This window comes from Sphaerisporangium melleum, from assembly GCF_014646695.1.
Lineage (GTDB): Bacteria > Actinomycetota > Actinomycetes > Streptosporangiales > Streptosporangiaceae > Sphaerisporangium > Sphaerisporangium melleum.
In genome coordinates this window covers 38,304-86,582 of record NZ_BMNT01000041.1, presented here as the reverse complement: position 1 = coordinate 86,582, position 48,279 = coordinate 38,304, and the positions used below count along the sequence as shown (strand labels likewise).

Annotated in this window: 42 protein-coding genes and 1 pseudogene; 29 read left to right on the top strand and 14 right to left on the bottom strand. The window is 71.2% G+C overall.

Annotated features, from left to right (window positions below; genetic code table 11):
* The first annotated feature begins 209 nt into the window (after positions 1 to 209).
* The 4 genes from IEY93_RS30335 to IEY93_RS30325 all read left to right on the top strand — a co-directional run bounded on the left by IEY93_RS30335 (position 210) and on the right by IEY93_RS30325 (position 3,547).
* Positions 210 to 1,340, top strand: coding sequence for a HesA/MoeB/ThiF family protein (locus IEY93_RS30335; RefSeq protein ID WP_189166577.1), 1,131 nt, complete (start codon positions 210 to 212; stop codon positions 1,338 to 1,340).
* 45 nt (positions 1,341 to 1,385) lie between these two features.
* Positions 1,386 to 1,508 carry a hypothetical protein gene (locus IEY93_RS39445; protein WP_268241591.1) on the top strand — a complete coding sequence of 41 codons (123 nt, stop codon included), beginning with the start codon at positions 1,386 to 1,388 and terminating at the stop codon, positions 1,506 to 1,508.
* 66 nt (positions 1,509 to 1,574) lie between these two features.
* Complete coding sequence (locus IEY93_RS30330) at positions 1,575 to 2,765, top strand: PqqD family protein (protein ID WP_189166576.1); 1,191 nt, start codon at positions 1,575 to 1,577, stop codon at positions 2,763 to 2,765.
* 179 nt (positions 2,766 to 2,944) lie between these two features.
* Entirely contained in the window at positions 2,945 to 3,547 is a 603-nt protein-coding gene (locus IEY93_RS30325; protein ID WP_189166575.1) for a DUF6879 family protein, read from the top strand.
* 94 nt (positions 3,548 to 3,641) lie between these two features.
* Here IEY93_RS30325 and IEY93_RS30320 read toward each other — a convergent pair whose 3' ends face one another.
* On the bottom strand, positions 3,642 to 4,301 hold the full coding sequence (locus IEY93_RS30320; RefSeq protein ID WP_189166574.1) for a hypothetical protein: 660 nt from the start codon (positions 4,299 to 4,301) through the stop codon (positions 3,642 to 3,644).
* 190 nt (positions 4,302 to 4,491) lie between these two features.
* Positions 4,492 to 5,607 (bottom strand): mannose-6-phosphate isomerase, class I, encoded by a 1,116-nt coding sequence (gene manA / locus IEY93_RS30315; RefSeq protein WP_189166573.1) that lies wholly within the window; start codon positions 5,605 to 5,607, stop codon positions 4,492 to 4,494.
* 589 nt (positions 5,608 to 6,196) lie between these two features.
* Between manA and IEY93_RS30310 the strand changes: the two genes are divergently transcribed.
* Entirely contained in the window at positions 6,197 to 8,161 is a 1,965-nt protein-coding gene (locus IEY93_RS30310) for an N-acetylmuramoyl-L-alanine amidase (protein WP_189166572.1), read from the top strand.
* 861 nt (positions 8,162 to 9,022) lie between these two features.
* Positions 9,023 to 9,865, top strand: coding sequence for a hypothetical protein (locus IEY93_RS30305; protein WP_189166571.1), 843 nt, complete (start codon positions 9,023 to 9,025; stop codon positions 9,863 to 9,865).
* 181 nt (positions 9,866 to 10,046) lie between these two features.
* Here the strand turns inward: IEY93_RS30305 and IEY93_RS30300 are convergent, their stop codons facing one another.
* Together IEY93_RS30300 and IEY93_RS30295 are read right to left on the bottom strand one after the other, a co-directional pair.
* Entirely contained in the window at positions 10,047 to 11,432 is a 1,386-nt protein-coding gene (locus IEY93_RS30300) for a glycine--tRNA ligase (protein WP_189166570.1), read from the bottom strand.
* Positions 11,433 to 11,575: 143 nt separating this feature from the next.
* Entirely contained in the window at positions 11,576 to 11,863 is a 288-nt protein-coding gene (locus IEY93_RS30295) for an antibiotic biosynthesis monooxygenase family protein (protein WP_189166569.1), read from the bottom strand.
* Positions 11,864 to 11,945: 82 nt separating this feature from the next.
* Here IEY93_RS30295 and IEY93_RS30290 point away from each other — a divergent pair, with 82 nt between their 5' ends.
* The 6 genes from IEY93_RS30290 to IEY93_RS30265 all read left to right on the top strand — a co-directional run bounded on the left by IEY93_RS30290 (position 11,946) and on the right by IEY93_RS30265 (position 16,296).
* A complete protein-coding gene (locus tag IEY93_RS30290; RefSeq protein WP_229691600.1) occupies positions 11,946 to 12,386 on the top strand; it encodes a DUF6703 family protein in 441 nt (146 codons plus the stop codon).
* Between the two features lie 148 nt (positions 12,387 to 12,534).
* On the top strand, positions 12,535 to 13,506 hold the full coding sequence (locus IEY93_RS30285) for a metal ABC transporter substrate-binding protein (RefSeq protein ID WP_189166583.1): 972 nt from the start codon (positions 12,535 to 12,537) through the stop codon (positions 13,504 to 13,506).
* A complete protein-coding gene (locus tag IEY93_RS30280; protein ID WP_372444426.1) occupies positions 13,503 to 14,348 on the top strand; it encodes a metal ABC transporter ATP-binding protein in 846 nt (281 codons plus the stop codon). The genes IEY93_RS30285 and IEY93_RS30280 overlap by 4 nt, the downstream gene beginning before the upstream one ends.
* A complete protein-coding gene (locus IEY93_RS30275) occupies positions 14,345 to 15,178 on the top strand; it encodes a metal ABC transporter permease (RefSeq protein ID WP_189166568.1) in 834 nt (277 codons plus the stop codon). Before IEY93_RS30280 ends, IEY93_RS30275 begins: the two co-directional genes overlap by 4 nt.
* A 44-nt stretch (positions 15,179 to 15,222) precedes the next feature.
* A complete protein-coding gene (locus tag IEY93_RS30270) occupies positions 15,223 to 15,612 on the top strand; it encodes a Fur family transcriptional regulator (RefSeq protein ID WP_189166581.1) in 390 nt (129 codons plus the stop codon).
* 135 nt (positions 15,613 to 15,747) lie between these two features.
* Positions 15,748 to 16,296, top strand: coding sequence for a CGNR zinc finger domain-containing protein (locus tag IEY93_RS30265; RefSeq protein ID WP_189166567.1), 549 nt, complete (start codon positions 15,748 to 15,750; stop codon positions 16,294 to 16,296).
* Between the two features lie 37 nt (positions 16,297 to 16,333).
* Here the strand turns inward: IEY93_RS30265 and IEY93_RS30260 are convergent, their stop codons facing one another.
* From IEY93_RS30260 to recO, 3 genes are all read right to left on the bottom strand, one after another.
* The gene (locus IEY93_RS30260) at positions 16,334 to 17,386 is read right to left on the bottom strand and encodes a phosphotransferase family protein (RefSeq protein WP_203968020.1); all 1,053 of its coding nucleotides are present in this window, start codon (positions 17,384 to 17,386) and stop codon (positions 16,334 to 16,336) included.
* Positions 17,387 to 17,609: 223 nt separating this feature from the next.
* The gene (locus IEY93_RS30255; protein ID WP_189166565.1) at positions 17,610 to 18,383 is read right to left on the bottom strand and encodes an isoprenyl transferase; all 774 of its coding nucleotides are present in this window, start codon (positions 18,381 to 18,383) and stop codon (positions 17,610 to 17,612) included.
* Positions 18,384 to 18,474: 91 nt separating this feature from the next.
* Entirely contained in the window at positions 18,475 to 19,203 is a 729-nt protein-coding gene (gene recO / locus IEY93_RS30250) for a DNA repair protein RecO (RefSeq protein ID WP_189166564.1), read from the bottom strand.
* 189 nt (positions 19,204 to 19,392) lie between these two features.
* Here recO and IEY93_RS39440 point away from each other — a divergent pair, with 189 nt between their 5' ends.
* The 5 genes from IEY93_RS39440 to rocD all read left to right on the top strand — a co-directional run bounded on the left by IEY93_RS39440 (position 19,393) and on the right by rocD (position 24,627).
* Entirely contained in the window at positions 19,393 to 20,970 is a 1,578-nt protein-coding gene (locus IEY93_RS39440; RefSeq protein ID WP_189166563.1) for a CDP-alcohol phosphatidyltransferase family protein, read from the top strand.
* Complete coding sequence (locus tag IEY93_RS39435; RefSeq protein ID WP_189166562.1) at positions 20,967 to 21,689, top strand: DUF5941 domain-containing protein; 723 nt, start codon at positions 20,967 to 20,969, stop codon at positions 21,687 to 21,689. The genes IEY93_RS39440 and IEY93_RS39435 overlap by 4 nt, the downstream gene beginning before the upstream one ends.
* A 169-nt stretch (positions 21,690 to 21,858) precedes the next feature.
* Positions 21,859 to 22,326, top strand: a complete 468-nt coding sequence (locus tag IEY93_RS30235; protein ID WP_189166561.1) for an Lrp/AsnC family transcriptional regulator — start codon at positions 21,859 to 21,861, stop codon at positions 22,324 to 22,326.
* A gap of 256 nt (positions 22,327 to 22,582) precedes the next feature.
* On the top strand, positions 22,583 to 23,383 hold the full coding sequence (ddaH, locus tag IEY93_RS30230) for a dimethylargininase (RefSeq protein ID WP_189166560.1): 801 nt from the start codon (positions 22,583 to 22,585) through the stop codon (positions 23,381 to 23,383).
* Complete coding sequence (rocD, locus tag IEY93_RS30225) at positions 23,380 to 24,627, top strand: ornithine--oxo-acid transaminase (RefSeq protein ID WP_189166559.1); 1,248 nt, start codon at positions 23,380 to 23,382, stop codon at positions 24,625 to 24,627. The genes ddaH and rocD overlap by 4 nt, the downstream gene beginning before the upstream one ends.
* 52 nt (positions 24,628 to 24,679) lie before the next feature.
* On the opposite strand, the gene IEY93_RS30220 is transcribed toward rocD, so the two are convergent.
* From IEY93_RS30220 to IEY93_RS30210, 3 genes are all read right to left on the bottom strand, one after another.
* Positions 24,680 to 26,266, bottom strand: a complete 1,587-nt coding sequence (locus tag IEY93_RS30220) for an alkaline phosphatase D family protein (protein WP_189166558.1) — start codon at positions 26,264 to 26,266, stop codon at positions 24,680 to 24,682.
* Positions 26,267 to 26,578: 312 nt separating this feature from the next.
* A complete protein-coding gene (locus tag IEY93_RS30215; protein WP_189166557.1) occupies positions 26,579 to 27,343 on the bottom strand; it encodes a GNAT family N-acetyltransferase in 765 nt (254 codons plus the stop codon).
* Between the two features lie 240 nt (positions 27,344 to 27,583).
* Positions 27,584 to 28,507 carry an NAD-dependent epimerase/dehydratase family protein gene (locus IEY93_RS30210; protein WP_189166556.1) on the bottom strand — a complete coding sequence of 308 codons (924 nt, stop codon included), beginning with the start codon at positions 28,505 to 28,507 and terminating at the stop codon, positions 27,584 to 27,586.
* A 316-nt stretch (positions 28,508 to 28,823) separates the two neighbouring features.
* Between IEY93_RS30210 and IEY93_RS30205 the strand changes: the two genes are divergently transcribed.
* A complete protein-coding gene (locus tag IEY93_RS30205; RefSeq protein WP_189166555.1) occupies positions 28,824 to 29,147 on the top strand; it encodes a CU044_2847 family protein in 324 nt (107 codons plus the stop codon).
* A gap of 1 nt (position 29,148) precedes the next feature.
* Positions 29,149 to 35,610: a trypsin-like peptidase domain-containing protein gene (locus IEY93_RS30200; protein ID WP_189166554.1), complete on the top strand. Its 6,462-nt coding sequence runs from the start codon at positions 29,149 to 29,151 to the stop codon at positions 35,608 to 35,610.
* Positions 35,611 to 35,810: 200 nt separating this feature from the next.
* On the opposite strand, the gene IEY93_RS30195 is transcribed toward IEY93_RS30200, so the two are convergent.
* Positions 35,811 to 36,404 carry a TetR/AcrR family transcriptional regulator gene (locus IEY93_RS30195; RefSeq protein WP_189166553.1) on the bottom strand — a complete coding sequence of 198 codons (594 nt, stop codon included), beginning with the start codon at positions 36,402 to 36,404 and terminating at the stop codon, positions 35,811 to 35,813.
* Between the two features lie 134 nt (positions 36,405 to 36,538).
* On the opposite strand from IEY93_RS30195, the gene IEY93_RS30190 reads away from it, so the two are divergent.
* On the top strand, positions 36,539 to 37,456 hold the full coding sequence (locus tag IEY93_RS30190; protein WP_189166552.1) for an SDR family oxidoreductase: 918 nt from the start codon (positions 36,539 to 36,541) through the stop codon (positions 37,454 to 37,456).
* A 98-nt stretch (positions 37,457 to 37,554) separates the two neighbouring features.
* Here the strand turns inward: IEY93_RS30190 and IEY93_RS30185 are convergent, their stop codons facing one another.
* Positions 37,555 to 38,082 (bottom strand): GNAT family N-acetyltransferase, encoded by a 528-nt coding sequence (locus IEY93_RS30185; RefSeq protein WP_189166551.1) that lies wholly within the window; start codon positions 38,080 to 38,082, stop codon positions 37,555 to 37,557.
* Between the two features lie 81 nt (positions 38,083 to 38,163).
* Here IEY93_RS30185 and IEY93_RS39835 point away from each other — a divergent pair.
* The 5 genes and pseudogenes from IEY93_RS39835 to IEY93_RS30165 form a co-directional block, all read left to right on the top strand.
* Positions 38,164 to 38,388 (top strand): annotated as a pseudogene (locus tag IEY93_RS39835) (hypothetical protein); the annotation flags it as partial.
* The gene (locus IEY93_RS30180) at positions 38,376 to 38,597 is read left to right on the top strand and encodes a DUF397 domain-containing protein (protein WP_189166550.1); all 222 of its coding nucleotides are present in this window, start codon (positions 38,376 to 38,378) and stop codon (positions 38,595 to 38,597) included. The pseudogene IEY93_RS39835 and the gene IEY93_RS30180, both read left to right, overlap by 13 nt.
* A gap of 12 nt (positions 38,598 to 38,609) precedes the next feature.
* Positions 38,610 to 38,813, top strand: coding sequence for a DUF397 domain-containing protein (locus IEY93_RS30175; protein WP_189166549.1), 204 nt, complete (start codon positions 38,610 to 38,612; stop codon positions 38,811 to 38,813).
* A gap of 17 nt (positions 38,814 to 38,830) precedes the next feature.
* The gene (locus IEY93_RS30170) at positions 38,831 to 39,058 is read left to right on the top strand and encodes a DUF397 domain-containing protein (protein ID WP_189166548.1); all 228 of its coding nucleotides are present in this window, start codon (positions 38,831 to 38,833) and stop codon (positions 39,056 to 39,058) included.
* Positions 39,059 to 39,206: 148 nt separating this feature from the next.
* Positions 39,207 to 39,914 (top strand): TetR/AcrR family transcriptional regulator, encoded by a 708-nt coding sequence (locus IEY93_RS30165; protein WP_189166547.1) that lies wholly within the window; start codon positions 39,207 to 39,209, stop codon positions 39,912 to 39,914.
* A gap of 19 nt (positions 39,915 to 39,933) precedes the next feature.
* On the opposite strand, the gene IEY93_RS30160 is transcribed toward IEY93_RS30165, so the two are convergent.
* Positions 39,934 to 41,232: an ATP-binding protein gene (locus tag IEY93_RS30160; protein ID WP_229691599.1), complete on the bottom strand. Its 1,299-nt coding sequence runs from the start codon at positions 41,230 to 41,232 to the stop codon at positions 39,934 to 39,936.
* Positions 41,233 to 41,569: 337 nt separating this feature from the next.
* Here IEY93_RS30160 and bla point away from each other — a divergent pair, with 337 nt between their 5' ends.
* The gene (bla, locus tag IEY93_RS30155) at positions 41,570 to 42,577 is read left to right on the top strand and encodes a class A beta-lactamase (protein ID WP_189166546.1); all 1,008 of its coding nucleotides are present in this window, start codon (positions 41,570 to 41,572) and stop codon (positions 42,575 to 42,577) included.
* A 362-nt stretch (positions 42,578 to 42,939) separates the two neighbouring features.
* Complete coding sequence (locus IEY93_RS30150; protein ID WP_189166545.1) at positions 42,940 to 43,770, top strand: alpha/beta fold hydrolase; 831 nt, start codon at positions 42,940 to 42,942, stop codon at positions 43,768 to 43,770.
* A 281-nt stretch (positions 43,771 to 44,051) separates the two neighbouring features.
* Here the strand turns inward: IEY93_RS30150 and leuA are convergent, their stop codons facing one another.
* The gene (gene leuA / locus IEY93_RS30145) at positions 44,052 to 45,767 is read right to left on the bottom strand and encodes a 2-isopropylmalate synthase (RefSeq protein WP_189166544.1); all 1,716 of its coding nucleotides are present in this window, start codon (positions 45,765 to 45,767) and stop codon (positions 44,052 to 44,054) included.
* 445 nt (positions 45,768 to 46,212) lie between these two features.
* On the opposite strand from leuA, the gene IEY93_RS30140 reads away from it, so the two are divergent.
* Both IEY93_RS30140 and IEY93_RS30135 read left to right on the top strand, forming a co-directional pair.
* Complete coding sequence (locus IEY93_RS30140) at positions 46,213 to 46,458, top strand: DUF2630 family protein (RefSeq protein WP_189166543.1); 246 nt, start codon at positions 46,213 to 46,215, stop codon at positions 46,456 to 46,458.
* A 573-nt stretch (positions 46,459 to 47,031) separates the two neighbouring features.
* On the top strand, positions 47,032 to 48,279 hold a 1,248-nt coding region (locus IEY93_RS30135), incomplete at its 3' end, for a cbb3-type cytochrome c oxidase subunit I (RefSeq protein ID WP_229691598.1).

Here is a 48,279-nt window from a genome sequence, read left to right as displayed (position 1 = left end):
ACGACCAGGCAACCGCATGGTCACACCGCAACCACGACCTCGCCGCTTGACATTCAACGTCCAGGGATGTCTGACACTGTGAGATATCGGGGTTTGCCGAAGTTCTCCGGCATTTCTCGGCTTGTCGGCTCCCGGTGGCACCCGCCAGCCCGCACCCTCGTACGTCGATCACCGCGAGCCCGGTCCTTCTGCGAGGGAAGGTGGTCGCATTGCGGCATCCCAAGGTCAAGCCAGAGCACCGGCCGCACAGATACGCCGACGGCACGATCCGCATCGGCGGGGAGATCTACGGGGTGGCCGCCGAGATCGACGACCCGGACGGATGGGTGTGGGCGGCGCTCACGCTCATGGACGGCTCCCGGACCGCCGAGGAGGTCGTCACGCGGCTCGGCCAGGAGTTCCCCGCGCTACGGGCTCGGGCGGCACGCTCGGTGGTCGAGCAGCTCATCGCCTCGGGATACCTCGAGGAGGCCGGCGCCGTGCCGCCTCCCGAGCTCGCCGCGCGCGAGGCCGACCGCTACAGCAGGAACCACGCCTTCTTCCGGCGCGTCGACCTGACCCCGCGCGAGCATGGATGGGAGGCGCAGCTCCGATTACGGAACGCCCGGGTGGTCGTGCTCGGGCTCGGCGGCACCGGCGGCCACGCGGCGTGGGCGCTCACCGCCGCGGGGGCCGGCCGGCTGCACTGCGTGGACCCCGACGTGGTGGAGCTGTCGAACCTGAGCCGGCAGATGCTGTACGGCGAGGCGGACATCGGCCGGGCGAAGGCCGAGGTCGCCGTACGACGACTGCGCGCGGTCAACTCCGACGTGACGGTCACCGGTGAACGCCGGCGGGCCGGGAGCCAGGAGGAGCTGGCCGAGATCATCGCGGGCGCGGACATGCTCGCGCTCTGCGCGGACGAGCCGGGCGGCCACGTGCTGCGGGTCTGGGCGAACCGGGCGTGCGCGGCGGCGGGCATCCCCTGGGCGGGCGGCGGGTACAACGGCCCGCTGGTGACGGCGGGCCTCTACCGGCCCGGTCATCCCTGCTACGAGTGCGTCAGCGCGGGCGAGCAGGCCCGGCGGCGTCCGGGCACTCCGGTCGATCTGGGCGGGCCGGGGGTGCTCCCCACGTCGGCGGGCATCTCCGGGCTCCTGGTGGCGCACGCGGTGATCAGTGAGATCACCGGCGTTCCCGACCTGGTGCCCGGGCGCGTCAGCGGGCTGAACCTCATCGCGCCCGACCAGCTCATCGATGTCCGCCACCCCTCGCGCCCGGACTGCCCCGTCTGCGGCGACGCCGCCCGCCGGAAAGCGGGCCTTGACCGTGAGATGAATCACACCCAGAATCCGGACTAATCCGTCCGGCAAGCCGGGAGGCCTCTTCAGGGGGAAGGTGCCGAAATGTCGCACGACGATCACCAGATCCATCCCACCGGGAACGAGAGCCAAGCGAAGGCGACGATCATCATCCGCCGGCTCGACAAGATCGAGACCACCGCTGACAGCTCTGGCAACTCCAACTGATCGACGGCGATCGGTAGGCGGGTGCCCCCGCCTACCGATTTCTCGTCTCTGGAGGGACGCGCCACCATGACCTTGGTCCGGTTCCACCAGGTCGGATTCCGGCGTGACGGGGACGAGTGGATCGTCGGCCGGGTCGAATCGGGGGATTTCGTCGCCGTGCCGCACGCCGGGGTACGGGCGATCCGCTTGCTCCAGGAGGGCAGATCGGTCGAGGAGGCCGGGCAGCGCCTGCTGGAGGAGACCGGTGTCCGGCTCGATGTCCGCGGCTTCGTCGCGGGGCTCACCGAGGCGGGCCTGGTCGCCGCCGTGGACGGGAAGGAGACCGGCTCCCCCGCTCCGCCGCCGCCCACACTGCCCGGCCTGCGGGCCCACCATGTGCGGTGGACGCTGAGCCCGTGGCTGCACGCCGCGATGGGGGCGGTCATCGCGGCCGGGGCGATCACGCTCGCCCTCAACCCGTGGGCCATGCCGGACTGGCATGACCTGCTGTGGAGCTCGCAGAGCACGCTCGTGCTGCTCACCCAGATCGTCGTGGGGTGGACGCTCATCCTGCTGCACGAGCTCGCGCATCTCACCACGGCCCGCGCCGCGGGCGTACCGGGCAGGATCCGTCTCGGCACCCGCCTGCAGTTCCTGGCCGCCCAGACCGACGTCTCCGGCATCTGGCTCGCCGAGCGCCGCGTGCGGATGACCGTCTACCTGGCCGGCATGGCGGTGGACTGCACCATCTGCGCGATATGCGCGATCCTCATCGTCAGCACCGGCGGCCACCCGCTGCTGCCGGTCGTCATGCTCACCGCGCTGGTCATGGTGGCGACGCAGTTCCTGGTGTTCATGCGCAATGATCTGTACTTCGTGCTGCAGGACGTCACCGGCTGCCGCAACCTGTACCGCGATTCGGGATCGTACCTGCGCTATCTGCTCTCCGGCCGCCGTCGCCACAACCCGCTCACGGCGATGCCCCCGGCGGAACGCCGCGTCCTGCGCTGGTACACGCCCCTGGCCGTCCTGGGGACCGCCGGATGCGTCGCGGTCGCGGCGCTGGTCACCTTACCCGCGACGGTGGCCCTGTTGCTCCGGGCTCTCGCCGTGCTGTGGCGGCCATCGAGTCCCGTCGCCCTGGCCGACGCACTGGTCACCGTGTCCGTGATCGTGGGGTTCCAGGCGCTGTGGGCGCGGGCGTGGTGGGGCAGGCACGGCGCGCGGGTACGCCGGCTCCTGACCGCGTCGCGGCGCGATCCCGCCGGGCGCGGATGACTCCGTCGTCACCGTCCCACCGGACGCGACCGGTCGGAAAAGCCGCATAACACGCAGATTCCCGGCAGAATCGCAGCCCCGGCATGTCCGGAAGGCCGGCAGCGGGAACTGGAGCGTTCCGAACCGCCCACCGTCCTCCTGCCGCGGCCGTACGGCCCACCATCACGAACGGAGGAGACGTGGACCTGTTCCACCGCCTTCAGTCCGCCACCGGGCACCCCCTGCCCGTCGCCGCCTACCAGCGAGAGTTCGACGCGGTCTTCGAGTCCGCCCTCGACACCATGTGGAAGCTCGAACGCGCCCAGGAGTTCACCGAGCCCGACGTCGAGAGCTGGCGCGCGATGGTGGACGGCGACTGGGACCGCTCGCTCGCGCTGCTGGAGGACCGCTACGCCCCGCTCGCGGCGATGTACGAGAAGATGCCGGAGTTCCGGCGGCTGCGCATCGTGGAGACCCCGGTCACGCCCTACCTGCAGTGGGAGATGCACTTCCTGGCGATCCGGGCCCGGGCGGGCGAGCGCATCAGGGTGCTGCCCGCCGAGGCCGTCCACGACCTGGAGGCCGAGGCTCCCCTGCCGGAACTGGTCATCTTCTCGCGTTCACTGTGTTACGAGGTGCTGTACGACCGGACCGGCCTGCACACAGGGGCTCGCCGGGTGACCGACCCCGAGGTGATCGGACCCTGTCTGTCCGCGCTGGCCGGCCTCTACGAGCAGGCCGAGGATGTCGCCGGTTATCACGCCCGTGAGATAGCCCCGCTCCCCCCGCCGCGGTCCCCGTGACCGTACGGGAAGATCGCTCTGCCCGGCCCGGACTCGCCGCGGATCGCCGGGTGGGGAGGTCCTCCTCGCCCGGCGGCCGCCTGGGAGGGCCGCTTCAGGACAGGGTGATGCCGCGGAGCAGCAGGTCCTCCGGACCGGCGAAGAACAGATCATCCGGGCAGGGGTCGAAGCAGACGAAGCCGCGATCGGCGGCCAGATGCAGGACGGTGCGGCACACCTCGGCGGCGCGCGGGAAGACGATGGACATCACGAGGAACTCCTCGCCCACCGTGAGCGGCGTGGCCCACGGCGAGCTCGCGTAGCCGCCTTCGGTCAGGTCGGGGAACTCCCCGGTCAGCGCGTCGTAGAAGGCCGCCACCTCGGCGAGCGGCGTCACCCGCTCCATAGGAGGATCTTGGGCGACCGGCCGGACGCCGTGCTGGGCGTGCCTCTCGACGACCCCCTCCTCGACCAGCAGGTCGAAGATCGCCTGCATGTCGCCCTCGGGGACCTGCTCCCCGCCGGCCGGTGCGGACGCCTCGGCCTCGGCCTCGGCGAGCGGCTCCCCCTCGGCCTGAGGGAGCGGCTGCTGAGCGGGCCACTGCCCATCGATGTCGCCGGCGTGGTGCGACTCGGCCTCGGCGGGAGCCTGTCCGGCCGTCCCGGAGGTCGCCTCCGCTGCGGCGGGCGCGGCGCGGCCGGCCAGGTACTTGCGCGTGGCCTCCTCCGGCGTGAGCGGCGTCCGCGCGTACCAGACTCCTAATTCCACGCTCACGAACGCCCTCGCCTTCCACCGTCGGCATGCCGCACCGAAATCTCCCCTGAATGCCGGATCCTACGCGTCCAGGTGACGCCGCGTGACCGCTCCGGTGCCGCCGCGCGAGCGAACGGGCGTGTCGCGGCGGCCCGTGAGGCGCGTCGCGGCGGGAGTGGAACGGGTGCCGGCGGGAGGAACACCGGGATGATCAGTTGGGCACGCCGGGTTCCGCCACGAAGACGGTGCCGGTCGTGGTCACGGCGACGAAGGGCTCGGCGGCGGGCACGAAGACGGACTCGCCCCGGCCGAGACGGACCTCGCCCACGGTGGCCGTGCCCTCGGTGCACAGCAGGATGCGCGGCACTCCCCCCTCCAGCCGGAGCGAACCCTCCGGCGACACGGCCCCGCCCTCGCCGGTCGCGGTGAGGCGGCGCAGGCGGAACTCCGGGCTCGGGGTCGGGAACACGCCGTCCGCGCCGGCCTCCAGCGCGAGCGGCACCGCGTGCGGATCGGTGATGCGCAGCAGTTCGGGGACGTTGAGCGGCTTGGGGGTGAGGCCGGCGCGCATGACGTTGTCCGACCCGCCCATGATCTCGACGCCGAAGCCCTTGAGGTAGCAGTGCAGCACCCCGGCGCCGAGGAACAGCGCCTGGCCCGGCGCCAGGTCGTGGCGGCGCAGCAGCAGCGGGGCCAGGCACGCCGGGTCGCCGGGGTAGCGCCGGGCCAGGCGCACCACCAGCTCGTAGTCGGGGTGGTGGACGGCCGAGGCCGCCCACACGATCTGCTCGGCCGTCTGCCGCCGGTCGAGCAGCGTCTCCAGGGCCCGCAGCACCGCGCCGCCCTCCAGCAGGGAGACGACGTCCTTGAGGCCGGGCACGCCGAGCCGGTCGATGAGCATCGCCGCCTGCTCGAAGGGGCGGAATCCGGCGAGCGCGGTGAACGGCGTGAGCGCGCACACCAGCTCGGGCTTGGGCCACGGGTCGCCGTAGACGCCGCGCGCGTGCCCCTCGACGGCCTGCTCGGCGGACGGGTGGACCTGCAGCGACAGCGGCTGGGCGACGGCGATGAGCTTCAGCAGGTACGGCAGGCGCTCGCCGAACGCGTCCAGGGTCGCGGGGCCGAGCAGGCCGGACGGCTCGGCGGCGATGAGGTCCGCCAAGGTGCGCCCGTCCTCACCGGTGGGCCGGGACGGGCCGGCGGGGTGGGCGCCGAGCCACATCTCCGCCTCGGGGCCGGGGGCGGGCGCGGGCCTGCCGGTGAGCTCGGCGATGTCCGTGCGCGATCCCCAGGCGTAGTCCTTGACGGGGTTGGTCAGCAGGTGCACGTGTGCTCCTCGGTCGGATGCGGGCGCCCGCCGGCAGGCGCCCTCGGCCGCGTCGCCCGGCCCTGCGGCCGCGGCGTGGTCCCTACGACGGCGCCGGTCAGGCGGTTCGGGGCGTACGTGGTCGTACGGCCCGAATGTGCCGGGGCGCCGCCCCGCATCATTTCACCCATCGCCCGGCCTCGGCGCGACCGCCCCCGCATGTCGGCCCGGCATCGTGGCCCGAGTCGTACGCCTTCGGCGCCACGCCGATGCGATGCGACAGCGGCCACTCCCCATCCGGGTGCGGCCCTTACGCACCACCCGCAAGCCCGACGATGCCCTCGGCACCTCACGAAAGCGATGTTCTGCCGTCGAATCCGGCGTCTCCCTCGGGCACTCTTTGACACGCCGCACGACAACAAGTGGATGACCAGGTCGGACGACGTAAGGTGGCCGTCGATGTCCGGGCGGCGTGCTCCGCGGCGGTGACCCGCCGCGCCCGCGACCGGCATTCGCGCGTGCCGGCCCGCGTTCCGTTCTCGCACGTGCCGGCCCGCGATCCGTCACCGCGTACCCGCCCGCCCGTCCCGCTCGCGAGAAAGGGTCGTCCATGCGCAGAACGACGGCGGCCGTCGCCTCGGCCACGGCGGTTCCCCTGCTGCTCTCCCTCGCCACTCCCGGCAGCGCCTCGGCGCCGCCGCACCCCGGGCCGCACGCCCGGCCGTCCGGGAGCGGGCACGAACCCGCGGTCACCGGGCCGCGGCGGGCGAGACCGCCCGAGGGCGGGCGCGCGGTGGGGGCGCCCGGGCGGCAGGAGGCGTTCCGGGCGGCGGCGGCCAGGTACGGGGTGCCGGAGCGGGTGCTGCTCGGGGTGTCGTACCTGGAGTCGCGATGGGACGGCAACCGAGGGCTGCCCAGCGTGGCGGGCGGCTACGGGCCGATGCACCTCACCGACCCGCGCCGGGCACCCGGCGACGCCGCGTCGAAACGGGGCGCGCCGGAAACGACGGGAACGGCCGGGGAGGCCGCCCGGCTCACCGGTGTCCCGGCCCGGTCGCTGCTGACCGACTACACCGCCAACGTGCTCGGCGGCGCCGCGTTGCTCGCCCGCCACCAGCGCGACCTCGGCCTGCCGGCGGACCGCGACCCGGCCGCGTGGTACGGCGCGGTCGCGCGCTACTCCGGAGCCCGTGACCGCGGCACCGCCAGCCGGTTCGCCGACGAGGTATTCTCCCTGGTCAAGGAGGGTGCGAACCGGATCACCGACGACGGAGGGCAGGTCCTGCTGCCCGCCGCGCCGCAGATCACGCCGCGCATGGACCAAGTGGAGCGTCTGGGACTGCCCGAGGCCGAGGGCGGGCGCGCCGAGTGCCCGAGCGGCCTGTCCTGCGAGTGGCGGCCCGCACCGCACCGGCGGCTGCCCGGCGGCGGGTACGGCAACCACGACCGCGCCGACCGGCCGCGGGACTCCCGTGTGCAGTACATCGTCATCCACGACACCGAGGAGACCTACGCCAAGACGCTGAAGCTGGTCGACGACCCCGCCTACGTGAGCTGGCACTACACCATCCGCTCCTCGGACGGGCACATCGCCCAGCACGTCCGCACCCGGGACATCGCCTGGCACGCCGGCAACTGGTACTTCAACGCCCGGTCGATCGGCATCGAGCACGAGGGCTTCCTGACCAGGCCGGGCGCCTGGTACACCGAGGCGATGTACCGCAGTTCGGCCCGGCTGGTGCGCCATCTGGCCAAGCGGTACCACATCCCGCTCGACCGGGCGCACATTCTCGGCCATGACAACATTCCCGGCACCGCGCCGCGCGACGTACCCGGCATGCACGTGGACCCCGGCCCGTACTGGGACTGGGGACACTACTTCGCCCTGCTCGGGCGGCCGATCAAGGCGACGGCCGGCGCGCACGGCGGCCTGGTGACGATCAGGACCGACTACCGCCGCCACCGCCCCCGCTACACCGGCTGCGGCAAGGAGGGGGCCGACTGCCCGCCGCACGGCTCGGCCTCGGTCCGGCTGCACATCGCCCCGCGCGCCGACGCGCCCCTGGTCAGGGACGTCGGGCGCCGGGCGCGTGGCGAGTCGACCTACCAGGTGTACGACCACGGCGCCCGTGCCACCACCGGCCAGCAGTTCGCCCTCGCCGGGCGGAGGGGCGACTGGACGGCCATCTGGTACCTCGGCCAGCGAGCCTGGTTCCACAATCCGGAGGACGCCCCGACCGCCGTGAACGCCACCGGCCTGGTCGTCACCCCCCGGCCCGGCCGGGACGCGGTGCCGGTGTACGGCAGGGCCTACCCCGAGCCGGAGGCGTACCCGCTCGACGTGCCTGTGCAGCCGATCGTGCCGCTGCAGTACGCGATCTCGCCGGGGCAGCGGTACGCGGTCGGGCTCGCGACCCGCGGCGAGCACTACCACGCGACGACGTTCGAGCGGGCCGGGCATCGCCGGGTGCGCGGCCGGACGCTCTACTTCCAGATCCAGTTCGGGCACCGGGTGGCGTTCGTCCGGGCCGGCGACGTGGAGATCCTGCCCGCCTCACTGGACCTGCCGCGCTGATCGCCCGCCTGCCCTGGGTTCGATCGGGTCGGCCACGGCCGTCCGCGTGAGCGCCTGGGCGGCCTTGCCGCCAGAGATCAGGGGTCTCGTCGTCGCTTCTGGATCTGGCCGGCATCTGAGGTCACGTCCGGCCGGACGAGGAGTCTTTCGATGGGCGGGGTCTGCACCGCGCCGCCCTGCGGCCGAGATCGTGCCGCGTGCTGCGTGTCGCTTCCGGCTGCGCGCCGGTCGGTCGGGGCTTTCGCCGCGGTTCACCGGGGGCCTTTTCTCTTCTCTCCCGGGCGATCCGCTTTGTTCGTCGATTTATCTTCGCGTATTTCCGTTCGGGCTTTTCCGGGTTATTCAGTCCCAGGTGGTGCCCGCGGTCCGGGAGCGGCCGTCCCAGGTGGTGCCCGCGCTGCGCGAGAAGGAGTCCCAGGTGGTACCGGCGGAACGGGCGGCGGTGAAAGCGGTGGAGGTCATTTTCTTTTCCTTTCCGGAGGGCTTTTGTTCTCGCTGCTTGCAAGAACAACTCTCCGGCATTCCGGGGCCGCGGAACAGACGATTCGGCGGCAGCAAGCTGCACGCCGGTGGCCACTTCCTGCCACCCGAACGTGTCAGCGCCCCGCGGGTGGCCGCATACGGCATCGTGGCCGGTCAGAGGGGTGGCGACTGGTGATCCCCGCCCGGCCGGCCCGGCCGGGGAAGGCGGGTGCCGGTAGGCGACCTCGAGCCGGGCGTCGGCGGGGTCGTGCCGCCTCGGCCGACCCCTCGGAGATGCCGGCCGGATTCCTTTGCGCGGCCGGCGTCCCCGCAGGCCCGGAGTGATGACGTATGGCCCCGCGTGGCGCCCGCCCGGACAATGGGACGAGCACGGCCGGAATGGTCCACGATCCGCTGGGGGTCATCGTGAACGCACTGCGCCGGATCCTCGCGAACCTCAAGGCCCGGCAACATATCGAGGCCTACGCCCTCACCGTGGTCGTCTTCGTCTTCGCCCTGTTATCGATCTTCAGCGACGAGTTGAACGACAACCTGCGCTGGGCGGTGCTGCTCTCCGGCCTGGGACTGCTGATCTACCGGGTCACCCTGCCGGAACCGCGCCTCACCGCGCCGGCCGACATCCTGCACGACCGCTCGATCTATGAGAGGTCACCGGTCTCATCGCTGTTCGAGACCGCCCGCGACGTGCGGGTCTTCGCCCCGTCGGCGGTCAACCTGCTGTCGGCGCAGACCTGCGAGACCCTGCGCAGAACGGTGCTCGCCCGCCGCGGCGGCAGCGTCCGCGTCGTCATCCTCGACCAGCGCGAACGGGAAGCGGTGCGGCTCGCCGCCGCGCAGCTCGACGAATCGGTGGACTTCCCCGTACAGCGGCTGCCCGCCGCCCTGCGCACCACGATGGAGCACCTCGCGCTGATGAGCGCGTGGCGGACGGCCGGCTCCTTCGCCTACCGCCTGCTGCCCTACAACCCCGGCTTCAGCCTGGTGCTCATCGACCCCGACACCCCGCGCGGCCGGCTGATCGTGGAGATCCACGGGTTCCACAACCTGTCGACGTCCTCGCGGATGCACCTGGAGCTGACCCGCGACCACGACGAACGCTGGTACGCCTACTGGGTGGAGCAGTTCGACCACATCTGGAACGCCGCGCGCCAGACCGTCACGCCGACCGGCGGAGAAGCCGCTGCGCCTGGTTCCGCAAATGCCGCGGAAGCCCAGGACTGACCGCGACAGGCACCTGAGACACCGGTCATCGCGGACAGCTGATCGGCCCTCGTCGCAGTGCCGGAACCTCGCAGCGCCCGGAGCAGGGATCCGGGCTGTCGAAATCCGTGACATGCCGATGGCCGCGCGGGGCCTGGGGGGCGGTGCGCGGCCATCGGCGGAGCGGGCGTGACGGGGTGCGTCAGTCGTTGAGGTGCTGGCGGAGGTAGGACTCGACCTGGTCGAGGGCGACGCGCTTCTGCGCCATCGAGTCGCGCTCGCGGATGGTCACGGCGTGGTCCTCGAGGGTGTCGAAGTCGACGGTGACGCAGAACGGCGTGCCGATCTCGTCCTGGCGGCGGTAGCGGCGGCCGATCGCGCCGGCGTCGTCGAAGTCGACGTTCCACCGGCGGCGCAGCTGCGCGGCCAGGTCGCGGGCCTTGGGCGAGAGGTCGGCGTTGCGCGACAGCGGCAGCACCGCGACCTTGACCGGCGCGAGCCGGTGGTCGAGCCGCATGACGGTGCGCTGCTCCATGACGCCCTTGGCGTTCGGGGCCTCGTCCACCGTGTAGGCGTCGATCATGAAGGTGAGCGTGCAGCGGTCGACACCGGCGGCCGGCTCGATCACGAACGGCACGTAGCGCTCGCCGGACTCCTGCTCGAAGAACGACAGGTCGGTGCCGGAGGCCGCCGCGTGCGTGGACAGGTCGAAGTCGGTGCGGTTGGCGATGCCCTCCAGCTCGCCCCACTCCGAGCCGGTGAAGTTGAAGCGGTACTCGATGTCGACCGTGCGCTTGGAGTAGTGCGACAGCTTGTCCTTCGGGTGCTCGTACAGCCGGAGGTTGTCGCGGTCGAGGCCGAGGCCGATGTACCAGCCGAGGCGCTCGTCGATCCAGTACTGGTGCCACTCCTCGTCGGTGCCGGGCTTGACGAAGAACTCCATCTCCATCTGCTCGAACTCACGGGTGCGGAAGATGAAGTTGCCCGGGGTGATCTCGTTGCGGAACGACTTGCCGATCTGGCCGATGCCGAACGGGATCTTCTTGCGGGACGACTGCTGCACGTTCAGGTAGTTGATGAAGATGCCCTGCGCCGTCTCGGGGCGGAGGTAGGCCAGACCGGACTCGTCCTCGACCGCGCCGAGGTAGGTCTTGAGCAGGCCGTTGAACATGCGGGACGGGGTGAAGGCGCCCTTGGTGCCGCAGTTGGGGCAGGTGAGGTCGGCCAGGCCGTTCTCGGGGGCCCTGCCGTGCTTCTCGGTGTAGGCCTCTTCGAGATGGTCGGCGCGGAAGCGCTTGTGGCACGACTGGCACTCGGTGAGCGGGTCGACGAACTCCTTGACGTGGCCGCTGGCCTCCCAGACCTCGCGGGCCAGGATCACCGAGGAGTCGAGGCCGACGACGTCGTCGCGGCCCTGCACCATGGCCTTCCACCACTCGCGCTTGACGTTGTTCTTGAGCTCGACGCCGAGCGGGCCGTAGTCCCAGGACGCGCGCAGCCCGCCGTAGATCTCGCTCGACGGGTAGACGAGCCCGCGGCGCTTGGCGAGGCTGACGATCGTGTCCATGATGTCGGTACGGCGGGCCATCAAGAATCTCCATCCGGCTGGCGGTCGGGGTTGGGTTTGTCGATCAGAGGGCGCGTCACCTGCCCGATCTCCCACAAGCTTAGGGGAACCGCCGACGCGACCCGCCCACAATAACCACCGCGGGCCGCGAGCGCCGGTAGGCGTCACCCTTCCGGGTCGCCGGGAACGATCTCGAAGGCGCTCGGCTCGTTGATCATCAGGGTCATGAGCGGGTACATGTCCATGCGCGCCGCCGACAGGGCGCGGCGGTAGAACCCGGCCCCTTCCCACTCGCTGACCAGCGCCCACAGCTCCGGCTCGTCCACCGATCTGCCGATGTGCCCGCCCCGGTAGCCGTCCTGCGCGGCGAACGTCCGCATGATCGTCCTGGCCTGGCCGGTGAACTCCTCGGCCTGGGCGCCGGGCACCGAATACCTGATGAGCGCGAGCATGCCGCCCAGCATGCCACCCGCCCACCGCGCCCGGACCGCCGAGGGCTGCCGCGCGGCCGTACCACGCCGCTAGGCTCGGATCGTGGCCGACAAGTACCCGCGCCGTGACCCTTCGCGCCCCTCGTCCTCCGCCGGGCGTGGACGGGCCGTGCCCGGCCACCCGCTGTCCCGCGACCGGCGCCCGCCCGCGCCGGGCCGTCCCCTGCCGCCCGGCGAGCGCTTCCTCACGCCCGGTGCGACCGGGACGCGCCGGGCGATCGAGCACAGGAGCGCCGTCCCGCTGGTCTTCCTGTACGGGCTGCCGCGCTGGATCCTGCCCGTGGCGCTGGTGATCCTGCTGCTGGTGGGCCTGGCCGTGCCCGACTGGCGGGGCGGTGTCGCGGTGCTTCCGGTGCTCTTCTTCGTGGTCTGGCTGGCCTACCTGTCCTGGCCGTCGCTGGGCAACGGCGCGCGACTGCTGCGCGCGGGAGTGGTGGTCTTCCTGCTCGCCCTGCTGGCCGAGCGCTTCGGCCTCCTCTTCTAGCGCTCGGCGCGCCTTCACCCGTTCCGGCTCCCCCCGCCTCGCGGCCGGCACCGATCCGCGCCCGTGCGCCTCTGTCGTGGTCCGCACATGCTTCCCGTCGGGCCAGTTTTGACAACGGTTTTCATTTTAGGTCATACTCGGCAGGGTGATGCCCTTTTCGTCCAGATACGCTCACCAGGCACGTTCTGCTCGCCGCTCCATCCTGACCACCGCGACGATCCTGCTCGGCGGGTGCGCGCTGCTCGCCGCCACCGCCTGCGCCCCCGCCGGTTCCGCCTCCTCCCAGAGCGGCACCGCCGGTAAGCCGGCGGTCCTCGCCGCCTTCTATCCGTTGGAGTGGCTCTCCACCAAGGTCGCCGGGCCGGACGCCACGGTGACCGGCCTGACCAGGCCCGGGGTCGAGCCGCACGACCTGGAGCTGACCCCGCGTCAGATCGCCGACATCGAGCAGGCCGACCTCGTCGTGTACCTCAAGGGCGTGCAGCCGGCCGTGGACGAGGCCGTCGAGCAGTACGCCGCGGACAAGGCGTTCGACGTCGCCTCCACGGTCACGACGCTGACCGCGTCCGCCGAGGGGCACGAGGGCGAGGAGGCGCACGAGCCGGTGGCCTACGACCCGCATCTGTGGCTCGACCCCAGCCGGTTCGCCACCGTCGCCACCGCGCTCGGCGCCCGGCTCGGCCAGGCGGACGCCGCGCACACCGCCGCGTACACCGGCCGGGCCGCCTCGACGGCCGGCGAGCTGAACGCCCTGGACCAGGAGCTTCAGCAGGGGCTCGGCACCTGCGCCCGCCGTACGCTCGTCACCTCGCACACCGCCTTCGGCTACCTGGCCGACCGCTACCGGCTGAAGCAGGTGGGCATCAGCGGCCTGGACGCCGAGGCCGAGCCCGCTCCCGCCCGCATCGCCGAGGTGGCGGGCATCGCCCGGCGGGAGAAGGTGACTACCATCTTCACCGAGGAACTCCTCAGCCCCAAGGTCTCCGAGGTCCTCGCCAAGGAGGTCGGCGCCGCGACCGCGGTACTCAACCCGATCGAGAGCCGCCCCCCGTCGGGGGACTACCTCTCCGCCGCGCGCGCGAACCTCGCCACACTCCGCACCGCACTGGAATGCACATGACCCGATCAGCACAGGCGACCGGCCGGGCCGCCCAGGCGGCGCACGAGCCCGCGGCCGGCACGCGGGTCCCCGAGGTCGCCTTCGCCATGAGGGGCGGGCACGTCGCCCTCGACGGACGCCGGGTGCTGCGCGGGGTCGACCTGCGCATCGAGACCGGCGAGGTGGTCGCCGTCCTCGGCGCCAACGGCTCGGGCAAGTCCACCCTGATCCGCACACTCCTCGGCCTGGTCCCGCTCACGGCGGGCACCGCCGAGCTGTTCGGCACGCCACCCGCGAGGTTCCGCGACTGGTGGCGCATCGGGTACGTCCCGCAGCGGCTCTCGGTCGGCGGCGGGGTGCCCGCGACCGTCCGCGAGGTGGTGGCCTCCGGCCGTGTGCCCCGGCAGCGGCGGCTGCGCCCGTCCGGCGCCGCCGACCGGGCGGCGGTGACCGCCGCGCTGGAGTCCGTGGGCCTGGCCGGCCGCGCCGGCGACCCGGTGGGCCTGCTCTCCGGTGGCCAGCAGCAGCGGGTGCTCATCGCCCGCGCGCTGGCCGGTGAGCCGGACACCTTCGTGATGGACGAGCCGACGGCCGGCGTGGACGCCGAGAGCCAGCGGCACCTGGCCGGCACGCTCGCGAGCCTGGTGCGGCAGGGCAGGACCGTGCTGCTGGTGGCGCACGAGCTCGGCCCGCTCGCGCCCCTGATCACCCGGTCGATCGTCGTACGCGACGGCGTCGTCGCCCACGACGGGCCGGCCCAGCACGGCGAGGGCGCCTGCCACCCGCACCCGGGGCACGAGCAGGAGCGCCCGCACGCCTACGACGTCTCCAGTGGCCCGATGAGCCCGGGAGCACCGAAGTGATCGAGATCTTCCAGTACGACTTCATGGTGCGCGCGCTGGTCGCCGCGCTGCTGGTGGGGCTCGCCGCCCCGGCCGTCGGCACCTTCATCGTCCAGCGGCGGCTCGCCCTGCTGGGCGACGGCATCGGCCACGTGGCGCTGACCGGCGTGGCGCTCGGCTTCCTGACCGGCACCGCTCCGGTGTTCACCGCCGTCCTGGTCTCGATCGCCGGTGCGGTGGCGATCGAGCTGGTCCGCGCCCGGGGCCGTACGACCGGCGACGTCGCCCTCGCGCTGCTGTTCTACGGCGGCATCGCGGGCGGGGTGCTGCTCATCGGGCTCGCGCCGGGCGGCAGCAACGCCACCCTCACCTCCTATCTGTTCGGCTCGATCAGCAGCGTGACCGCGCAGGACGTGTGGGTCATCGCGGTGCTGACCGCGTTCGTGCTCGGCGTGGTGGCGACCTTCGGCCGCGAGCTGTTCGTCCTGTGCCAGGACGAGGAGGTCGCCAAGGTCAACGGCCTGCCGGTGCGCTTCCTCAGCCTGCTCATCGCGGTCACCGCCGCGCTCACCGTCGTGATCGCGATGCGGGTGGTCGGGCTGCTGCTGGTGAGCGCGCTGATGGTGGTGCCCGTGGCCACCAGCCAGCAGGTCACCCGCGGCTTCCGTGCGACCATGGCGCTGGCGATGCTCCTCGGCGTCGTGGCCACGGTCGGCGGGCTCACCTCGGCGTTCTACGCCGGCGTCGCGCCGGGCGCGGCGATCGTTCTGCTGGCCCTCGCGGGCTTCGTCCTGGCCCTGGGCGCCGGCCGGTTCCTGCGGCGCTACCGAGCGAAGGAGGCGGGCGCATGAGCGGCACCCGCGTGTACGGCATCGGGCGGGGCGAGGGGCGGCCGATGACCAGCCGCCGCGCCGCCGTCCGGGAGACCCTGAGCCGCAACGACGGCTTCCGCAGCGCGCAGGACATCTACGCGCAGATGCGGGCGGACGGCGCGAAGATCGGCCTGACCACGGTGTACCGGGCTCTGCAGACGCTGGCCGAGTCCGGTCAGGTGGACGTGCTGCGCACCGACGACGGCGAGTGCGTCTACCGCGCCTGTGCGACCGGTTCGCACCACCATCACCTGGTCTGTCGCAACTGCGGCCGGACGGTGGAGGTCGCGGGGCCGGAGATCGAACGCTGGGCGGAGTCCGTCGGCGCCGAGCACGGGTTCACGGCGATGACCCACACCGTCGAGATCTTCGGCACCTGCGCGACCTGCGCCGCGGTCGCCTCCGCCGGATAGTCCCGCGGCGCCGGACGTCCCCGGCCCGGCCGTTCCGGGATACGCTTCCGTGACGGCGGGAAGGGCGGGAACGCGCGCCCCGCCCCTGTCCGCTTCCCCCCGATGTCCCGCCGACGTCCAGCCGACAGGAGAGACATGCCATTCAGCCATGACATGGTGTGCTCGCTCGCCGCCGTGGCCGACCTGGTCAACTCCGCGCCCGAGACCGGCGGGCTCGACAGCCTCACCGGCGCCGGCGAGTTGCGGGAGTACGTGCGCCGCCACGAGCTGAGCGGCGTCGGCGAGGTCAACGGCGCCGACCTCGCCGAGGTGCGCGCCCTGCGGGCCACGTTCCTGGAGATCTTCGCCGAGCCCGACGCCGCCTCCGCGGTGGCCCGGCTGAACGTCCTGCTGGAACGCACGCGCATCACCGCCCGGCTGACCGAGCACGACGGCTACCCACTGCACGTCCACTACTTCGCCAAAGGGGCGCCGCTGGCCGAGCACCTGGCCGCCGAGCTCGGAGTGGCCCTGGCCCACCTGCTGGTCGAGGGCGAGTGGGAGCGGCTGCGCACCTGCGCCGCCCCCGACTGCGAGCGGGTCTTCTTCGACGAGTCGCGCAACCGCTCCCGGGTCTACTGCGACAGCCGCACCTGCGGCAACCGCATGCACGTCGCCGCCTACCGCGCCCGCCGCCGCGCCTAGCCTCCTCCGGACGACCGCCCCCGGGGGGCCGGCGTGGTCACCGGAGGTTGGGGTTCTCCGCCGGACGCCGGGTGGGCAGCGGCGGCAGGCCGGGCCACCTGACGAGCATCCGGTCGCGCATGGCCGTGGTGAGGCCGTGCAGGCCGGCGAGATCGTCGCGCCCCGCCGTGGCCTCCCGGACGACGCCGAGGCGGTGCAGCAGCCGCTGCCGTCCGGTGGCGACCCCCCAGCGCCAGTCGGCGCGGGTCAGCCTGGCGAAGTGGTCGGTGCCGTCGCGGTGCGCCCGTTCGACGAGCCCGTCGCCACGCACCAGCCAGCCGACGCACGCGTCGGTGAGGTCGCCCTGGGGCTCGGTGCCGGTGGCGGCGCGCCAGGCGGCGTGGTAGGCGTCCTCGGCGCGGCGGATCAGCGGCTCGGGGGTGGCGGTGGAGCACCAGCAGCTCGGGAATCCGATCCGCAGGTAGGCCAGCTCGGTCAGCCCGTTGCCCAGCGTGGCCTGCTCGAGGTCGACGAACCGGACCCCCGCGGCGGTGTAGAGATCATTGCCGGGGCAGGGGTCGCCGTGCAGGAGGGAATGTCCCGGCACCCGGCCGAGCCGGTCCAGGACGCCTTCCAGCTCCGCACGGGCCGACGGCGGCTCCGCCACCCCGAGGTGGCGGGCCAGCCCGAAGAACGCGTCGAGATCACCGGAGCCGGGCGGCGTCCACCGCGGCAGCGCCCCCGCGTCCTCGGGGGTCGTGGCCGCGTGCAGCCGGGCGAGCGCCGCCGCGTAGCCGACCACCCAGTCCTCGGGCGGGTCACCGCCGTCGAGATACGCGAGGACCAGGACCCGCTCGGCGGGGTCGAGGCCGAGGATCGCCGGCACCAGCGGCGGATCGGCCCGTGCGGCGAGCCGGAGCGCGGTGACCTCGCGCTGGAAGCGCTCCTCGGCGTCGGGACCGTCGGCGGCCTGCTTGATCACCGCCGTGGCCCCGCCTATCTCGGCGAACCACACGTGTGACCGGGGGCTGCTGTCGATCGCGCGCACGTTCGTCGCGGGGCCGAGCTCGTCCTGCAGGCGGGGTCCGTAAACCGGTCGCGGATCGCGCATACGCATGTCCCTTCGGGGTTCACCGTTACGTGGTGGGCGGGCGGCGGATCACGCGCCCGCTGGGACGAACGCTGCCACGTGCCGCGCCTGCGCGAAACCGCAATGGATCGGGCGATCACGCCGACCGCCGCGTGTGCCGCAGATGCGACCGCGATGGCCGGCGGATCACGGCCGGCCGGTACGGTTCCTCCCGGCGTCACCCTGGAGAGGCGTCGGGCGCGGGTCAGACCTGGTTGGGGACGGCGCCGCCGTACCTGCGGTCGCGCTTGGCGTAGATCTCGCAGGCCTGCCACAGGTCACGGCGGTCGAAGTCGGGCCAGAGCTGGTTGAGGAAGACCATCTCGGCGTACGCCGACTGCCACAGCAGGAAGTTGGAGGTGCGCTGCTCTCCGGAGGAACGGAGGAACAGATCCACGTCCGGGATATCGGGCTCGTCCAGGTAACGGGCGAAGGTCTGCTCGCTGACCTTGCCCGGCTTCACCTTGCCCGCCGCGATGTCCTGCGCGAGCCGCACGGCGGCGTCCACGATCTCGGCCCGGCCGCCGTAGTTGACGCAGAACTGCAGGGTCAGCGTGCGGTTGTCCCTGGTCATCTCCTCGGCGTCCTGCAACTCCTTGATGACGCTCTTCCACAGCCGCCCGGGACGGCCGGCCCAGCGCACCCGAACCCCCATGGCGTGCAGCTCGTCGCGGCGGCGGCGGATGACGTCCCGGTTGAAGCCCATCAGGAAGCGCACCTCGTCCGGGGAGCGCCGCCAGTTCTCGGTGGAGAAGGCGTAGGCGGACAGGTTGGGGATGCCGAGCTCGATCGCCCCCTCGATGACGTCGAACAGCGACGCCTCGCCGGCCTTGTGGCCTTCGGTCCTGGGCAGCCCGCGCACCTTGGCCCAGCGGCCGTTGCCGTCCATGACGATGGCGACGTGCCTGGGGATCAGGTCGCGCGGGATCGGCGGCGGCAGCGCGCCTGAGGGATGCGGGGTCGGCGGGCGGACGTTCACGGTCTGCTTCTCCTGTGGTGTGTTCGGTACGTCGCGCGGCCCCGGCGCCACCTGCCGGGCGGTCGGTACGGTACCCGGCGCCGCGTGCGGCTCAGAGGCGCTCGACGTGTCGTAGCGAGCGTATTCCGTGTTCCAGATGCCATTGCAGATAGGCCGCGACCAGGCCGCTGCACTCGGTGCGGTGCCTGGCCTCCGAGGCGTCGGCGGAGGCCCAGTCGCCGCGGGTGAGTGCGATCATGAGGCCGATCGTCTCGGCGGCCGGCACCGCGGCGCCGGGCGGGCGGCACGCGGCGCAGACCACGCCGCCGGCCTGGATGGCGAAGGCGCGGATGGCGGGGGTCGAGCAGCGGGCGCAGGACTCCAGGGCGGGCGCGTACCCGGCGACGGCCAGGGAACGCAGGAAGTAGGCGTCCAGGACCAGCCGTGCCTCGTGGTCCCCCTCGACCAGGGTGCGCAGGCCCCCGACCAGCAGCAGGAACTGCCGCAGCGCGGGTTCCTTCTCGCCCATCGTCAGCCGGTCGGCGGTCTCCAGCATGGCGATGCCCGCGGTGTAGCGTGGATAGTCCGTGACCAGCGCCTCACCGTACGGCCGCAGCGTCTCGGCCTGGGTGATCACATCGAGCGAGCGCCCGGTGTGCAACTGCAGGTCGACATGGGTGAACGGCTCCAGCCGGGCGCCCCACCGCGACTTGGTGCGCCGCACGCCCTTGGCCACGCCGCGGACCTTGCCGATGCGCTTGGTCAGGACCGTGACGATCCGGTCGGCCTCACCCAGCTTCTGGGTGCGCAGCACGATGCCCTCGTCGCGGTACAGGTTCACCGATCCAGTCTAGGGAGGGGGCTGAGGCCACAAGTCCCGCGAAACGGAAGATGATTGCCTCAGGCGACGAATCGATCTCGGGTCAACCCTCGGTGGCATCCTGGGGAAGAACAGTCACTAAACTTTTCCCTCTGGCGACACCCCCTGACGATCGCCTTTCGCCCCCTGCACGCTGCCTGAAAGGGTGACATGACCCGCGTGGTCCTGCTGGGCGCCTCGCCCGGCCCGATGGGTTCCGCTGAACCACACATCCCGCCCGGTCGGCTGGCGCTGACGTCGCTCCCCGGCTCGCCCTCCGTCCTGGAACGGCTGTACGGCCAGGCCGCCGCCATGGACGCCGAGCCCGTCGCGATCGTGCGACCGCAGGAGGCCGGCGACCACCGCCGCTTCCCCGGCCAGGTCGTGGAGTCCGCCGGCCTGGCGGACGACCTGCGGGCGCTCGCCGAGGTCGCCGAACGGGCGACGGACAACCTCTTCCTCGTCCCCACCGGCGTCGTGATCCACGACGAGCTGATCTACCAGATCACCAAGTCCAAGCGGGGAGCGCTCGCGCTCATCGCCAAGGAGCCGCGCCCCGAGGACGAGAACGGCGAGCGCGTCGACTACGAAGTGCCGATCGACGAGGCGGAGCCCGAGATCGGCGACCACGTGTTCGAAGGGCTCATGGTGCGGGCGCGCGTCGGCCGCTCGCGGGTGATCTCGGTGGGCTCGGCCTACCACCGGGTCACCCGGCCGAACTCCGTGCTCCTCGGCCCGCTCCACCTGCACCAGCGCCACGCGGCGACCCTCGCCGAGGCCGCACGCGAGCTGGCCGACATGGCCCACCTGTTCGGCCCCGAGGACGACCTGGTGCAGCTCCTGGTGCTCGGCCTGGTGCGCAAGGGCGTCTCGGTCGGCACCCGCGGCCGCAGAGACCTGTTCTTCACCCGGGTCGGCACGCAGGCCGAGGCGGACGAGGCCCTGGCCGTCATGTCGGGGTACGACGAGGACCGCGCCCGGCTGAACAACGCCGTCAAGGGCGCCGACGGGTTCTTCACCACGTTCTTCGTCAGCACCTACTCGCGCTTCATCGCCCGCTGGGCGGCGCGCCGCGGGCTGACGCCGAACCAGGTGACCCTGATCTCGATCGCGCTCGGCGTGCTGTCGGCGCTGGCCTTCGCCACCGGCACGCGGGCCGGCGCCGTGGCGGGTGGCCTGCTCATCTACTTCGCGTTCGTCTTCGACTGCGTGGACGGCCAGGTCGCCCGGTACGCCCGTAAGTTCGGCGTGCTCGGCGCGTGGCTGGACGCCACGTTCGACCGGGCCAAGGAGTACGTCGTGTTCGCCGGCCTGGCGGTCGGCTCGGCCGTGGCCGGGCAGGGCGACGTGTGGACGCTGGCGCTGGTCGCGCTGTCGGTGCAGTCGGTACGGCACCTGCTCGACTTCTCCTTCGGCGCGGCCAACCGCCGCAAGGCCCCGGTGCCGCTGCCGACCCTGGAGATGACCGCCGTCGACGACCGGTCGCTGCGCGAGGCGCTGGAGAAGCGCAAGGCGTCGCGCACCGGAGGCGTGCGCGGGCTGCTGAAGCTCTGGGCCAAGGCCGGGCGGTTCCGCGCGGTGCACTGGGCCCGTAAGATGATCGTCTTCCCCATCGGTGAGCGGTTCGCCGCCATCGCGATCACCGCGGCCCTGTTCGAGCCCCGGGTCACGTTCCTCACGCTCGTGATCTGGGGTGGCATCGCGGCCATCTACACCCTCACCGGACGTCTCATGAGGTCGCTCGCATGATCACCCATCCGCAGGCTCCACCTGTTCCCGCTCCCGACCCCGACGAGGAGCGCCGCCGCATCCAGACGGCCCGCCTGCTCGCCTACCGTGACGACGGCCCGCTGGTCGCGCTGCTGCGCGACAAGATGGGCCCGGGGCTGCCCCCCGTGGCGACCGGGCTGGCCGCGCTGCTGGCGGTCGCCGCCATCGGCGTGTCGGGCGTGCTGTCGCCCGGCACGGGCGCGGTCATGCTGCTGCCGGTGCTGGCCATGGTGGTCCTGATGGTGCCGACCGCGCCGCGCGACCACCTCGGCCGGTTCGACTGGCTGCTCCCCCCGTTGATCAGGGGCACCGAGTTCCTCGCGATCATCGTGCTCGGCCTGGCCGCCGGCACGCCCAAGTGGCTGCTGTTCGTGCTGATCTACGTGATCGGCTACCACACCTACGACACCGTGTACCGCACCCGGCAGAGCATCTGGCCCGCCCCCTGGGTGTTCCAGGCCGGTCTCGGCTGGGAGGTCCGGCTGCTGCTCCTCGGCGCCGGCGCCGCGCTGGGCGTGCTGACCTGGGTGGTGGCCGTGATGTCGGTCTACCTGGGAGTGCTGTTCGCCATCGAGAGCATCACGAGCTGGGTGCGCCTGGACAAGGAGACGGCGCTCGCCCAGGCGTCCGACGACCTGGAGGCCTCTCCCGAGGAGGCCCTCGAACAGGCCACCGGCGAAGCCGACGGCAAGGCCTGACCCTCCCTGCGCCGGCCTTCTAGCCGGGGCCGAAGCTCACCGGAACCGCGAAAGGGCCGGGACGGACGAGATGCCTCGTCCGTCCCGGCCCTTCGGCTCTCCGCCGCCGTCCGGCGCGCCCGGCCCCCGGAATGTGTGCCGGGCGCGAAGCGGCTGTATACAGGTGCGCGTGGAGTTGGACGCGCTTGATCGTGCGATCGTGGGGGCCCTGGTCGAGGACGCCCGGGCGACGTACGCCGAAATCGGGCACCAGATCGGGCTTTCCGCCCCGGCCGTCAAGCGGCGCATCGACCGCCTGCTGAACAGTGGGGCCATCACCGGCTTCACCGCTCTGGTCGAGCCATCGGCGCTGGGCTGGACCACCGAGGCGTACGTCGAGCTGTTCTGCCGGGGCAAGACCTCCCCCGCCGAGATCGGCCTGGCCGTCTCCCGCCATCCCGAGGTGATCTCCGCCTGCACCATCACCGGCGAGGCCGACGCGCTGCTGCACATCCGCGCCAAGGACGTCCGGCACGTCGAGCAGGTGATCGAACGGGTCGCCGCCGAGCCGTTCGTCATCCGGACCAAGAGCGCGATCGTGCTGTCCCGCCTGATCGACACCCCGCATGCCCGCGACGGGGTACCCCAGTCGTCCTGACGGTCCCACAGATCGCCCGATTTCTTCACATCGCGGACATCCTGCCGAGACGCCGGTGAAACATATCGTGACCTGCGGCCGACGGCGCGAAAGGACGTTCGGCTACATCCGCGGGCCCACGCAACGGATCGCCGCGAAGGGGGCAAAGCGCGCAACCGATCGCCGTGAGCGCGCAAGCTCCGCGCCTGGTTCGCGCCGATGGTCGTTTCTAGGCTGATGCCATCCCTGACCAGCCGTTTTCCCGACGGAGCGATAGATGGCGCACAGCCGGCATTACCTCATGTGTCGTCCCGACCACTTTGCGGTCGAGTACGCGATCAACCCGTGGATGGACCCGGACGCCGGGGCCGACGCGGCCACGGCCGTGCGCCAGTGGGAGGGGTTGAAGGACGCCTACGAGGAGCTGGGGCACCAGGTCAGCCTGATCGACCCGGTCGAAGGGCTGCCCGACATGGTGTTCGCCGCCAACGGCGCCCTTGTGGTGGGCGGCCGGGTGTACGGCGCGCGGTTCGCCAACGCCGAGCGCGCCGCCGAAGGCCCCGCGTACCTGCGCTGGTTCACCGAGAACGGCTTCGGCACCGTGATGGAGCCCGCCGAGACGAACGAAGGCGAGGGCGACTTCCTCACCCTGGACGAGGTGATCCTGGCCGGCACCGGCTTCCGTACCGCGATCTCCGCGCACAAGGAGGCCCAGGAGTTCCTCGGCCGCCCCGTGGTGACCCTCCGGCTCGTCGACCCGCGCTACTACCACCTGGACACCGCGCTGTTCCCGATCAACGGCCACAACGTGGCCTACTATCCGGGCGCGTTCTCGCCGGGCAGCCAGGAGGTGCTCCGGCGGATGTTCCCCGACGCCGTGCTCGCCGGCGCGCAGGACGCGGCGGTGCTCGGCCTCAACGCGGTCAGCGACGGCCACAACGTCGTGATCAACGTGGAGGCCGGCGAGCTGGCCCTGGAGCTCAAGCGCCGGGGCCTGAACGTCATCCCCGTCGACCTCAGCGAACTGCGCAAGGCCGGCGGTGGCCCGAAGTGCTGCACTCTGGAGATCCGCGTATGACCACCACCACCGACATCATCGAGCTGAGCGAGCGGCACAGCGCGCACAACTACCACCCGCTGCCGGTGGTCGTGCGCGAGGCGCGAGGCGCGTGGGTGACCGACGTCGAGGGCCGGCGCTATCTCGACTGCCTGGCCGGCTACTCCTCGCTCAACTTCGGCCACGGCAACCAGGCCATCCTCGGCGCGGCGCAGGAGCAGCTCCAGCGGCTGACCCTGACCAGCAGGGCGTTCTTCCACGACCGGTTCGCCGACTTCTGCGCGGGCCTCGCGGCGCTGTGCGGCAAGGACATGGTCCTGCCGATGAACACCGGCGCCGAGGCCGTCGAGACCGCGATCAAGGTGGCCCGCAAGTGGGGGTACGAGGTCAAGGGCGTCACCCCGGACCACGCCGAGATCATCGTCATGGACGGCAACTTCCACGGCCGGACCACGACGATCGTGAGCTTCTCCACCGACCCCGACGCCCGCGACGGATTCGGCCCCGCGACGCCGGGATTCACCGTCGTCGAGTACGGCTCGGCCGAGGCGATCCGCGCGGCCATCACCCCGGACACGGTGGCCGTGCTGCTGGAGCCGATCCAGGGCGAGGCCGGGGTGCTCGTCCCGCCGCCCGGCTACCTGCGGCAGGTCAGGGAGATCTGCACCGAGCACAACGTGCTGCTGGTCGCCGACGAGATCCAGTCCGGGCTCGGCCGCACCGGCGACACCTTCGCCTGCCAGCACGAGGGCGTGGTGCCCGACATGTACGTGCTGGGCAAGGCGCTCGGCGGCGGCGTCGTCCCAGTGTCCGCCGTGGTCGCCGACGCCGATGTGCTCGGGGTGATCAAGCCCGGCCAGCACGGCTCGACCTTCGGCGGCAACCCGCTGGCCTGCGCGGTCGGCAGCGCCGTCATCGGCCTGCTGAACACCGGCGAGTACCAGGCCAGGGCGCGCGAACTCGGCGCGCTGCTGCACGAGCGGCTGCGGGCCCTTATGGGCCACGGCGTCATCGCGGTGCGCGGCCGCGGCCTGTGGGCGGGCGTGGACATCGACCCGTCCATCGCCACCGGCCGGCAGGTCTGCGAGGCGCTCATGCGGCACGGCGTGCTCGCCAAGGACACCCATGGGTCCACCATCCGCCTGGCGCCGCCGCTCGTGGTGTCCGAGGAGGACCTCAACTGGGCCGTCGACCGGTTGACCGAGGTGCTGGAGGAGCTGTCCGCCGCTCTGCCGGCCGGCTCGCCCGAGCTCGCCGGCCGCTGAGCCGATCACATCCCGTACCGGCCCGCCGAAGCGCGGGCCGGTACGGCCCTGGTCAGGAGGTGAGCCGGATGCGGGTGAGCTCCTCGAAGTCGGGGCGCGCGGTGTGCCAGCGCACCACCGCGGAGCGTCCGTCCAGGTCGAGTGAGGCGATCGCGTTCGGGAACCACGGGCCGTTGGTGATCTTCCAGCGCAGGGCCCGCCGGGGGAGGCGGACCGTGCGGGTGAGCAGGCCGCCGACCAAGCTGGCCACGCCGAACGAGCCGATCACGTTGGCCAGCCGCAGCCCTCGGCTCAGCGGGTTGCGGATCGGCGAGCAGACCGCCTGGTAGATGCGGGTCGAGTCGAGGTCGGCCGAGGACGGCCCGGCCGCGGCCAGGTAGGAGTAGTGGACGTCGCCGGACATCAGCACGATCGTCGCCGGGGGCCTGCCACGCCGGCCGGCGGCGACGTCCACGAGCAGCCGGCCGAGCTGTTCGAACGACGTCCGGAACGCCCCCCAGTGCTCCAGGTCGAGCGCCTGGCGGATCTTCTCGGCGTACCCCGCCGCCCGGGGCCCCCACGCGCCGCCCGCGACGGCCTCGTTCCAGCTCTCCACGTCGAAGATGCCGCTCGGCAGGAACACCGGCACCGAGGACCCGATCAGCAGGTGGTCCACGTCGCCGGTGGCCAGGTCGGCGAACCAGGCCCACTCGTCGTCGTCGAGCATCCGCCGGCGGCCCGGGTCGAGCTGCCGGGCGCACCGGGTGTCCAGCATGATCAGCCGGGTGCCGCCGATGTCGCGGGTGTAGCTCCACCGGGTGGAGGCGGGGTCCTCGTCGGCCTTGCGGGCGAACGCGTCGAGCAACCCGCCGCCGTCGCCCCCGTCACCGGCCGCGCGGATCTCGGCGTACAGCGGGTCGGCCTTGCGCTCGGCCGGCGAGAGGTTGCCCAGGTGCTGGTAGACCCAGTAGGCGCCGAGCGCGGAGACGACGCGGGTCGGCCACCACGACACCTCGGCCATGGTGCGCCGCCAGGCCATGGAGGTGTTCCAGTCGTCGCGCACGTCGTGATCGTCGAAGATCATCGCAGTGGGGACGGTGGAGAGCACCCAGCGCACCACCGGGTCGCTCCACGCCTGCCGGTACAGCTCGGCGTACTCCTCGAAGTCCACGATCTCGTCGGGGCCGTCCTGGCGCCGGGCGTGGATGAAGTCCAGCATCTCCTGGGACGGCTCGTCGGCGTACACCTGGTCACCCAGGAAGATCAGCAGACTGGGCAGCGCGTCGCCCTGCATGAGCCGCAGCCCGAACTCGCGCAGCACGTCCGGCCCGTGGGTGCGCACGTGCGGCTCGTCGTGCGGCACGCTGGTGCGGCAGGAGCCGAACACCACGCGGTTCAACTCGGCCAGCGGGCAGATCTTGCTCTCGGGGAGGTCCTCCAGCGGCCACACCTGGCGCCCGTCCAGCTCAACGGTGTACGAGCCGGTCTCCTCGACGTCCACGATGGCGTAGTGATGGCCGTGGACGGTGAAGGTGCGCTCGGTGGCACGTGCCCCCGCGACCTCGACGGCGACCTCGCAGGGATCACTCGTCTCCACCCATATCGACGCGCTCGTCTCATCGACGTAACGCAGCATCGGCCCTACCAGCAAGTCGGGCACGTTTTCCTCCCCTAGTGCGCACCGCTTCGAACCTTATGCTCAACTCGTCCCGAAGCGCAGGGCGACCGGGCCCTCCCCTTGGCACGGCCGCCACGCCCGCAGCCGGACGACGAGCACGGCATGGCGGCCGATCGCCGGGCGAGCGTACGAGAGTTTCAGGTCGCGGCGCCCGCCCGGTGCGGCCGGTGCCGTACGTCGCGATGATCGCGCAGCGGCACCGGCTCCGACCGGCCGAGCAGGCCACTGCCCCCTTTGCCGGAAATATCACCATTTAGCGGCGCGGCACAGCCTGCCGGCGGTCACGATGGGACGTCAGGAGGAGAAGACCGTCCAGCGCTCCACGAGGCGGAACCCCATGTCCGCGTAGAGCGGTGCGCCCAGCTCGCTGGCGTGCAGGAACGCCGTACGCGCGCCCGCCGCGTACGCGTCGCCCAGCACCGCCGCGGTCACCGCCCGGCCGTACCCGCGCCGGCGGTGCGACGGAGGCACCGCGATGTTGAACACTCCCACCAGGTCGCCCGCGACGACGCCGAACGAGGTGCCCACCGGCTCCCCGTCCACCTCCGCGACGTACGCGCGCATGCCGGGGTGGTCCATCAGGGCAGGCAGGCTGAAGCGCTCGAACACCTCGGGCGGCCCCTCGAACCCGGCGGCCATCGTCGCCTGGTACCGCTCACGTTCCTCGCCGGTCACCGGGCGGACGCGCACCTGCCCGGCCTCGGCGGCCTTGCCGTCCTCCTCGGTGATCTCCTTGGTCATCAACGGCAGCGACAGACGCTGGGTGCGGTCGTGCGCCGCGGCGATGTCGGCGATCCGCGGGTCGAAGCGCTCCCCTCGCACCTGGATGCTCCACGGCACCCCGCGCAGCCGCTCCGACGCGGCGAACTGCGCGACCTCCTCGGCGTCGGCCCGCGGCGCGACGCTGAAGACGCCGCTCAACAGCGGCGTCGGCGCGCCACTGACCATCTCGTACGTGCCCCGCGCGCCGGCCCGGTGGTAGCCGTCCGGCTGGGCCGCCACGAACATCGCGATCGCCGCCGCCCACGCCTCGGCCGCAATATCAGCAGAAGTCTGCATAAATCCCCCCTTGGATGCCCGAAACCCTACAAGTGCTCGCCACCGCGTACGCGGCCGTCAGTCGCACCGCAGAACGGGCAGATCGTGGGGAAAGCACGCTCAGGGACCTGGACCCGCCACGGACCGGCCCTTCAACGTGACCCGACATTCAGCCGGATCGCGGCATTCCCCGAGCGGATCGGGCACCGACATCCGGCGTGCCGGTCACACGTTCCCGCGGCGACCGGCCCGCCGAGGCCGTCAGCGGGCGCGCAGCCAGGCGACCGTCTCCTTGAGCTGCGCCTCCAGCGGGGTCGGGGTGAGACCGAAGACCGATTCGAAGGCCGAGGAGTCCAGGATGAACGGCCGGTCGAACTGGTACCGCGTCTCCTCCAGCTCGCGCACCATCGGCACGAACAGCCCCGCCGCCCGCATCGCGATGTGCGGAATGGCGGAGACGCGCGGCGCGGGGGCCCCCGCCGCCGCGGCGAGGCGCTCGACCAGCTCCCTGATGGTCACCGCAGGTAGTGTCGGCACGTGCCAGGCCCTTCCCCAGGCCCGCTCGCCGGTGCCCGCGGCGGCCAGCGCCCGCGCCACGTCGGGGATGTAGGTGAAGCTGTGCGGGTGGTCGACCGGAGCGGGAACCCGCACCGGCTTCCCGTCGAGAATCGGCGCGATGTACCCGAAAACGGAGTCCTTGCTCATTCCCGGGCCGAAGAAGTCGGAGGCGCGCACCTCGGTGGCGCGCAGGCGGCCCGCCTCGTGCGCGGCGAGCGCGTCGGCCCACATCTTCGCTCGCACCCTGCCCTTGGACCCGGCGGACGCGAGGGGCAGGTCCTCGGTGATCGGCCCGTCCACCGGCCCGTACCCGTACAGGTTGCCGAGGATGACCAGCCCCGCTCCATTGTGCTCGGCCGCCGCGAGCAGCGCGTCCGCGACCGGCGGCCAGTCCTGCGGCCAGCGGTGGTAGGCCATGTTGACGCAGTTGTACAGCGCGTCGGCCCCCTCGGTGATGCGGGCGAGCCGCGGGCCGTCCCCCGCGTCCGCCGCGACCCGTTCGATCCGCTCACCGGCCGGGCCCGACCCCGACCGGGTGACCACGACGACCTCGTGGCCCGCTCCGGCCAGTTCCTCCGCCAGGTGCGCCCCGACCTGCCCGGCCCCGACCACGACGTGCTTCCCCATGTCCCTGCTCCTTCGTGACGACCCGTGTGACACCCGTCCCACGGTCCCCGGCGTGACCGCGCATCGCGGACCCGGCGCCGGAACGGTGCCGAAGCACTCCAATCAGTGCTCCCTTTCGAGAGCAATGCTCTCTCAAGAGAACGCCGCAGTCAAGAGCACTGCTCTCAAATCAGATGGCCAGTCTCCAGGTGGATGGCCACCGCCGGCATTCGGATGGGCGACCTGGCCGAGATGAAGGCCGAGCGGGAGCCGCCTGCACGGGTTACGATCCGCTCCGTACCCGTTACGACGGTTTCGCCTTCCCCCGGAGTCCGACGTGAGTGAACTGATGCGCATGCCACTGGCCGACGGCGGCCAGGTCGTGGTCGAGGTCTCCGAGAACGAGCCCGGCGTCCACCGGGTGTCGCGCGGCGGCAACGGCAGGATCGAAGCCGCCGTGGACTCCCTGCAGGTGGCACTCCAGCCCATCAGGGAAGCCGCCGAAGCCGCCCTGGAGACCTTCCGCAAGTCCGGCCCGGACGAGGTGGAGATCGAGCTGGGCGTCAAGCTCAACGCCGAGGCCGGCGCCGTCATCGCCAAGTCCTCCGTCGAAGGCCACCTGACCGTCAAGCTCACCTGGCGGCGCCTCCCGGAATCCTGACATGCGCCCCTGGTCGGTCCGCGTCCACGGCGCCGGCGCGGCGTGCGGCGCGGGCGTCCTCATCGACGACCGGCACATCCTGACCTGCGCGCACGTCGTGAACGCCGCCCTCGGCAGAGACACGGCCGAACGCTCTCTCCCGGCCGCGCCGATCGAGGTCGACTTCCCGATCGACGCCGGCGGAGCCCGCCTCCCGGCCACGGTCGCGGACGGCGGATGGTTCCCCATCGAGGACGACGAGCGAGGGGACGTCGCCGTCCTGAGACTCGCCACACCACCACCCGCCGGCACCGCGCCCGCCGTACTGTCCGACCACGTGGCGCGCGGCACCCGCATACGCGCCTACGGCTACCCGCGCGGCGTCGACACCGGGGTCTGGGCCGTGGCGTACGAGGTCGGCGACCCCAGCGGTCCCGGCTGGGTCCAGCTCGACGCCTCCCGCACCACCGGCAAACGCATCGAGCGCGGGTTCAGCGGCGCCGGCGTCGAGAGCGACGACACCGGTCACGTTCTCGGCATCGCGGTCACCGAGGACCGTGATGAGGCGGCGAAGGTCGCCTGGATGCTCCCGGTCGCGGTCCTGGCCCGGTACTGGCCATCCCTCCCGATCACGGCCACCGGGCACCGGCCCCGTCCTGGTGACGGCACGCACACCGTCGATGACGCACGAGCCACTCCCCTGCCGCCGCAACTCTCCGGTGTCCTGCGGATGATGTGCCAGGTGACCGACGACCTGCCCTACCCGCTACGCGGCATCCGCGGACGCTTCCCGCTGTCCGATGTGTACGTGCGGCAGAGCGTCGCCGCCGCCCCCGAGCCGCGCAGGCGCTGGGACGAGGACGACGACGAGCTCGTGCTGGAGGAACGGCGGCCCGCGACCGGACTGGCACAGCCCTTCGAGCAGGTCTTCGAGCAGCACGACCATCTGGTGATCGAGGGCGCGGCGGGACTCGGCAAGACCACCCTCGGCAGGATGCTGACCCGCCACTTCGCCAAGAGCGTCCTCAAGGACGCCGAGACCGCTACGAAGGACGCGCCCCTTGCCAGGCTGGCCCCGGCCGGAGCGGCGCGGGAGACGCCCACGACGCCGAACGACACCGCCACGACACAGAACGACGCGGCCACGTTATCGACGGACGCGCGCACGGCCGCCGGAGCCGTCCGGCGGGACGACATGCTGGTGCCGATCATGCTGCCCGCCCGCGTATTGGCCACGCACCTCGACCGGAGCTGGCCGGAGGCGTTGCGAACGGCGGTCGCCGCCGAGTACGGCCGCCCCGACGGCGAGGTGCCGGCCGACCTGTTCGGCCACCGGATCGACGGACGGCGCTGGCTGGTCGTGGTGGACGCCCTGGACGAGATCCCCGACCAGGACGACCGCGAACGGCTGCTGACCGCGCTCGCCGCACGCATCCCGGACAGCGAGGGCCCGGCGAGGTTCCTGGTCACGACCCGCCCGCTCTCCCCCGGCGAGGTCGACCGGCTGCGCGGGCCACGGGTCGGCATGTACGAGCTGCAACCGTTCGACCAGGAAGCCCTCGTGCAATTCGCCCGGAACTGGTTCGACCCGGACGGCACGCCGTCGGGGAACGCGGCGGCGGAGGAGTTCCTGCGGCAGGTGCGGCTGGCCGGACTGGAGGAGGTGCTGGTCGTGCCACTGCTGGCCACGGTCGCCGCCAACATCCACCAGTCGCGGCGCGACCGCCCCCTTCCTTCCGGCCGCTACGAGCTGTACGAGGAGTACATCGGCCGGTACGCCCAGGCTCGCGCCGAGGCGGACTCCTCGACCTTGGCCGTCCTGAAAGAGGTGACCGGCGGCCCGGCCCTCGCCGACTGGCTGTACGCGCACCGCGCCGAACTGCTGGAGGAACTGGCCACCGCCTACACCACCACCGAGACCCCGCTGCTGGAGGTCGCTCAGCGTTTCCTGGCCGACCACGCTCCGCTGCCCGCGCGACTGCCGTTCGACTGGGAGAGCACCCTGGCCGAGTGGCTGGCGCAGACCGGCGTACTGACCCGGAGCCGTACCCGCCTGCGTTTCCTGCACCACACCTTTGCCGAACACCTGGCCGCCACCGCCCGCGCCAAGACCCTTCCCCGCGACTTCCGCCCCGGCGAGCCGCCATGGGAGGAGCTGATGACCGCCCTGCTCCTCGACGACGAGGCCACCGAGCGCGTGGTGCTCCACTACCTCCACCTGGCAGGAGAAGGAACAGGCCTGCTCGACGCCCTGCAACACGGCACCCTGGACCAACGCACCCGCGCCGACAAGCTCATCGAAGCAGGCGCCCCCACCTCAGAGGGCCAGCTCAGCGCATACCTGGTCCGCCTTGAGGACAAGGTGCGCACGGACGCCTCCGCCGACCTCGACCGTGTCTCCGCTCTCACCCGTCACGCACTGGTACGTGAGCGCTTGGAAGGTTTTCTGACCGACCCCTCACTCGGAACCGAGAACCGGATCGCGATCATCGACGCGCTGCGGGAACGATCCGAGCGAGCACGCCGGGACGGCCCTTCCCTGCTGCGATCGTTCACCACTGCCGACCACCCGATGAGCACCCGCTGCGCCGCCGCCACCGTCCTCGCCCGGTTCGGCGACACCCATCGCGCCCAGGCCGCACGCATCCTCCAGGAGTTCGCTGAGAACGTCGAGGCCGAGCGAGACGACCGCATGGCGGCGGCACGGGGCCTTGCCGGGCTCGGTGCGGAACACCGGGCGCGGGCCGGCCTGGTCTTCCATCGGCTGGCGACCGATTCCATGATCCACCCCTGGTACCGAATCGACGCCACGGAGGATTTGGCCAAGTGCGGCGCTGAACATCGAACGCGCGCCGCCGCCGTCCTGCGCAACATCGCCGCGGACGCCACGGTCGGAGGCTGGAACCGGCCAGAAGCCGTGGAGAAGCTGTATGAACTCGGCGGACCCTACAGGGAGGAAGCCGTACGCCTGCTGGACCGGCTGGCCGAGGATCTGGTGAACGATCCGGTGGAACGCGCGTACGCGTTGGTGGCGCTCGCGAAGATCGAACCATGCCACCGTTCCGCGGCGGCCGAGGCCGTCGTCCAAGCGGCCACCGACGTCAGCTCGTACTTCGGAGGCCGACGCTTGATCACGGTCGAGCTGGCGGAGCTCGGTGAGCCACATCGCGCGACCGCAGCGAACATCCTGTTCGCTCTGGCTACCAGGCCTGACACCCCATTCCCTTCCTCCGTTCGCTGGCACGCGGCGAAGGCACTACTCAATCTGGGTCCCGGTTACCGGGCCATAGGCGCCGACGCGCTGCACGTGCTCGTCCAGGACGCGCGCGTCAGCGCGGGGGACCTCAGGAACATGGCCGTCCTGCTCGCCCGACTGGGCGGGGACCACCGTTCCCTAGCCGCCGATGCGCTGCTGCGACTCGCCACCGGCCACGTCATCCCAGTCGAAACACGCCATTCGGCAGCGAAGACACTCGCCAACCTGGGAAGCGAGCACCATAGGCAGGTACTTGAGATCTTCGAGGCGCTGCGAGAGCACCCCCTCGCGTCCTCCACAGAACAGGCACTGGCCGCGACGACATTGGCCGCGCTCAACCCCGACACCGCACCAGTGGCCGCCGGCTTACTGCACCGCGTCGCCGGCGCTCCCACAGCCAGTACCGAGGCTCGGCTACAGGCCGCCGAGACGCTGACGGACCTGGGCTCGCGCCACATCGGTCAGGCGGCGGACCTGTACGTGGCCGTAGCGGCCGACCATCTGCACTCCGAGGACCGCCGCACTGCGGCGGACAAGCTGCTCAGCCTGGGTGGCGAGTATCGAAAGCACGCCGTCGCGATCAGCGAGGAGTTGATCACCGACCCCACCATCGACTCCTCAGTGAGATGGTTCACCTCGAGCGGCTCCGTCTTCTCGGCCGAGGTCACCGCCGACCGTTGCGCCGAGGTCGGGGACCAAATTATCAGCGATGTCTCCGCGGATTTCTGGTACAGGGTCAACGTCCTCAATGAACTGCGGGTCATGGGCGCCGAACGCAGCCGCTTGGCGCTCGCCCTCCAGTACCGTCTCGCCACCGACCCGTCCGTGCCCGCCATGCACCGCAAAGATTGCCTCGAAGACATCGCGCATATCGGCGAGGAACACCGGGCACGAGCGGTCGCGATCCTCCTCGGGATGGCCGAGGCCACCGCTCCGCACGTCCATCTCCGGCCGTTCATCCTGGCCTGCGTCGCCCGTATCGAACCCGCGCAGATGGACACAATCGCCGAACTACTGCACCGGCACGCCGCAGACCCGCTCGTCGCATCTGCTGGCCGTGGTGAGAGTGCGTACGAGCTGGCGAAGCTGGGCGGTACGCATCGTCGGCGCGGGGCGGAGATTCTGTGCCGGCTGGCCACCGATCTCGGCATTGATGCGAACGAACGAATGGAGGCGGCACGGTCGCTGACCAACCTCGGCGGTGAAGAGCTGGAGCGGGGCGCGGAGTTGCTGTACCGGCCGGCCACCCGCAGCTCCGAGGAAGCGGTTCTGGAACCGGACGTGCGAAGGCGGGCGGCGCTGGACCTGGCGAGGCTGGGCGGCGAGCACAGGATTCGGGGTGCCGCCGTCTTGACCGACCTGGCCGCCGACCCACTGGTGGATGTGAGCGTGCGCTGGACGGCGGCTCGTGACCTTGCCGGGCTGGGCGGCGACGAGCGTGATCAAGGGGCCAGGGTACTGGGTGAACTGGTCACTGGTTCCATCCATGATCCGGAAGAGCGCCTGGAAGCCGCACTGGCCCTCGCCGAGCTGGGTCCCACCGCGCAGGTCCGCGCGTTCCGCGTTCTCGGCGAGCTGGCCGTGGACGCGAGCGCCGATGTGTTCGTCCGCCGATGGTGTGCGGAGTACCTCGGCCGGCTGCCGGTACCCGAGACGCAGAAGATCGCGATAACGGCCCTGCACCGCCTCGCCGAGGACCGCGACGTGGACGCGTGGAACCGGCTGTGGGCCATCGAGTCCCTGGCGGCGCTGGGGCCGGACGCCCGCCGACTCGCGTGCGAGGCGATGGAACGGTTCCGCAAAGAGAAGGACGGAGCCGACGGCGAACTGCCACGGGCACTGGCCATCGCCGCCATGGCGGATGTAAGTGACGCCTGCCATTTCGACGCCGTCGAGCTGCTCACCCGGCTGGCGGAGAGCACCACCCGCGCGGACCACGAACGGATCCAGGCCGCCATCACGCTGCTACGCCTCAGCTACATCCACACAGAACGCGGGGCACGGCTGCTCGGCATGATCGCGGCCGATCCCGGCGTACGAGCCTGGGAACGCCGTCAGGCCGCCGAAACGCTCGCCCGGCTCGGCCCCGGAAACCGTGCGCACGCCGTGCAGTGCTTCCAGGCCATCGCCGCCGACGCCGCCGCCGACCCCTGGGAACGGGGAGAGGCCGCCATGGCCATGGCTCACCTGTCCACTGAGGACGGCGACCGGCAGCAGGCGGTCGCCGTGCTACAGCGCATCGCCGAGGACAAGGGAGTCCCCGGCGACCAGCGCCGCCACGCCGCCGGCATTCTCCTCGTCCTGGGACCTGAGGCACGCCCGGTGGGAATCCGGGCACTGCAGTCCATGGCCACCGACCGGCAAGCCGGGGACGACGACCGCTGGTCCACTCTCGCCGTCCTCACCGAGCAGGAAGAAGACCGCGACGTATTGGCCCGCATGCTTCGCGACCTGGCCGAGGAGCCGGACGCCGACGCGGGCGTACGGCGACAGGCCGCGCTCGCCCTCGCGATGCTGGGCGACGAGCGGCGCGAGGAGGCCGTACGAGCACTGCGCGGGTTGTCCGCCGACCCGGCGGTCAGCGGCGCGCACCGCGCTCTGGCCCTGGACTCCTTGGCCACCATCACCCCGACCACGTCCCTGCGAGACGAGGCCGCGGAGACGCTCGCCCGGGAGGCTGCGGACCCCGCCAACCCGGTACCGCTGCGCCGCACGGCCGCAGAAGTCCTGGCCCGCCACCATCTCGGACACCGGGGCCAGGCCGCCGAACTCCTGCACGAAATCGCCGCCGCCGAATCTGTGCACCCGGAAGAACGCCGTCACGCGGCACAGGCACTGGCCGACCTGGGATCCGGTCACCGGGACGGCGCCATACGGCTCCTCCAGATGTTGGCCGACGACACGACCACGGACCAGTACGAGCGTGCCGTCACGGCCTTGGCCCTGGCCGCCCTGCGCCCGTCGCACCGCAGAACCGCCGTCGATCACGCGCGAAGGCTGCTGAACGACCCCGGACTCCCCGCCGACCGGCGTCTCACGATCGCCGAAGGCCTCGCCGAACTGGGCACGCCGCATCAGCAAGCCGCCGTAACGGCCGTTCAGGCTCTCGTCGTCGCATCCTCGGACGACGGCACGAGCAGATTCCGTGCCGTCCAAGCCCTTGCCCGCCTGCTCGGCGCCGACGGCCGGATCAAGGAGCCGCCCTCGCTCCGTGACGCTCCCGCCTGATCGGCCTCCGGTAGGCGTGGTCCGCGTACGACCCGTGCGAAGCCTGTCTGGTACGCCTCGGGAAAGCCGAGGTATCGGCCAACGGCCCCTCATGACTTCGCCTAAGGTCTCTCGGGTACCGGGGCACCAGCGGATACCGGATCTCTCCGGTCTGCGGCCTCGCTGTTACCCGCCTTCGCCGTCCTGCCCGCCGCCGACGATCATTTGCCGGCGGTCACGGCCTTCAGTTCGTCGAATGACTCCCTGATGATCTTCGGGAGGTCCGGTACGTCCGAGAGGTCCGGCGATCCGGACTGGCCGGGTTCGCCGACCCAGCGTTCGAACGCGACCCTGAAGACGGCGATGCCCGCCTCGGCGGCCAGGCTCGCGGCCGGGTCCGCGACGCCGCGTTCGCGCAACGCGTCCGCGAGCGCCGCCGCGAGTGAGACGAGCTTGATCAGCTCACGCTCCCGGAGTCCGGGATTGGCGATGATGACGGCGTGCCGCCGACGGGCGAATTCGCGGCGTTCCTGGAGCAGCCCGCCGGCGACTTCGACGGCGGCGGCGATCGCCTCCATCGGCGTCGCGGACTCGGGAGCCTCGGCGACGGTGCTGACGAACAGTTCCTGCAGGGCACCCGATCCGCCGAAGAGCACCTCGCGCTTGTCGGCGAAGTGCCGGAAGAACGTCCGCTCCGTCACCCCCGCCCGCGCGGCGATCTCCGCGACAGTGGCCTGTTCGAACCCGCGCTCGCTGTAGAGCTCCAGCGCCGCCCGCTCCAGCCGCCCGCGCGCGCCCGGCTCCCATCGACCCATGGGCCCAATCGTAGTTGATGACAGCAACTGACATCACGAGCTATGCTCGAACTCGGCGATGTCAGACACTGACATCGCAGGACCCTGCGCGCACATTCTGCGCTGAGGGCATCGACGTATCCGAAAGGTTTCCCATGCGCGTTTTCGTCACCGGCGCCTCCGGCTGGATCGGCTCCGCCGTCGTTCCCGAGCTCATCGCCGCAGGGCATCAGGTCGTCGGACTGGCCCGCTCGGACGCCTCGGCCGCCGCCCTGGCCGCGGCCGGAGCAGAGGTGCAGCGCGGCACTCTCGACGATCTGGACGGCCTGGCCGCTGCCGCCGCCGCCGCGGACGGAGTGATCCACCTCGCGTTCAAGCACGACATCGCCTTCTCCGGCGGCTTCCAGGAGGCCACCGACGCCGACCGCCGCGTCGTCGAGATGTTCGGCGAGGCCCTCGCAGGCTCGGGCCGTCCGCTCGTCATCGCCTCCGGAACCCTCGGCCTCGCGCTGGGACGGGTGGCGACCGAACAGGACGGGGCGACTCCCGACCCGTCGGCGTCAGGCGACCGGTCGGCCACCGGACGGCTGACGCTCTCCCTGGCCTCTCGCGGCGTCCGCTCGTGCGTCATGCGACTGGCCCCGACCGTGCACGGCGAAGGCGACTACGGCTTCGTCCCGATGCTGGTCGGCATCGCCCGCGCCAAGGGCGTCTCCGGGTACGTGGACGACGGGTCCAACCGCTGGACGGCCGTACACCGGCTCGACGCGGCGCACCTGTTCCGCCTCGCCTTGGAGCAGGCCCCGGCGGGGTCGATGCTGCACGCGGTCGCCGAGGAGGGCGTACCGATGCGCGCCATCGCCGAGGTGATCGGCCGCCACCTGGACGTCCCGGTGGCCTCGATCCCCCTGGAGAAGGCGGGCGAGCACTTCGGCTGGCTGGGCGGCCCCGTCGCGATGGACAGCCCGGCGTCCAGCACGCTGACCCGTGAGCTGCTGGGCTGGCAGCCGACGCAGCCGGGTCTCATCGACGACCTCGAAAAGGGCCACTACTTCCACACCCCGTCGGCCTGACCGGCCGCACCTCGACGGTCCATCTCGCATCCGAACCCGCGGGCCCAGCCCCGCCCACCGGTTCTGAGTGAACGGCTCGCCCCGGTGACCGGCTTCGATCAGGACGCCGGCCGGGACCGCCATTCATCGGCGAGGATGCTCATCTCGAACGAGGACCACCACACGCCGTTCGCCGTCGCGACCTCGCGGAGTGTGCCTTCCCGGACGAACCCGAGCCGCTCGTAGAGTCGCACGGCGGTGGCGTTGTGGGTGAACACCCCGAGCGACACACGATGCACGCCCATCTCATCGAAGGCGACCCGCTGGACGGCCCCGACCAGCGCCTCCCCCACCCCGCACCCTCTGGCTCCGGGCGCCACCAGCACCCGCCCGAGCCGGGCCGTCCACCCCGGGGCGTCCAGCATCATCGAGGCGTGCGCGAGCGGCTTGCCGGGGTCGTCCCGGTCGACCGCCGTCCAGACCCGCATCCGATCATGCGCCCCGGCGGCGTACCGCAGCACCTGCCGCTCATCCAGCGGCCAGGTGAACCCGGTCGCCCCCGACCACATCACCAGCTCCGCCGGCCCGTCCACCCACGAGACCAGCGACACGGCATCGGACACCACGAAGTCCCGCAACTCGATCACGCCCCACCTATACCGCAGCCGACACTCCGGCACCCATACCAAGTCCCAATGACACGAGATATGGAATAGGTCCTCCCTCATAGTGCTTACGCCGCGACAGGGCTCCTGGGAGGATTCGCCATCGCACAAGTACCGGGAACTCCTGATACTGCTTACGTTGAGGCGGCTTCGAACGCGCAAGTTACCGACTGGACAGAAACCGTGCGGACCCTAGCATTCAGATACGAAGGGATTCGCCCAGAAGCGCCGTCCCAACACGAATCCCTAGACCTGATCAAGGAGACGCTGCAGCAATGGACGAGTTGACCCAGGAACCACGGACAGCCAAGTGGATCAAGTCCAGCCATTCAGGCAACAACGGCGGGAACTGCATCGAGGTCGCACGCCTCTCCGGGGCGCAACGGGGCGTACGCGACAGCAAGAACCCAGCAGGGCCGGTGCTACTGATCCCTGGGCCTGAGTGGACCACGTTCATCGCCGACATGAAGACCGGCGAAGTCTCCCGATCCTGCTGAGGTGAGAACGAAGTGACTCCGATAACAGAATGGGACACATGGCGTAAATCCTCCCGGTCGGGGCCAGACGGCGGCGAATGCGTTGAGGTCACGCATGTTCCCGGTGGCCGACGAGGGGTACGGGACAGCAAGAACCCCACCGGGCCAGCCCTGCTCGTCTCCGAGCCTGAATGGGTCGCCTTCATCAACAGCATGAAGAACGGGAGATTCTCCTGATTCGCCAGTAAAAGGTGATGCGGACGGACGACTTGAGCCGGGAGCCACGGGCAGCCGAGTGGATCAAGTCCAGCCACTCTGGACCGGATGGCGGGAACTGCGTCGAGGTGGCGCGTCTCCCAGATGCCGGCCGGGCCGTACGCGACAGCAAGAACCCGGCCGGAGAGGCACTGGTCGTCACCCCGTCCGAGTGGAGCGCGTTCGTCAATGGCGTGAAAGCCGGAACACCCTCGTCTGCGGCGTAAAGGCCGGCATCCCCGCCGAAAGGCCGCGGCCGATGGCGGCAGGGTGGTCGTTGGCGACTGCCAAGCGGGATCGGACGCTGGGCTCCGATCCCACGAAAGTTAGAGCGGTGCTCTCTGAGCGAGTCGGCGCTCTGGTAGGGTTGGCGGGGTGAGTGTCAGTCGTAGTGTGCGGGAGCGTGTGCGGGCCGAGCTGATCGGGGAGATCAAGGCGGTGGCGCGGCGGCACCTCGCGGTGGAGGGGGCGGCGGGGCTGTCGCTGCGGGCCGTCGCACGCGAGCTGGGGATGGTCTCCTCGGCGATCTACCGGTACTTCCCGAGTAGGGACGATCTGCTCACCGCGCTCATCATCGAGGCGTTCGACGCGGTCGGGACCGCCGTCGAGCAGGCCGACGCGGCGTGCCCGCGCGAGCACCACCTGGACCGGTGGATGGCGTCCTGCCGGGCGATTCGCACGTGGGCGCTGGCCAATCCGCACGAGTACGCGCTCATCCACGGCACGCCGGTGCCCGGGTACGTGGCGCCGCAGGACACCGTGGCGGCGGCCGCCCGGGACGGCATCGTGCTGACCGGCATTGTGCGCGATGCGAAGCAGGCGGGCAGGCTCTTGCCCGTACCCGGACTGCCGCTCACTCCCTCGTCCTTCGCGCCGGACGCGGAACGGCTGCGCGAGGTCCTGACCCCGGACTTCTCCGACGACCTCATTCTGCGTACGCTGCTCGCCTGGACCCAGATCTACGGCCATGTGAGCTTCGAGCTGTTCGGCATGTACAAGGCCCTGATCGAGGCGGACCGCGCCGACGCCTTCGACTACACCGCCCTCCTCCAAGCCCACATCCTCGGCCTGAAGATTCGATAGTCCCCGAGCTCCCGGAACCTCACGCTTCGCCGAGCTTCCCTATGGCGCGACCGCCCTGCGGAGCCACCTCCCAGAGCGCGCTCACCGGCATGGCCCGCATGCGTTCGCCGAAGGGAAGGGTCTGGGTACCGGTGTAGAGCACGACTCCGACGACGAAGTCGTCCCCGAGACGGTCGGCCAGATGACGTAGTCCGCGAAAGTCGTCCGGACGCACCGTGGACGAGGCTTTCACCTCGATGGCCACGACCCGGCCCTGGCGGTTCTCCAGGACGGCGTCGACCTCCACCTTGTCCTTGGTCCGATAGTGGAACAGCTCGGCGCGCTCCTCCGACCAGGTGAGCTGGCGCGCCAACTCCATCAGGACGAACCCTTCGAGAAGCGGCCCGAACGCGCCTTCCGGCCGGACGAGGCTCCTGGCGTCCACACCCAGCAGGTTGGCGGCCACTCCGGAGTCCACGAAGGCGAGCTTCGGTGTGCTCGTCGCACGACTGCTCAGGTTGCGCGACCACGCCGGTACGCGTTTGGTCAGGAACACCTCCTCGAGCAGCGCGAGGTATCGAAGGACGGTACTCGTCGACAGCCCGACGTTCAGGGCGCCGGCGACGAGAAGCCGCCCGGACCGGGCCGCCAGCAACCGCACCAGCGCCCGCATCTCCGACAGTCGTTCGATGTCCGAGAGCTGACTCACGTCTCGTGCGATGAGATCCGAGACGTACGAATCGAGGAATCGCTCCCGGCGCCGGGGGTTCGTCCGCGCGACCGCTTCGGGGAAACCCCCGCGGACGACTCGTTCCGCGTAGTCGTTGCGGGTCGCGGACGAGGTGTGATGGACCTTCGGCCCCTCCTGGAACAGCGCGTCCACCAGGCCGTCAGGCGTCCCGTCGATCTCCCCCTGTGAGAAGGGCCAGAGCTCGATGGTCTCCACCCGGCCCGGCAGTGCGTCCGGGAGCCCGCGCAGGCCCAGCACCCGCGCGGAACCGGTCAGGAGATAGCGTCCCGGCCGGGGGTCGGTGTCCACCTGCTCCTTGATGGCCAGCAGGAGATCAGGGACACGCTGAATCTCGTCGATGACCATGGGCTCGTGGAACGCGACGAAGCCGGCGGGATCGGCGATCGCGGCCTGTCGCACGGCGGGTGTGTCGAGGTTGCGCCATTCGGCCGCACGGTCTTTGGCGAGTAGCCGGACCAGGGTGCTCTTGCCGGACTGGCGGGCACCGTTGACGAGCACGACCCGGGTGTCGTTCAGCGCCTCTCGGACGGCTCTGGCCGCCCGGCGCGGCAGCACGTGCCCCAACGGTGTCTGCGAGGTGTTGACCACCAGGTCAGCATGCCAGCAATGGCTTCGATCCGCTACAACGGCCGCTACTCAGCTGACATCGTGGTCGCCGCCCACCTGACGCGCTGGTCGCAACCTATGTGACACGTTGGTCGCTCATTGGCTGACGTGATGGTCGCCGCTCCACTGACGCGATGGCCGCTCCTCCGCAGATCGATCGGCCGACTTGCGATGACAGCGGCCGGCTCGGCGGTCAGCGCGCTGTGAACAGGCGTGATATCGAAATCTTCATGGATTCCGCCCTGATATCGATATTGGACATCCCGCGACGGGGTCTGGTTGGCTCACAGCTCCTGACCGATCAACAGTGAGGATGACCATGCGATTCTTCCGTGCCCACCGGTTCGGAACGACGGTGAGCGCAGGCGTGCTGGGGATCTCGGTCCTGGCGGGTGGCAGCGCGTACGGGAGCGGCAGCGCGTGGGCGGCTCCGTACGCGGCGGCGGAGATCGGCCACGCCTCCCCGGTGCAGGGATCAGTACGGACGGCTGTACCGGACCGGCCCCTGGGGTTGTCGCCGGCGAAGGCGCGGCGGGAGCTGCGGGCGCTGGAGACGGCGTTCAAGGCACGCATCGGCGCGTACGTGATCGACACGGCGACCGGGAAGACGTTCGGCTACCGCTCCGGCGAGCGGTTCCCGCTCCTGTCCACCTTCAAGGCGATGGCCTGCGCCGCCGTGCTGAAGAAAGCGCGCACGTCGGACCCGGGCCTGATGGGCCGGGTCGTGCGCTGGACCAAGGACGAACTGAAGGAGAACTCGCCGGTCACCGAGAAGCACGTGCACGACGGGATGACGGTCGCGGAGCTGTGCAGAGCGGCGATCACCTACAGCGACAACACCGCCGGGAACATGATCCTGAAGCAGATCGGCGGGCCGAAGGGCCTGACCGCGTACTTCCGGACGCTGAAGGACCCGGTCTCCCGGCTGGACCGCTGGGAGACCGAACTGAACGAGTGGACCCCCAAGGAGAGGCGGGACACCACCAGGCCCGCCTTCATCGCCCGTGACCTGGGCAAGGTGGCCGTGGGCACCGCGCTGGACGACAGGGACGAGGCGCAGCTGAACGCGTGGCTGCTGGCGAACACGACCGGCGGCGAGCGGATCAGGGCCGGCCTGCCGAAGAGCTGGATCATCGGCGACAAGACGGGCAGCGCCAACTCGCACGGGGCCGCCAACGACATCGCCGTCGTCCGCACCTCGCCGTCCGCCGCGCCGCTGATCATGGCGATCTACACCAACGCCAGGGCGGCCGGAACCCCGTACGACAACAAGCTCGTCGCCCGCACCGCCACCATCCTGGCCCGCGCCATCGGCAAGCTCCCCTAACCCGACCAGCCGCTCCAGAAGACCGGAATGGTCGTCTCCGTCGTGGCAGCGGTGGGAATGCCGGTTCTCGGCATGACTTCCGAGAACCGGCATCCCCGGGGCGTTCCTGACCTGCCGGCCGCTGAGCCGGTGATGCGTCCCGCCAGTGTGCCGCCGTGCTCCTCGCTCCCTTGCTGATGCGCGGGTCGCCTGGCGGCTGGGGCCGCGGCGGGATCACTGCCGGCCGGTTCGGTGCCGGGTGGGGTGACGGTGGCGTGTATCACACGAGGGCCGGGAAGAGAATTGTGCGCAACTTAGTTGCGGGATATTCGATTGCGTACGGCACGATGCGCTGACGAAGCGCCACCCGAAGGAGAAGAACGATGAACCGTCCCACCACCCGCCGCCGCGTGCTGGCCGCGCTGCTCGGCTCGGCCGTCGCCGCGACCGCTCTGACCGGAGTCACCGCGCTGCCGGCCGGTGCGGAGGCGGTCGCAGGAGGGCACGGGAGCAAGCCGACGGTCGTGCTCGTGCACGGCGCCTTCGCCGACGCCTCGAGTTGGAGCGGCGTGGTGGAACGCCTCCAGCGGCACGGTTATCGCGTCATCGCCCCGGCCAACCCGCTGCGTGGCCTGGCGTCGGACGCCGCTTACACCGCCGCCCTGCTCAAGAGCGTCAAAGGCCCGGTCGTCCTGGTCGGCCACTCCTACGGCGGCGCCGTGATCAGCAATGCCGCGCGGGGCGACGACAACGTCAAGGCCCTGGTGTCGGTCGCCGGGTTCCTCCCTGACAAGGGGGAGAGCGCCGCCGAACTGTCGGGCAAGTTCCCCGGCAGCACCCTCGGCCCGACCCTGCAGGAGGTTCCGCTGCCCGGCGGGCAGACCGACCTCTACGTGCGGCAGGAGAAGTTCCGCAAGCAGTTCGCCCACGACGTGCCCGCCGCCCAGGCCGCCGTGATGGCCGCCACCCAGCGCCCGGTCACCGCCGCCGCGCTGAACGAGGGCTCCGGCGCCCCCGCCTGGAAGAAGATCCCCACGTACGTGCTCATCCCGACCGGTGACAAGAACATCCCGCCGGCCGCCCAGCGGTGGATGGCCAAGCGCGCGCACGCCCGCGCCGTCGTCACGATCAAGGATGCCTCGCACGCCGTCCTGGTCTCCCGGCCCGGAGCCGTGGCCGACCTCATCGAGCGCGCCGCCACCAACAGCCGCTGAGCATGGCGGATGCGCTCGGGGCGCCGCCTGAGATGAGCAGGACGCGTCCGGGCCGCTGCCGGCATCAAGCAGGACACCTGCGGGCGCCGGCCACGACGCGGCCGGATCGCTGCCGGCGCTGAGTACGGCCGCGGGACACGACTCGGCCGCGCCCGCACGAGGGTGTGGCGGGCGCGGCCGGGGAGGACGGGGGCCTTGTGGGCCTGGTGTCCGGCGCGGGTGGCGCGCGGGCTCAGGCGACGCCGGGCAGGTCGTGCCGGCGTCGCCGCGAGCCCCGGCCGTCAGCCGCGGGAGGCGCGGTTGACGGCGCTGAGGATGGCCTTGAGGGAGGCGGTGACGGTGTTGCCGTCCACCCCGACGCCCCACAGGACGCGGTCGCCGACCTGGCACTCGACGTAGGCGGCGGCGCGGGCGTCGGAGCCGGCGCTCATGGCGTGCTCGGTGTAGTCCAGGACGCGGACGTCCACCCCGACACGGCCGAGCGCGTCCACGAACGCGGAGATCGGGCCGTTGCCGACGCCCTCGATCTCGCGGATGTCGTCGCCGATGCGGAGGTCCGCGCTGATGGCGTCCTTCTCGTCGACGTTGGAGACGTTGCGGTGGGCCAGCAGTCCGTAGCGTCCCCACGGCTTGGCGTCGTTCGGGAGGAACTCGTCGCGGAACACCTCCCACATCTGCGCCGGGGTGACCTCGCCGCCCGCGGAGTCGGTGTGGGTCTGGATGACGCCGGAGAACTCGATCTGCAGGCGGCGCGGCAGGTCGAAGCCGTGCTCGGCCTTCATGATGTAGGCGACGCCGCCCTTGCCGGACTGGCTGTTGACCCGGATGACGGCCTCGTAGGTGCGCCCGACGTCCTTGGGGTCGATCGGCAGGTAGGGGACGGCCCAGGGGAAGTCGGCGACCGGGACGCCCGCTGCGGCGGCGTCGCGGTCGAGGGCCTCCAGGCCCTTCTTGATGGCGTCCTGGTGGGAGCCGGAGAAGGCGGTGTACACCAGCTCGCCGCCGTAGGGGTGGCGGGGGTGGACGGGCAGTTGGTTGCAGTATTCGACGACGCGGCGGATCTCGTCGATGTCGCCGAAGTCGATCTGCGGGTCGATGCCCTGAGAGAAGAGGTTCAGGCCCAGGGTGACCAGGCACACGTTGCCGGTGCGCTCGCCGTTGCCGAACAGGCAGCCCTCGATGCGGTCGGCGCCGGCCTGGTAGCCCAGCTCGGCGGCGGCGACGGCGGAGCCGCGGTCGTTGTGCGGGTGCAGGGACAGCACGATCGAGTCGCGGTAGGCCAGGTTGCGGTGCATCCACTCGATCTGGTCGGCGTAGACGTTCGGGGTGGCCATCTCGACGGTGGCCGGCAGGTTGATGATGACCTTGCGGTCGGGGGTGGGCTGCCAGACGTCGTTGACGGCGTCGCAGACCTCGACGGCGTACTCGAGCTCGGTGCCGGTGAAGGACTCCGGCGAGTACTGGAAGTAGATCTCGGTGTCGCCCATCGTCTCGGCGAGCTTCTTGCACAGCTTGGCACCCTCGACGGCGATCGCCGTGATGCCCTCCTTGTCCTGGCCGAAGACGACGCGGCGCTGCAGGGTGGAGGTCGAGTTGTACAGGTGGACGATCGCCTGCTTGGCGCCGCGCAGCGACTCGAAGGTGCGCTCGATCAGCTCGGGCCGGGCCTGGGTCAGCACCTGGATGACCACATCGTCGGGGACGCGCCCCTCCTCGATGATCTGGCGGATGAAGTCGAACTCGGTCTGCGACGCCGCGGGGAACCCTACCTCGATCTCCTTGTAGCCCATGCTCACCAGCAGGTCGAACATGCGCAGTTTGCGGTGGGGGTCCATGGGGTCGATCAGCGCCTGGTTGCCGTCGCGCAGGTCGACCGCGCACCACTGCGGGGCACGGTCGATGACCTTGTCGGGCCAGGTGCGGTCGGTCAGGCGGACCGGGGTGAACGGCTGGTAGCGCTTGACGGGCATCGGACTGGCTTGCTGCTGGGGATACATCGCATGCTCCTGGTCATGTCGGGACCGGGGCGGGCACACGTCGGCGCAGACGTCATGACGGGCACGGAACGTCCGGACCGGTCTCGTCGAACCTGCCGGATCCGCTGTACGCGGCCGAAGTCGTCGACGAAAGAGTGGAAGCTCGCCACCGGGATCAAACCCTTGAAAGCGGCCGACGCGCATGGCTCGCACCGCGGCGAGGGAGCCGGCCTCTTACAGGCCCCCGCCGCGGCGGCTAAGAAGAAGCAGCCCGCGCAGCATAACCAAGACGGTAGCAGACGCCGGACGCGGCCCGTAACGCGTTCGCCCGTGCTCGGGGTGACCCCGGGACGGGAAGGGGATCGCGCCGAGGCTACCGGCCGGTGGGAGACACCGGCCCCAGGGCAGGGGGCGCAGGGGTGGTTCGTCCCCGTAAGCTCCCTGCTGGAAGACAGGAGGAACAGCGATGCAAGACGGCCAGATCCTTTCGAGAATCAAGGAACTCATCGCGGAGGAGCACGAGCTGCGCTCACAGCTGACCACGGGCGAGGTGTCCGAGGGCGAGGAGCACAGCCGTGTCCGCGCGCTGGAGGAAGAGCTCGACCAGTGCTGGGACCTGCTGCGCCAGCGCAGGGCTCACCGCGAGTTCGGCGAGGACCCCGACCACGCCAGCCCGCGCCCGGTGAACGAGGTGGAGAACTACTGGCAGTAGCCCCCGACGCCCGGCCCGGCCCGTCCTCGCGGCACGCCCGCACTGGACGGGCCACGGCCGGCACCGGCGGGGCCACCGGCGCACCCGCCGTACGACGGCGTCGGCTTCACCGTCCACCATCCCGCCGACCCGGCGCCGTCCCATGGACCCGCACCGAGCGGAACGATCAGCGCCGCGGACCGCGGCACCCGGCCACCGCCCCGGCACCCCGCTGACCAGTGATCGGGTGATGAGCGGTTGAAGTACCCCGGCTCGCCTCGCCATCCGCGCGGCAGCGGCGCCTGCTCGCCGTAATCCGCCCGACCCGGCACGGCTCCGCGCAACGGACCCGCAGCGTGGAAGAACGCTCGGCCGAGACGTGCACCATGGTTCGCCACGGGCTCCACGGACTGGAAGGCGAGCGGGAAACGTAGGGGGGCGTAAAGAAATTGTGGTTGGCGGGGTTTGGGGTTTTGCTTCCCGTTTCGGCGTTTAGTCGTATTTCTGCGTTGTAATCGGAGTATTCGGAGTAATCGGACTTCGAGCACCACGACGGCAGGCACGACGAGCGCGGACCGCGGCGGGGAGGCTGCTGTGATCTACACACGCGAAGCGCCGGCCCCGGCGAGCGCGCCCGCCCCGAAAGGGCGGGCCGTCATCGACTGGCTCACCACCACCGACCACAAGAAGATCGGCAACCTCTACCTGATCACCGCGTTCGGGTTCTTCCTGTTCGCCGGCATCGAGGCGATGATCATCCGGGCCGAGCTGATGGCGCCCGGCCTGCAGTTCGTGACCCGCAAGGAGTACAACGAGCTGTTCACGACGCACGGCACGCTGATGCTCCTGCTGTTCGCCACCCCGCTGTTCGCCGGCTTCGCCAACGCGATCATGCCGCTGCAGATCGGCGCGCCGGACGTGGCCTTCCCGCGGCTCAACATGCTGAGTTACTGGCTCTTCCTGTTCGGCGGGCTCATCGTGATCGGCGGGTTCCTCACCGCGAGCGGGCCGGCCGACTTCGGCTGGACCGCCTACACCCCGCTGTCCCGGGAGACCTACTCGCCGGACGTCGGCAAGGACCTGTGGATCATGGGCCTGGTCATGTCCGGCCTCGGCACCATCCTCGGCGCGGTCAACTTCGTCACCACGATCATCGCCATGCGCGCGCCCGGCATGACGATGTTCCGGATGCCGATCTTCACGTGGAACACCCTGCTGACCAGCATGCTGGTGCTGCTGGCGTTCCCGGTGCTGGCCGCCGCGCTGCTGGCCCTGGCGGCCGACCGGCGCCTGGGCACGCACATCTACGACCCGGACACCTACGGGGCCATCCTGTGGCAGCACCTGTTCTGGTTCTTCGGCCACCCCGAGGTGTACATCGTCGCGCTGCCGTTCTTCGGGATCATCACCGAGGTGATCCCGGTCTTCAGCCGCAAGCCGGTCTTCGGGTACATCGGCCTGGTCGGCGCCACCATCGCGATCACCGGCCTGTCGATGACGGTGTGGGCGCACCACATGTTCGCGACCGGCCAGGTGCTGCTGCCGTTCTTCTCGTTCATGTCGTTCCTCATCGCCGTGCCGACCGGGGTGAAGTTCTTCAACTGGGTCGGGACGATGTGGCGCGGGCACATCCACCTGCTCACGCCGATGCTGTTCGCGGTCGGCTTCCTGGCGACGTTCCTGCTGGGCGGGCTCACCGGGGTCATCCTGGCCTCACCGCCGCTGGACTTCCACGTGACCGACTCCTACTTCGTGGTGGCGCACTTCCACTACGTGCTGTTCGGCACCGTGGTCTTCGCGATGTTCGCCGGGTTCTACTTCTGGTGGCCGAAGCTCACCGGA

Coding starts and splice junctions, on each gene's coding strand:
- IEY93_RS30330 (WP_189166576.1), top strand. CDS start 1,575: ATGACCTTGGTCCGGTTCCACCAGGTCGGATTCCGGCGTGACGGGGAC.
- IEY93_RS30295 (WP_189166569.1), bottom strand. CDS start 11,863: ATGCTCGCGCTCATCAGGTATTCGGTGCCCGGCGCCCAGGCCGAGGAG.
- IEY93_RS30265 (WP_189166567.1), top strand. CDS start 15,748: ATGCCATTCAGCCATGACATGGTGTGCTCGCTCGCCGCCGTGGCCGAC.
- IEY93_RS30170 (WP_189166548.1), top strand. CDS start 38,831: ATGCGGACGGACGACTTGAGCCGGGAGCCACGGGCAGCCGAGTGGATC.
- IEY93_RS30270 (WP_189166581.1), top strand. CDS start 15,223: ATGACCAGCCGCCGCGCCGCCGTCCGGGAGACCCTGAGCCGCAACGAC.
- IEY93_RS39440 (WP_189166563.1), top strand. CDS start 19,393: ATGACCCGCGTGGTCCTGCTGGGCGCCTCGCCCGGCCCGATGGGTTCC.
- IEY93_RS30190 (WP_189166552.1), top strand. CDS start 36,539: ATGCGCGTTTTCGTCACCGGCGCCTCCGGCTGGATCGGCTCCGCCGTC.
- IEY93_RS30260 (WP_203968020.1), bottom strand. CDS start 17,386: ATGCGCGATCCGCGACCGGTTTACGGACCCCGCCTGCAGGACGAGCTC.
- IEY93_RS30215 (WP_189166557.1), bottom strand. CDS start 27,343: ATGCAGACTTCTGCTGATATTGCGGCCGAGGCGTGGGCGGCGGCGATC.
- ddaH (WP_189166560.1), top strand. CDS start 22,583: ATGGCGCACAGCCGGCATTACCTCATGTGTCGTCCCGACCACTTTGCG.
- leuA (WP_189166544.1), bottom strand. CDS start 45,767: ATGTATCCCCAGCAGCAAGCCAGTCCGATGCCCGTCAAGCGCTACCAG.
- rocD (WP_189166559.1), top strand. CDS start 23,380: ATGACCACCACCACCGACATCATCGAGCTGAGCGAGCGGCACAGCGCG.
- IEY93_RS30150 (WP_189166545.1), top strand. CDS start 42,940: ATGAACCGTCCCACCACCCGCCGCCGCGTGCTGGCCGCGCTGCTCGGC.
- IEY93_RS30310 (WP_189166572.1), top strand. CDS start 6,197: ATGCGCAGAACGACGGCGGCCGTCGCCTCGGCCACGGCGGTTCCCCTG.
- IEY93_RS30140 (WP_189166543.1), top strand. CDS start 46,213: ATGCAAGACGGCCAGATCCTTTCGAGAATCAAGGAACTCATCGCGGAG.
- bla (WP_189166546.1), top strand. CDS start 41,570: ATGCGATTCTTCCGTGCCCACCGGTTCGGAACGACGGTGAGCGCAGGC.
- IEY93_RS30305 (WP_189166571.1), top strand. CDS start 9,023: ATGGTCCACGATCCGCTGGGGGTCATCGTGAACGCACTGCGCCGGATC.
- IEY93_RS39435 (WP_189166562.1), top strand. CDS start 20,967: ATGATCACCCATCCGCAGGCTCCACCTGTTCCCGCTCCCGACCCCGAC.
- IEY93_RS30195 (WP_189166553.1), bottom strand. CDS start 36,404: ATGGGTCGATGGGAGCCGGGCGCGCGCGGGCGGCTGGAGCGGGCGGCG.
- IEY93_RS30285 (WP_189166583.1), top strand. CDS start 12,535: ATGCCCTTTTCGTCCAGATACGCTCACCAGGCACGTTCTGCTCGCCGC.
- IEY93_RS30200 (WP_189166554.1), top strand. CDS start 29,149: ATGCGCCCCTGGTCGGTCCGCGTCCACGGCGCCGGCGCGGCGTGCGGC.
- IEY93_RS30280 (WP_372444426.1), top strand. CDS start 13,503: ATGACCCGATCAGCACAGGCGACCGGCCGGGCCGCCCAGGCGGCGCAC.
- IEY93_RS30180 (WP_189166550.1), top strand. CDS start 38,376: ATGGACGAGTTGACCCAGGAACCACGGACAGCCAAGTGGATCAAGTCC.
- IEY93_RS30210 (WP_189166556.1), bottom strand. CDS start 28,507: ATGGGGAAGCACGTCGTGGTCGGGGCCGGGCAGGTCGGGGCGCACCTG.
- IEY93_RS30300 (WP_189166570.1), bottom strand. CDS start 11,432: ATGGCCCGCCGTACCGACATCATGGACACGATCGTCAGCCTCGCCAAG.
- IEY93_RS39445 (WP_268241591.1), top strand. CDS start 1,386: ATGTCGCACGACGATCACCAGATCCATCCCACCGGGAACGAGAGCCAA.